53 protein-coding genes (2 of these 53 only partly in view) are annotated in these 56,548 nt (G+C 71.2%); 27 read left to right on the forward strand and 26 right to left on the reverse strand.

The annotated features are described in order from the left end of the window. From IEY33_RS08315 to IEY33_RS08335, 5 genes are all read right to left on the reverse strand, one after another. Positions 1–70, reverse strand: partial view of a M16 family metallopeptidase gene (locus tag IEY33_RS08315; RefSeq protein WP_188962189.1) — the 5' portion only. Its footprint begins 1,190 nt before the window's first position; 70 of the gene's 1,260 nt are visible here — the first part of the coding sequence; the start codon lies at positions 68–70; its stop codon lies beyond the left edge, outside the window. Positions 71–96: 26 nt separating this feature from the next. Then, positions 97–1,350 carry a M16 family metallopeptidase gene (locus IEY33_RS08320; protein ID WP_229670876.1) on the reverse strand — a complete coding sequence of 418 codons (1,254 nt, stop codon included), beginning with the start codon at positions 1,348–1,350 and terminating at the stop codon, positions 97–99. 99 nt (positions 1,351–1,449) lie between these two features. Next, positions 1,450–1,899, reverse strand: coding sequence for a DinB family protein (locus tag IEY33_RS08325; RefSeq protein ID WP_188962194.1), 450 nt, complete (start codon positions 1,897–1,899; stop codon positions 1,450–1,452). 106 nt (positions 1,900–2,005) lie between these two features. Continuing rightward, a complete protein-coding gene (gene mscL, locus IEY33_RS08330; protein ID WP_188962196.1) occupies positions 2,006–2,377 on the reverse strand; it encodes a large conductance mechanosensitive channel protein MscL in 372 nt (123 codons plus the stop codon). Between the two features lie 204 nt (positions 2,378–2,581). Continuing rightward, complete coding sequence (locus IEY33_RS08335; RefSeq protein WP_188962199.1) at positions 2,582–4,066, reverse strand: DUF512 domain-containing protein; 1,485 nt, start codon at positions 4,064–4,066, stop codon at positions 2,582–2,584. A 208-nt stretch (positions 4,067–4,274) separates the two neighbouring features. On the opposite strand from IEY33_RS08335, the gene IEY33_RS08340 reads away from it, so the two are divergent. The 12 genes from IEY33_RS08340 to IEY33_RS08395 all read left to right on the forward strand — a co-directional run bounded on the left by IEY33_RS08340 (position 4,275) and on the right by IEY33_RS08395 (position 13,298). Continuing rightward, on the forward strand, positions 4,275–5,096 hold the full coding sequence (locus tag IEY33_RS08340) for a CDP-alcohol phosphatidyltransferase family protein (protein WP_188962201.1): 822 nt from the start codon (positions 4,275–4,277) through the stop codon (positions 5,094–5,096). An 83-nt stretch (positions 5,097–5,179) separates the two neighbouring features. Next, a complete protein-coding gene (locus tag IEY33_RS08345) occupies positions 5,180–5,629 on the forward strand; it encodes an NUDIX domain-containing protein (RefSeq protein ID WP_188962203.1) in 450 nt (149 codons plus the stop codon). After that, positions 5,626–6,357 (forward strand): bifunctional dihydropteridine reductase/dihydrofolate reductase TmpR, encoded by a 732-nt coding sequence (tmpR, locus tag IEY33_RS08350; protein ID WP_188962205.1) that lies wholly within the window; start codon positions 5,626–5,628, stop codon positions 6,355–6,357. The genes IEY33_RS08345 and tmpR overlap by 4 nt, the downstream gene beginning before the upstream one ends. A 107-nt stretch (positions 6,358–6,464) precedes the next feature. Continuing rightward, positions 6,465–7,025, forward strand: coding sequence for a DNA-3-methyladenine glycosylase family protein (locus IEY33_RS08355; protein ID WP_188962414.1), 561 nt, complete (start codon positions 6,465–6,467; stop codon positions 7,023–7,025). Between the two features lie 93 nt (positions 7,026–7,118). Continuing rightward, on the forward strand, positions 7,119–7,808 hold the full coding sequence (locus IEY33_RS08360) for a Crp/Fnr family transcriptional regulator (protein WP_188962207.1): 690 nt from the start codon (positions 7,119–7,121) through the stop codon (positions 7,806–7,808). A 21-nt stretch (positions 7,809–7,829) separates the two neighbouring features. Further along, positions 7,830–8,093 carry a hypothetical protein gene (locus tag IEY33_RS08365; protein ID WP_188962209.1) on the forward strand — a complete coding sequence of 88 codons (264 nt, stop codon included), beginning with the start codon at positions 7,830–7,832 and terminating at the stop codon, positions 8,091–8,093. Between the two features lie 122 nt (positions 8,094–8,215). Next, the gene (gene mqnP, locus IEY33_RS08370; RefSeq protein WP_188962211.1) at positions 8,216–9,115 is read left to right on the forward strand and encodes a menaquinone biosynthesis prenyltransferase MqnP; all 900 of its coding nucleotides are present in this window, start codon (positions 8,216–8,218) and stop codon (positions 9,113–9,115) included. 28 nt (positions 9,116–9,143) lie between these two features. Next, positions 9,144–9,479: a hypothetical protein gene (locus IEY33_RS08375; RefSeq protein WP_188962213.1), complete on the forward strand. Its 336-nt coding sequence runs from the start codon at positions 9,144–9,146 to the stop codon at positions 9,477–9,479. Between the two features lie 46 nt (positions 9,480–9,525). Further along, positions 9,526–9,966, forward strand: a complete 441-nt coding sequence (locus IEY33_RS08380) for a hypothetical protein (RefSeq protein ID WP_188962215.1) — start codon at positions 9,526–9,528, stop codon at positions 9,964–9,966. Positions 9,967–10,217: 251 nt separating this feature from the next. After that, positions 10,218–10,832: an adenylate/guanylate cyclase domain-containing protein gene (locus IEY33_RS08385; RefSeq protein WP_188962218.1), complete on the forward strand. Its 615-nt coding sequence runs from the start codon at positions 10,218–10,220 to the stop codon at positions 10,830–10,832. 46 nt (positions 10,833–10,878) lie between these two features. Further along, positions 10,879–11,556: a response regulator transcription factor gene (locus tag IEY33_RS08390; RefSeq protein ID WP_188962220.1), complete on the forward strand. Its 678-nt coding sequence runs from the start codon at positions 10,879–10,881 to the stop codon at positions 11,554–11,556. Positions 11,557–11,657: 101 nt separating this feature from the next. Then, a complete protein-coding gene (locus tag IEY33_RS08395) occupies positions 11,658–13,298 on the forward strand; it encodes a sensor histidine kinase (RefSeq protein WP_229670877.1) in 1,641 nt (546 codons plus the stop codon). Between the two features lie 188 nt (positions 13,299–13,486). On the opposite strand, the gene glpX is transcribed toward IEY33_RS08395, so the two are convergent. Both glpX and IEY33_RS19460 read right to left on the reverse strand, forming a co-directional pair. Then, entirely contained in the window at positions 13,487–14,506 is a 1,020-nt protein-coding gene (glpX, locus tag IEY33_RS08400; protein WP_188962223.1) for a class II fructose-bisphosphatase, read from the reverse strand. A 212-nt stretch (positions 14,507–14,718) separates the two neighbouring features. Beyond that, positions 14,719–14,841: a hypothetical protein gene (locus tag IEY33_RS19460; protein ID WP_268238819.1), complete on the reverse strand. Its 123-nt coding sequence runs from the start codon at positions 14,839–14,841 to the stop codon at positions 14,719–14,721. Between the two features lie 121 nt (positions 14,842–14,962). Between IEY33_RS19460 and pgm the strand changes: the two genes are divergently transcribed. After that, complete coding sequence (gene pgm / locus IEY33_RS08405) at positions 14,963–16,606, forward strand: phosphoglucomutase (alpha-D-glucose-1,6-bisphosphate-dependent) (protein ID WP_188962226.1); 1,644 nt, start codon at positions 14,963–14,965, stop codon at positions 16,604–16,606. Further along, positions 16,603–17,037 carry a hypothetical protein gene (locus tag IEY33_RS08410; RefSeq protein WP_188962228.1) on the forward strand — a complete coding sequence of 145 codons (435 nt, stop codon included), beginning with the start codon at positions 16,603–16,605 and terminating at the stop codon, positions 17,035–17,037. The genes pgm and IEY33_RS08410 overlap by 4 nt, the downstream gene beginning before the upstream one ends. 95 nt (positions 17,038–17,132) lie before the next feature. Here IEY33_RS08410 and IEY33_RS08415 read toward each other — a convergent pair whose 3' ends face one another. The 4 genes from IEY33_RS08415 to IEY33_RS08430 are packed head-to-tail and all read right to left on the reverse strand — an operon-like array spanning position 17,133 to position 21,076. Continuing rightward, the gene (locus IEY33_RS08415) at positions 17,133–17,981 is read right to left on the reverse strand and encodes a prepilin-type N-terminal cleavage/methylation domain-containing protein (protein ID WP_188962230.1); all 849 of its coding nucleotides are present in this window, start codon (positions 17,979–17,981) and stop codon (positions 17,133–17,135) included. Further along, positions 17,978–18,424 carry a type II secretion system protein gene (locus IEY33_RS08420; RefSeq protein WP_188962233.1) on the reverse strand — a complete coding sequence of 149 codons (447 nt, stop codon included), beginning with the start codon at positions 18,422–18,424 and terminating at the stop codon, positions 17,978–17,980. Before IEY33_RS08420 ends, IEY33_RS08415 begins: the two co-directional genes overlap by 4 nt. Further along, entirely contained in the window at positions 18,408–18,917 is a 510-nt protein-coding gene (locus IEY33_RS08425; protein ID WP_188962235.1) for a prepilin-type N-terminal cleavage/methylation domain-containing protein, read from the reverse strand. Before IEY33_RS08425 ends, IEY33_RS08420 begins: the two co-directional genes overlap by 17 nt. Further along, positions 18,917–21,076: a DUF4900 domain-containing protein gene (locus IEY33_RS08430; RefSeq protein ID WP_188962237.1), complete on the reverse strand. Its 2,160-nt coding sequence runs from the start codon at positions 21,074–21,076 to the stop codon at positions 18,917–18,919. Before IEY33_RS08430 ends, IEY33_RS08425 begins: the two co-directional genes overlap by 1 nt. 116 nt (positions 21,077–21,192) lie before the next feature. Here IEY33_RS08430 and alaS point away from each other — a divergent pair, with 116 nt between their 5' ends. Beyond that, the gene (gene alaS / locus IEY33_RS08435; RefSeq protein ID WP_188962239.1) at positions 21,193–23,907 is read left to right on the forward strand and encodes an alanine--tRNA ligase; all 2,715 of its coding nucleotides are present in this window, start codon (positions 21,193–21,195) and stop codon (positions 23,905–23,907) included. A 197-nt stretch (positions 23,908–24,104) separates the two neighbouring features. Here alaS and IEY33_RS08440 read toward each other — a convergent pair whose 3' ends face one another. Beyond that, entirely contained in the window at positions 24,105–25,568 is a 1,464-nt protein-coding gene (locus IEY33_RS08440; protein ID WP_188962241.1) for a gamma-aminobutyraldehyde dehydrogenase, read from the reverse strand. Positions 25,569–25,724: 156 nt separating this feature from the next. On the opposite strand from IEY33_RS08440, the gene IEY33_RS08445 reads away from it, so the two are divergent. From IEY33_RS08445 to IEY33_RS08470, 6 genes are all read left to right on the forward strand, one after another. Further along, entirely contained in the window at positions 25,725–27,395 is a 1,671-nt protein-coding gene (locus tag IEY33_RS08445; protein ID WP_188962243.1) for a PucR family transcriptional regulator, read from the forward strand. 121 nt (positions 27,396–27,516) lie between these two features. Next, positions 27,517–28,878, forward strand: coding sequence for a 4-aminobutyrate--2-oxoglutarate transaminase (gene gabT, locus IEY33_RS08450; RefSeq protein WP_229670878.1), 1,362 nt, complete (start codon positions 27,517–27,519; stop codon positions 28,876–28,878). A 54-nt stretch (positions 28,879–28,932) separates the two neighbouring features. Continuing rightward, the gene (locus tag IEY33_RS08455) at positions 28,933–30,312 is read left to right on the forward strand and encodes an aspartate aminotransferase family protein (protein ID WP_188962245.1); all 1,380 of its coding nucleotides are present in this window, start codon (positions 28,933–28,935) and stop codon (positions 30,310–30,312) included. Further along, the gene (locus IEY33_RS08460; protein WP_188962247.1) at positions 30,309–31,001 is read left to right on the forward strand and encodes a GNAT family N-acetyltransferase; all 693 of its coding nucleotides are present in this window, start codon (positions 30,309–30,311) and stop codon (positions 30,999–31,001) included. The genes IEY33_RS08455 and IEY33_RS08460 overlap by 4 nt, the downstream gene beginning before the upstream one ends. Continuing rightward, the gene (locus IEY33_RS08465) at positions 30,998–32,569 is read left to right on the forward strand and encodes an amidohydrolase (protein WP_188962250.1); all 1,572 of its coding nucleotides are present in this window, start codon (positions 30,998–31,000) and stop codon (positions 32,567–32,569) included. The genes IEY33_RS08460 and IEY33_RS08465 overlap by 4 nt, the downstream gene beginning before the upstream one ends. 73 nt (positions 32,570–32,642) lie before the next feature. Further along, positions 32,643–34,100: an NAD-dependent succinate-semialdehyde dehydrogenase gene (locus tag IEY33_RS08470; RefSeq protein ID WP_188962253.1), complete on the forward strand. Its 1,458-nt coding sequence runs from the start codon at positions 32,643–32,645 to the stop codon at positions 34,098–34,100. Between the two features lie 89 nt (positions 34,101–34,189). On the opposite strand, the gene IEY33_RS08475 is transcribed toward IEY33_RS08470, so the two are convergent. After that, positions 34,190–34,969: an alpha/beta fold hydrolase gene (locus IEY33_RS08475; RefSeq protein ID WP_188962255.1), complete on the reverse strand. Its 780-nt coding sequence runs from the start codon at positions 34,967–34,969 to the stop codon at positions 34,190–34,192. A gap of 10 nt (positions 34,970–34,979) precedes the next feature. Then, positions 34,980–36,185, reverse strand: coding sequence for an MFS transporter (locus IEY33_RS08480; protein ID WP_306415606.1), 1,206 nt, complete (start codon positions 36,183–36,185; stop codon positions 34,980–34,982). Between the two features lie 68 nt (positions 36,186–36,253). On the opposite strand from IEY33_RS08480, the gene IEY33_RS08485 reads away from it, so the two are divergent. From IEY33_RS08485 to IEY33_RS08495, 3 genes are all read left to right on the forward strand, one after another. Then, complete coding sequence (locus IEY33_RS08485; protein ID WP_188962257.1) at positions 36,254–37,159, forward strand: MBL fold metallo-hydrolase; 906 nt, start codon at positions 36,254–36,256, stop codon at positions 37,157–37,159. A 57-nt stretch (positions 37,160–37,216) separates the two neighbouring features. After that, positions 37,217–37,825: a Dps family protein gene (locus tag IEY33_RS08490; protein ID WP_188962260.1), complete on the forward strand. Its 609-nt coding sequence runs from the start codon at positions 37,217–37,219 to the stop codon at positions 37,823–37,825. Between the two features lie 75 nt (positions 37,826–37,900). Beyond that, complete coding sequence (locus IEY33_RS08495; protein WP_188962262.1) at positions 37,901–38,428, forward strand: DUF4385 domain-containing protein; 528 nt, start codon at positions 37,901–37,903, stop codon at positions 38,426–38,428. Positions 38,429–38,507: 79 nt separating this feature from the next. On the opposite strand, the gene bamA is transcribed toward IEY33_RS08495, so the two are convergent. Then, entirely contained in the window at positions 38,508–41,075 is a 2,568-nt protein-coding gene (gene bamA / locus IEY33_RS08500; RefSeq protein ID WP_188962264.1) for an outer membrane protein assembly factor BamA, read from the reverse strand. Positions 41,076–41,534: 459 nt separating this feature from the next. On the opposite strand from bamA, the gene IEY33_RS08505 reads away from it, so the two are divergent. Together IEY33_RS08505 and IEY33_RS08510 are read left to right on the forward strand one after the other, a co-directional pair. Continuing rightward, positions 41,535–42,293 (forward strand): YggS family pyridoxal phosphate enzyme, encoded by a 759-nt coding sequence (locus tag IEY33_RS08505; protein ID WP_188962423.1) that lies wholly within the window; start codon positions 41,535–41,537, stop codon positions 42,291–42,293. 41 nt (positions 42,294–42,334) lie between these two features. Beyond that, positions 42,335–43,201 (forward strand): DivIVA domain-containing protein, encoded by an 867-nt coding sequence (locus tag IEY33_RS08510; protein ID WP_268238820.1) that lies wholly within the window; start codon positions 42,335–42,337, stop codon positions 43,199–43,201. 145 nt (positions 43,202–43,346) lie between these two features. Here IEY33_RS08510 and IEY33_RS08515 read toward each other — a convergent pair whose 3' ends face one another. Next, on the reverse strand, positions 43,347–45,047 hold the full coding sequence (locus tag IEY33_RS08515; RefSeq protein WP_188962269.1) for a dynamin family protein: 1,701 nt from the start codon (positions 45,045–45,047) through the stop codon (positions 43,347–43,349). Positions 45,048–45,136: 89 nt separating this feature from the next. On the opposite strand from IEY33_RS08515, the gene IEY33_RS08520 reads away from it, so the two are divergent. Then, positions 45,137–45,418, forward strand: a complete 282-nt coding sequence (locus tag IEY33_RS08520) for a hypothetical protein (RefSeq protein WP_188962271.1) — start codon at positions 45,137–45,139, stop codon at positions 45,416–45,418. A 58-nt stretch (positions 45,419–45,476) separates the two neighbouring features. Here IEY33_RS08520 and ftsA read toward each other — a convergent pair whose 3' ends face one another. From ftsA to murF, 10 genes are all read right to left on the reverse strand, one after another. Then, positions 45,477–46,853, reverse strand: coding sequence for a cell division protein FtsA (gene ftsA, locus IEY33_RS08525; RefSeq protein WP_188962274.1), 1,377 nt, complete (start codon positions 46,851–46,853; stop codon positions 45,477–45,479). Further along, on the reverse strand, positions 46,850–47,515 hold the full coding sequence (locus IEY33_RS08530; protein ID WP_229670880.1) for a cell division protein FtsQ/DivIB: 666 nt from the start codon (positions 47,513–47,515) through the stop codon (positions 46,850–46,852). Before IEY33_RS08530 ends, ftsA begins: the two co-directional genes overlap by 4 nt. Then, the gene (locus IEY33_RS08535; protein ID WP_188962425.1) at positions 47,512–48,399 is read right to left on the reverse strand and encodes a UDP-N-acetylmuramate dehydrogenase; all 888 of its coding nucleotides are present in this window, start codon (positions 48,397–48,399) and stop codon (positions 47,512–47,514) included. Before IEY33_RS08535 ends, IEY33_RS08530 begins: the two co-directional genes overlap by 4 nt. Before the next feature lie 38 nt (positions 48,400–48,437). Beyond that, positions 48,438–49,781 (reverse strand): UDP-N-acetylmuramate--L-alanine ligase, encoded by a 1,344-nt coding sequence (gene murC / locus IEY33_RS08540; protein WP_188962428.1) that lies wholly within the window; start codon positions 49,779–49,781, stop codon positions 48,438–48,440. Positions 49,782–49,944: 163 nt separating this feature from the next. Continuing rightward, entirely contained in the window at positions 49,945–51,030 is a 1,086-nt protein-coding gene (murG, locus tag IEY33_RS08545) for an undecaprenyldiphospho-muramoylpentapeptide beta-N-acetylglucosaminyltransferase (RefSeq protein ID WP_188962279.1), read from the reverse strand. Between the two features lie 127 nt (positions 51,031–51,157). After that, positions 51,158–52,309: an FtsW/RodA/SpoVE family cell cycle protein gene (locus tag IEY33_RS08550; protein ID WP_188962281.1), complete on the reverse strand. Its 1,152-nt coding sequence runs from the start codon at positions 52,307–52,309 to the stop codon at positions 51,158–51,160. Then, positions 52,306–53,646 (reverse strand): UDP-N-acetylmuramoyl-L-alanine--D-glutamate ligase, encoded by a 1,341-nt coding sequence (murD, locus tag IEY33_RS08555; protein WP_188962284.1) that lies wholly within the window; start codon positions 53,644–53,646, stop codon positions 52,306–52,308. The genes IEY33_RS08550 and murD overlap by 4 nt, the downstream gene beginning before the upstream one ends. A gap of 106 nt (positions 53,647–53,752) precedes the next feature. Further along, complete coding sequence (locus IEY33_RS08560) at positions 53,753–54,679, reverse strand: phospho-N-acetylmuramoyl-pentapeptide-transferase (RefSeq protein ID WP_188962286.1); 927 nt, start codon at positions 54,677–54,679, stop codon at positions 53,753–53,755. 194 nt (positions 54,680–54,873) lie between these two features. Next, entirely contained in the window at positions 54,874–55,644 is a 771-nt protein-coding gene (locus tag IEY33_RS08565) for a hypothetical protein (protein WP_188962288.1), read from the reverse strand. Continuing rightward, positions 55,641–56,548, reverse strand: the 3' portion of a protein-coding gene (gene murF, locus IEY33_RS08570) for a UDP-N-acetylmuramoyl-tripeptide--D-alanyl-D-alanine ligase (protein ID WP_188962291.1). 385 nt of this gene lie beyond the right edge of the window; 908 of the gene's 1,293 nt are visible here — the last part of the coding sequence; its start codon lies off the right edge, out of view — the gene reads right to left on this strand; its stop codon occupies positions 55,641–55,643. Before murF ends, IEY33_RS08565 begins: the two co-directional genes overlap by 4 nt.

Here is a 56,548-nt window from a genome sequence, read left to right on the forward strand (position 1 = left end):
GCAGGACGCGCAGGCCACTGCTGAGGGTGTGGACGGCGGGCGCTGCGCTGACGGATGGCTGGGAATTCATGCCTGCACCTGCTGACGGTTGGGGATTCATGCCTGCACCTCCTGCGGGAGGCCGAGCGTGACGATGTTCGGCTCGCCGGGATCCCAGCGGCGCAGGAAGTCGTTCACCTGCGTCAGGGTGAGGGCCTCGATCTGGGCGCGCAGTTCGCGCGGCTGCCGGACCGCGCCGAAGAGGGTCAGGTCGCGCGTGAGGGCGACGACGCGGCCGCGCAGGCTCTCCGCGCCGAACACGGTGCTGGCGATCAGGGCGGCGCGGGCCCGCTGGAATTCGGCGTCGGTCACGCCGGCCTTCAGGCGCGCGAACTCGCCGAGCATCACGTCGAGCGTCTCGGCGGCGCGGGCGGGCGTGCTGCCCGCGTACCCGCCCACGAAGCCCTGCGTGCCGAGCACCTGCGCGCCGATGCTGGCACTGTACGCGAGGCCGCGCTCCTCGCGCACCGCGACGAAGATGCGGCTGGCGCTCCCGCCGGACAGGACGCCCATCGCGAGGTGCCACGGGAGCCAGTCGGGGTGGGTGGGGTTCACGCCGCGCCAGTACAGCGACAGGTGCGCCTGGCTGGTGTCGCCGGGCAGGTGCGTGGTCAGGCCCGGCTGGAAGTGCAGCGGGACGCTGTGCGCCTCGCCGGTCCGCCAGTCGCCGAAGGTCGCGCGGACGAGCGCTTCGACCTCGTGCACGTCGTGGGCGGACACGACGCTCAGGATGCTGCCGGACGCGCCGTAGCGGCCGTAGAGGGCGCGCACGGTGTCCGGCGTGACGCCCGCGAGGCCCTCGCTGGTGCCGCTGGCGGGGTGCGCGTACCCGGCGTGCACGCCGTCCAGGGCCGGGAAGGCCCGCAGGCGCGCTTCCAGCGCGAGCTGTTCGGCGGGACTGTCGCGCATCGCTTCGAGGTCCTGCCGGGCGAGGTCGGTCAGGACCTCGAATTCCTCGTCCGGCAGCTGGGGGCGCTGCACGAGGTCCGCGTACAGCTGCAGGGCCGGGCCGAGGTCGGCGTTCAGGCCGCTCACGGCGAAGCGGGTCGCTTCGGCGCCCACGCCACCGCCGCGCCGCAGGCCGAGATCGTCGAGCGCGTCCTGAAAGGTGCGCGCGTCGCGGTTCCCGGCACCCTTGCTCAGCCATTCCTCCAGCAGGGCTGCGCTGCCCTGCTCGCCCTGCGGGTCGTGGGCGCTGCCGAGCGGGACGCGGAGGTCCAGCGCGAAGCCCGGCCCGGGCCGCGTTTCGGCAGCCAGGGTCAGGCCGTTGGGGAGGGTGACGAGGTGGGTGGGTGGGGAGACAGCCTGCACCGGGGGACTATACCGCCTGCACCGGCGCCGTTCTGGGCGCCGGTGCAGCATCTCCCCATTTTCCCCCCGTCTCGGACGGGCAGGGCCTGGGGGCGGGCCTCACATGGACATGAAGAAGGGCGGTTTGACGCCCACCTGGCGGGCCATCAGCCACATCTGGCCCTTGTGGTGCGCTTCGTGTGCGGTGAGCAGTTCGGCGAGCTGCGAGACGGGCATCTGGCGGCCACCGAAAGCGGGGACGACGCGGGCGAAGTCCTCGTCGCTGAGGGCCGTGAGGGCGGCCGTGACCTGCTGGCCGCTGTCCTGCAGGCGCATGCGGGCTTCCTGCAGCGTCTGGCTGGGCACGACGTCGCGTGAGGGGGCCTGACCGCCGAGCGCGGCGAGGATGCCTCTGGAGGACGCGTCGAGGTGGTCGCCGAGCGAGATGAAGGTCATGGCGCCGTCCCAGGGGGCGTGCGTGGCGCTCTCCTCGGGAATTTCGGACAGCAGGGTGGTGAGGGCGGTGCGGTGGGCGAGGAAGGACTGCGCGAGGCGTTCGGCGTGGGTCATGCCGTCAGGATAGAGCACGCGTGCGGGACGGTTCCGGGAGCGCGGCGACAGGCGAGGGGGCCGCCCGGTCTGGACGGCCCCCTCGGGGTGTGCGGGTGTGGCGGGTTCAGCGGGCGCGCAGGGCGTCGCGGATCTCGGTGAGGAGCTTCTCCTCGGTGCTGGGGCCGGCCGGGGCGGCGGGCTTGGTCATGCGGTTGCGGAAGGTGTTGTACGGCACGACGACCGCGAGGTAGATGACGGCCATGGTGATGAGGAAGGTGATGACGGCCGTGATGAAGTCGCCGTACGGGAAGGCGACGCCGTTGATGACGAACTGACCACCGATCTTGCCGCCGCCCGTGACGAGCTTCAGGAGGGGGTTGATGAAGGCGGCCGAGAACGCGCCGACCAGCGCGGCGAAGGCGGCGCCGGTGACGACGGCGACAGCGAGGTCGACGATGTTGCCGTGCATGATGAAATCCCGGAATCCTTTAATCATGTCTGCATTGTTACCCTGAAGGAACTCTTCATCAAACCCCCCCGTCGGGGGAAAAGTCTAGACAACACCAGAAATCTCATATTCATGGCAGAGCAGGCGTATACTTGAGATTCACGAAACAGAACGAACATGAACGGCCCCGACCGGAACAACGGCCGGGGCGAAGAACCCACCTCTCTTCGCCCCGGCATGCGTACCCGAATTTCAGGCCTGACCGCGCCCCCCACCGTCCTTGACGGCGTGCGCGCTCATCCCGAACTGCGGACCGCTGCTCGCCGCGTCCTGCAGGATCACGCGCGCCAGCTCACCCAGCGTGCTGCCGCCCGCCCGGACCGTCATCCGCAGGTCCGCGCTCAGCTCCGTGAGGCTCATGTTGTCCAGCATCAGTTCGGTGCCGTACCGCAGCGTGGTGGGCGGCACGATCAGCAGATCCGCCTCGCCCTGACTCACCGCGTGCCGGAAGCAGCGCCCCGTCAGCAGGCCCGCCACGGTCGTCACCTTGCCGAAGGTCTTGTTCTCCACGGCCCGCACCTCGATCTCCAGGCCCTCGATGGCCCGCAGCGGCTCCACCGCCCGGTCCAGACTTTCCGCGAACAGCAGGCCCGTCCCCAGGATCACCCGGCGCGGCGAGGGCAGCGCCGCAGGCAGCTCCGGGAGCGGCTCGTGCAGGAAGTCGCGGATCATGCCGACGCCGTTCTCCAGCATCGGGAAGCCCTCGTACTCCTCCTCGTTCGGGAGCGCCTCGCCCGCCAGCAGGTAGAACTCGTCGCTCGGGAAGATGAAGCGCGTCCCGCGCTCGGCGAGCATCCGGCGCCGCCAGACGTTCGCGCGCCGCAGCACGTCCTGCGCCTCCTCGCGCGTGAAGGTCCGCACGTCCGGCAGGTTCTTGCGGTGATCGGTCAGCCCGATCGGCACGACCGCCGCGCTGATCACGTTCGGGCGGGACGTCAGGTACGAGAGCGTCTCGTCGAAGTTGTCACCGTCGTTCCGGCCGGGCAGCAGCACGATCTGCGTGTACAGGTCGATGCTCTCCAGCCGCTCGATCATGTCCTGAATCTGCGTGACGGCCTGATCCTTGACCTTCAGCTTCCACCACTTCATCAGGTCCTGCCGCAACTCCTGATTGCTGGCGTGCACCGACACGTACAGCGGCGACAGGTTCTCGTTCAGGATGCGCTGCACGTCTCCCTCCGTCAGGTTCGTGAGCGTCACGAAACTGCCGTACAGGAACGACAGGCGGTAATCGTCGTCCATCACGTACAGGCTCTTGCGGAACCCGCGCGGCATCTGGTGCACGTAACAGAAATCGCACTTGTTCGCGCACTTGCGAATCCCGTCGAACAGCACCTCCTCGAACTCCAGGCCGGGGTCCTCCCACTCCACCTGGAAGCTGTACGTGAGGGCCTCCTCGTCCAGGCGGGTGGTGTGGTGGTCCTGAGGCACGAAGCCCGGCGCGACCTCGCGCTCCTGCGCGGGCCGGGACAGCTGCAGCGTCGCCACGCCCGCCTGCAGCGCGTGGCGGTACGCGAGCACGTCGGTCAGCGCCTGACCGTTCACGCGCAGCAGCAGGTCGCCCGGACGGACGCCCGCACGGTCGGCGGGACTGCCCGGCTCGACACTCTTGATGGGGGCGGGGTAGACCGGGTCCTGCGGGGCGGGTGAGGGTGAGAATAGGGTGCTGGCCGTCATGGCGCGTCCTCCAGGGGTGGCGGGGGGATCAGGGCCGCCCCGCAAGCATTGCAGTCTAACAGCAGGCCGAGCGGCCGGGTGAAACGCACGGCACACTTCACGCGCCCATACCCCAAGCCCACACGCAGGCCGGGAACGGCTGGTGGCTGGAAGGGACAGCGTGATCTCCCCCCGTCACCGCAGCCCGGTCCTTCTAGAATGACTGGTCATGACCACCCTGGCCCAGACCAAGAAGGCCCGCCCCGCTGACGAGTGGTCGAGCGGCGCCGTGTTCCGCCCGCTCGCGCAGCTTCTCGTCGGGCCTGCCGCCCGCGCCGGGCTGAGGCCCACACGGGTGGTGCTGTTTCACACGGCACTCGGCCTGCTGGCCGCATGGCAGGTCCGCCACGGGCGCGGGACGTTCACGTCGCGCGTCTCCCCTGCCCTGCTGATTCAGGTGAAGACGGTGCTCGACAATCTCGACGGGCAGCTCGCCCGCGCGACCAACCAGACGACCGAGACGGGCCGCTACCTGGATTCCGAGATGGACGTGGTCGTGAACGCCGCCCTGCTGTCGGCGATTCTCGGCGTGCGGCGCGGCCTGAGCGCCACCCTCCTGCTGAATCTCATCATGACGGTGGAGTTCCTGTGGGAGCGCGACCACCGGGAGGCGCGCGGCGAGGTGTTCCGCGCGCCTCCCGCGCAGCACGGGGACGATCCGCGCGTGCTGGCCGTGCTGCGCGGCGCGTACGACGTGTACTTCCGGCCCCAGGAGCGCCTGCTGGGCGGGCTGTTCGAACGGCGCCTGCAGGCCACGCTGCCGGGAGAGCCGACGCCGGAGGACCGTGTCGCGTACACGCCCGTCCTCCTGAACACCGTGACCGCGAACCTCGGGCTGTCCACGCAGCTGCTCGCGCTGGGCGCGTGCGTGCTGGCGGGGCGGCCGGAGTGGTACGCGCGTTCGCTGCCGGTGCAGGCGGGCGTGCTGGGGGCGCTGCAGGTGTGGCGGGAGGGCCGGGTGCGGCGTGCGGCGCGGGCGCGGCGCGGCTGACGGCGGCCCTCTCGGCGGACGACCGGCGGGCATGGCGGCACTTGCTACATCCGGCCGCGCGCGCCCTGCGTTAGCGTGGGCGCATGAACGTTCCCGCTCCCGAGTCGGCCTCTCCTCCGTCCACTCCTGCCCGCCGACCGCTGCTGTGCGTGGGGGCGCTCGTGCGCGGCCCGGACGGGCGGTACCTGATCGTGCGGACCACCAAGTGGCGCGGCGCGTGGGGCGTGCCGGGCGGCAAGGTCGAGTGGGGCGAGACGCTGGAGCAGGCGACCGTGCGGGAGTTCCGGGAGGAGGTGGGGCTGGCGCTGCAGGACCTGATGTACGTGCAGGCGCAGGAGGCGGTGCTGAGCGAGGAGTTCCGGGAGCCGTCGCACATGATGCTGATGGATTTCCTGGCGCGGACGGACGACACGGACGTGCGCCCGAACGAGGAGATCGAGGCGTGGGCGTGGGTGACGCTGGAGGAGGCGGCAGGCTACCCGCTCAACTCGTTCACGCGGACACTGGTGGCGCGGGCGCAGGAGCGCGCGTGACTGCGGTGAGGACGGCGCTCGTGACGGGCGCGGCGCGCGGCATCGGGCGCGGCATCGCGCTCGGGCTGGCGGGCCTGGGGTACGACGTGGTGATCCAGTACCGCAGCAGCGAACAGGACGCGGCCGAAACGGTCCGATTGATCCGGGAGCTGGGCGTGCGGGCCGGGATGCTCCGGGCGGACCTGACGCGGCCGGACGAGGCGGCGGGCGTGGTGGAGGCGGCGCACGCGGCGTTCCTGGGAGACGGCGGGGCGGGGCTGGGCGTCCTCGTGAACAACGTCGGGAATTACGTGCACAAGCCGCTGGCGGAGCTGGAGATCGCGGAGTGGCACGAGATGTTCGACAGCAACCTGCACGCCACGTACTACACGTGCCGTGCGGCGCTGCCGTTCATGCGGGCGGCACGGTTCGGGCGGATCGTGAATCTGGGGTACGCGGGCGCGCAGCACCTGCTGGCGCGGCCCGGCATCCTGCCGTACGCGATCGCGAAGAGCGGCGTGATCGCGCTCACGGTCGCGATCGCGAAGACGGAGGCCGCGCACGGCATCACGGCGAACGTCGTGAGCCCCGGCGTGATCGAGACGAGCGTGAGTCAGCCGGTGCGGGAGATCCCGGCGGGGCGGCTGGGGACGGTGCAGGAGCTGAGCGCGGAGGTGCTGCATTTCGTGCAGGCGAGCGATTACGTGACCGGGCAGATCACCGAGGTCGCGGGCGGCTGGAACCTGTGACGCCGGACGCCGCGCCGCCTGGCGGTCCGCGCCGGGCGGTCGACACGGGCGGGCTGGACACGAATGGACTGGACGCTGCGCACCTGCACCTGTCGCGCGACCCGGTGATGGCGGACCTCGTGGCGCGGTACGGGCCGCTGGAGCCGCTGCGGCCCTCCCCGGACCCCTTCGCGGCGCTGGTGCGGGCGGTGCTGGGGCAGCAGCTGAGCGTGCGGGCGGCGTCGGCCATCGCGGCGCGGCTGGAGGCGGCGCTGGGCGTGCCGGACGCCGGGAGTGCGGGCGTGTGGCCACCGGACGCGGCGGGGCGCGTGCTGGCCCTGTCCCCGGACGCGCTGCGGGCGCTGGGGCTGTCGTGGGCGAAGGTGAGGACGGTACGGGCGCTGGCGGAGGCGGCGGTGGAGGGGAGCGTGGAGTTCGCGCATCTGGCCGGGCTGGACGACGAGGCGGTGATCGCGGCGCTGCTGCCGCTGCCGGGCATCGGGCGCTGGACGGCGGAGATGTTCCTGATGTTCTCGCTGGCGCGGCCGGACGTGTTCAGTCACGGGGACCTGGGGTTGCGGCGCGGGCTGGAGCAGTTCTATCCCGGCGCGGACCCGCTCGCGGTGGTGGCGGCGTGGTCGCCTCAGCGCACGCTGGGCGCGCGTTACCTGTGGCTCGCGCGGGACTGAATGCGGGACTGGAGGGCGGCCTGCCACTCTGCCCGGCGAGGACGGCGGCGTTGCGCACTTCCTGACAGCGATCTTGGGGTATTCTGACGCATAATGAACTATCCCAGCCTGGTGTGGCACCTCAAACGCACAGAGCTGTTCGCCGATCTGGAGCTCAATGAACTGGAGAAGGTGGCGGCCACGACCCCTTACCGTTCCTATCAGCCTGGAGAGGTCGTTTACCGCATGGACGACCCGGCCGACGCCCTGTACTTTGTGCGCAGCGGGCTGATCAAGATCAGCAAGCTCTTCCCGAACGGTAAAGAAGCCATCCTGAGCGTCGTCGGTCAGCACGACACCTTCGGGGAACTGCTGCTGCAGCCCGAGGAGCGCCGCCCGACGCAGGCGGAGGCGCTGGAACGCACGACGCTGATCGTGCTGCCGCGCAACGAACTGCAGAAGCTGCTGGCCGTGAAGCCGGACCTCGCCATGAAGCTCATCCGGCTGATGGCGGCCCGGTTCTTCGAGGCGCAGGCGTGGACGGCGGAAGTCAGCGCGTACAGCGCCCCGGAACGCGTGGCGAGCCTGCTGTACCGTCTGGCGCGCGAGTTCGGGCGCAGTCACCCGCAGGGCACGGAACTGGCCCTGAAGCTCAATCAGGAGGACATCGCGCGGATGGTCGGCGCGACGCGCGAAACGGTCAGTCACTCGCTCGGGAAGCTGCGGGACGAGGGCGCGATCGTGCGTGCCCGGACGCCGATCATCGTGAATCTGGAGTCGCTCAAGAAGTACCTCGACCAGTAACGGCCGGAACGGGAGGCGCAGATGGGCGTGCAGGTGCACTACATCGAGGGGCACAGCGACCGCTGCGGGCCGGACATCACGCTCAGGCTGTCGGACCTGATGGCGGGCCTGGGTCACCTGCCGGGCTTCGTGGGCGCGGACCTGCTGTGCTCGCCGGACCAGCCGGGCCTGTGCCTGCTGGAGAGCCGCTGGCAGGGAGACGTGCCGCCGCTGGAGGTGCCGGTCGGCTGCAGGGCGTGGGCGTTCACGGTCACGGAGAGCTGGACGCCGCCCCCGCAGGCCTGAAACGGCAGGCCTGAAGCGGCAGGCCTGAAGTGACTGGGCGCGCCGTCTCCCGTTCGGCGCGCAGCTGATCGTAACTTTAGACAGCCTCGTGCCCCCCACCCCCGGCGCTATGATGAGCCGTTATGAGCGCCAGCCCCGTTTCGCCCTCCCTGAGCGCCAAGACCCTCCTTGACCTCGTCAAGTTCGAGCACACGGTCTTCGCTCTGCCGTTCGCGTACGCGGGCATGCTGCTCGCGTCGATGCAGCTGCACGGGACGGGCTGGCCGGGGTTCGGGGTGCTGCTGTGGGTGACGGTCGCCATGGCGAGTGCCCGTACGGCCGCGATGGCCGCGAACCGCATCATCGACCGGGCCATCGACGCCCGCAATCCGCGCACGGCGGGCCGGGAGATTCCGGCCGGGAAGGTCAGTGTCGCTCAGGGGTGGGTGCTGGTGCTGGTGAGTCTGGTCGTGATGGCGTTCGCGTCGTGGCAGCTGAACCCGCTGTGCCTGGCCCTGATGCCGCTCGCGGTGGTGTTCCTGATCGGGTACCCGTACACGAAGCGCTTCACGTGGCTGTGCCACCTGTGGCTCGGCATCACGGACGGCGCGGCGGCGGCGGGCGGCTGGGTCGCGGTGACAGGGCACTTCGGGCTGGGCGCGTGGCTGCTGTGGCTGGTCGTGATCTTCTGGATGGTCGGGCTGGATACCATCTATGCCACCATGGACTACGCTTTCGACCTCGCGAACGGCATCCGCAGCATTCCGGCCCGTTTCGGGATTCCGCGCGCACTGAAGATCGCGGCAGTCAGTCACGCGCTGACATTCGTGCTGCTGGTGGCGGTGGGCGTGGCGGTCGGTGCGAGCTTCTGGTACTACGCTGCGGCGCTGGTGATGGGCGGCATCCTGCTGTACGAGCACCGGATCGTGAACCCGTCGGACCTGACGCGCGCGAACGTGGCGTTCTTCGACGCGAACATGTGGCTGGCCATCACCATGCTGGTCGGCGTGATCGCCGACGTGACGTGGCGCACCCTCACCTGACAGGCACGTCATGGTGCAGGGTGGGCGGGTGAGCGCGGCGGCCCGGGCGGGCTTCGCGGACCTCGTGTCGCCTGACGTGCTGGCCGCGTACCGGGACGGAAACGAGCGGCTGGCGGCGACGCTGCTGCACCGGGCGCGGCAGCGGCAGCGTCCCGGCACGGCCGAGTGGGCGATCCTGGAACGGCTGGAGGGACTGCTGTGGATCGCGGTGCAGCGCGAGGTGGAGGGCACCTTCGCGCTCGACCGGGCGGACCGGCTGCTGGACGCCCTGGCCGTGCGGTACCCGGCGCTGGGGTATCCGGGCCTGGAATGGCTGGACCCGGACGATGACAGGACAGGCGGGGCCGCCGAGGGCGCGGGGTAGGGCGGGACGGGAACGTGGGGCGGGGCGGGTACTCTACACTCTGTCCATGATCGAGATCTCGCCCGAGGAATTCACGGACCGGCACCTTCAGTACGCCGCGGAGGGACTGATCTACCCTCAGCCGGAGGGCAGCCCGCTGCTGGAGTTCGCGGCGGGCGGGCGCGTGCTGTACCTGCTGGACCGCTGCGGGCCGTACACGGCGCGTCCGGGAATGGCGCGGGTGATCGTGAACGGCGTGCTGAACCGCTGCGCCTTCACGGACGCGAGGTCGGAGTCGCTGTCGGTGCAGGGCGTGTCGGGCCTGGAGGGCGTGGGGCAGGTGCTGGACCGTCCGCGGGGCGGCGCGCCGACGCTGGTGGTGCAGGCGAGGCTGATGCTGGTGCTGAATGCCCATGAGTCCCTCACGGATTTCCGGGTGGGCGACTGGGTCAGTTTCGCGACGGAGCCGCTGCTGCATGGGTTCACGGTCACGTCGCCTGCGCGCTGAAGGCATCCGGATGGAGCGGTCGATCCTGTGAACGCTCTCATGCAGCCATGACACGCTCACGCTATTCTCAGGCTCAGGTCAGGACCGGCGAACACGGCCAGTCCTCGGCAAGACCCCCGTGCACCCTGCACCGCCCTGCGTCCCTTCGTGGATTCTTCTTTCCGCCGGCCGGTCCTGCCTTCACCTTCGGCGCTGTCCGTCTGCAGCTTCCCTTCCGGGACACCCCCGGAACGACCACTCCAGGGCCACCCATGAACGAGCGTCTGCTCCCCCTGCCCGACCCCCTGCTGCCGCCGGAACTCGACGGCGTGTGCATGCTCGTCGCCGACCTGGTCGGCAGTACCCGCCTGGCGCGGCAGCTGCCGCTGCACCAGTACGTGAGTGTCATGAGCGACATGGTGCAGCTGCTCATCCTGCACTTCGAGGCGTACGGGGCTGAGGTGCTGCAACACCAGGGGGACGCGGTCGTGTGCGTCTGGCCGAAGGAGGACGCCACGTCGGCCGTGATGGCGGCGCAGCACAGCCACAGCCGTACGCGCCGTCTGAGGCTGGCGGAAGTGCTCGGCCTGACGCTGGAGCTGCGGGTGGGCCTCGCGGTGGGCGACGTGATCCGCGTGAACGTGGGCGGCGCACCCACCTGTTACGGTCTGCCGGTGAACCTCGCGCGGCGCCTCGCGAGTGCCGCGGCGCCCGGTGAGACCCTCACCTGCCCGGCCCTGCCGGTGTATGCGCCCGGCGTGGCGCTTGGCGAACGTGAAGTGAGCAACCTGTCGGGCTTCGAGGAACTGGGCGTCGTGCGCCGCGTGCTGGACACGCCTGCTCTCCCCGGACTCGGGGCTGCCTCTGCTGGCATGAAAACCGGTTAAGTCTAACGTCCGGGCTTCTCATGAGAGCGGGGGCTAGGCTGAGTGCATGGAACGCAAGCCGCTGGTACTGGTCATCGAGGACGAGAAGGACATCGCCCGATTCATAGAGCTGGAACTCGCTGCCGAAGGCTACGCCACCGAGGTGGCCTTCGACGGCGTGACCGGCCTGAGCAAATTCCGTGAAGTGAACCCCGACCTCGTCATCCTCGACCTGATGCTGCCCGTGCTGGACGGCCTGGAGGTCGCGCGCCGCATCCGCAAGACCAGCAACACCCCCATCATCATCCTGACGGCCAAGGACAACATTCAGGACAAGGTCGAGGGCCTGGACTCCGGCGCGGACGACTACCTCGTCAAGCCGTTCAGCATCGAGGAACTCCTCGCCCGCGTGCGCGCACACCTGCGCCGCGTGAACCCCGCCGTGACCGGCGAGGTGCGCGTCGCCGACCTCGTCATGAACCTCGACGGCCGTGAGATCTTCCGTGGTGGACGCCGCGTCGAGCTGTCCGCCAAGGAGTTCGAACTGCTGGAACTGCTCGCCCGCAACCCCGGCAAGGTCTTCTCGCGCTTCGAGATCGAGGAGAAGGTCTGGCCGGAATACACGGGCGGCAGCAACGTCGTGGACGTGTACATCGGCTACCTGCGCCGCAAGCTGGAGGAGAGCGGCGAGCGCCGCCTGATCCACACCGTGCGCGGCGTCGGCTACGTGCTCCGCGAAGAGTAACCGCAACCAGGCAACTCGGGCCGTCCGGACTTCACCGGGCGGCCTTCGCCGTTCCCTGAGGGTCGGGAACGGTCCTCAGCATCCGGCTCTACACTGGCCGCGTGACCCTGCGGACCCGCCTGACCCTCCTGTACACCGCCCTGCTCTCGCTGCTGCTGCTGCTGCTGGCCGTGGCGGTCCTGACGGTCATGCAGCGCAGCCTCCTGAACGGCGTGGACGCCGACCTGCGGGACGCGTACGGGCAGTACACCAATTTCGCGGAACGCCTGAACATCCGCCCCTTTCCGAACAGCATCCCCCAGCCGGGCGACCCCTTCGGCCTGCAGAACGAACAGCGGACCATCTCCGACATCCGGGGCGCGTTCCCCGACTACCGCATCCAGTTCGAGGCGCTCATCGGGGAGGACATCCCGGACCTGATGCGGCAGGCCGCCGGGACGCCCACCGAGCAGCAGCTGCTGCTCAACCGCCTGCGCGACCAGATGGACGCGCCCGGCACGCGCCGCATCGCGAACATCGACCCGAACGCGCCCATCCACCTGTCCGACGCGCAGCTGCTGCGGCTCGTGTCGTCTCCCGCGCACCAGCTGCTGCTGAACATGGAGATCAAGGACGTGGGCTACCCGCCCGCCCTGACGCGCGTCCTCGTGAAACTCACGCCCTTCGCGTACGGGCAGACGTCGGACGGCAGCACGCTCTCCACGCCCACCATCGCGTACTTCGGACGCAGCCTGGAGGAAACGGCCCGCACCCTCAAGATCCTGCAGACGATCATGGTGGCCCTCTTCCTGATCGGGGCGGGCACCGCGGCGGGCGGCGCGTACCTGCTGGCCGGACAGGCGCTCGCGCCGCTGCGTAACCTCAAGAAGGCCGCCGACCAGATCGGCGGGCAGACACTCACCGTGCGCGTCCCCGAACCGCGTACCGGCGACGAGGTGCAGGCGCTCGCGCACGCCCTGAACCTCATGCTGGACCGCCTGGAAGGCTCGTTCGAGTCGCAGCGGCGCTTCACGTCCGACGCGAGCCACGAACTGCGGACGCCCGTCACGGCCATCCAGGGCCACGCCAGCTACCTGCTGCGCCGCACCAGCCCGAACGAGCAGCAGCAGGAGAGCCTGAACATCATCAAGAACGAATCCGAGCGCCTCACCCTGCTGATCGGCAGCCTGCTGGAACTCGCGCGCAGCGACGGCGGCGTGCTGCAGCTGCGCCGCCAGCCGGTCCTGTCGCTGCTGCTGCTGCAGGACGTGGCGCGCGAACTGCGGCCCCTCGCGCAGGCACAGGGCACGGTCCTGGAGGCAGGCGGGCAGGACGTGACCTTCGAGGGCGACCCGGACCGCGTCAAGCAGGTCGTGATCAACCTCGTCTCCAACGCCCTCAAGGTCGGCTCGAACACCGTCACGCTCAGCAGCTCGCCCGCCGACGGTGTGCCCGGCGTGCCGCCCGGCGAACGCCCCGCCCGCAACCAGAAGCCCCTCCCCGGCGTTCGCCTCAGCGTGCAGGACGACGGCCCCGGCATCGCGCCGGAGCACCTCGCGAAGCTGTTCGACCGCTTCTACCGCGTGGAAGAATCCCGCGCGCGCGACAAGGGCGGCGCGGGTCTGGGCCTTGCCATCGTGAAGGGCATCGTGGACGCGCACGGCGGCAGCATCTGGATCGAGAGCGAGGTCGGCGTCGGCAGCACCGTGAACGTCTGGCTGCCCCTCGGGAACCTCCCCGACCTCGACGACGACCTCGCCTGACCCCGCACAGGCCACAGGGCGAGGGGGAGGCCCTGGCATCCCGCCAGTCGCCTCCCCTCCCCTGTCTGCCCGCCGAAGCCCGGCAGGCACGCCCTACAGGACGCCTGCCCGCTTCCGTGTCCTTCAGACCGTATCTGCCGGAGCCCGTTTCGCTCGGCTGAACTTCAGGCGCTCAGCTCAGTCCGGTGTCAGACGCGGATCACGACGCGCGCCCCGTCCCCTTCCAGGTGCACGCTGTCCAGGAAGCGCACCACGCGGGTCGCGTAGCCCATCACGACCGTGTGCGTGCGCGCCCCGCCACCGAAGCGGCGCACACCGTCGAGCAGTTCGCCGTCCGTGATGCCGGTCGCGGAGAACGCCATCTGACGGCCCGGCGCGAGGTCGGCGGTGCTGTAGATGCGGTGCTCGTCCACGCCCATCTCCGCGAAGCGGGCGCGCATGGCGTCATCCTCCGCCACGAAGCGCCCCTGGATCTCCGCGCCGAGGCACTTGAGGGCCGCGGCGCTCAGCACGCCTTCGGGTGCGCCGCCCGACCCCATCAGGGCGTGCACGCCCGTGCCGCGCACGCCGACGGCGAGGCTCGCCACGACGTCCCCGTCCCCGATCAGCTTCACGCGCGCACCGGCCGTCCGGACGCGCCGGATGAGGTCCGTGTGCCGTTCGCGGTCGAGAATCACGACGAGCAGGTCCTGCACGCTCCGGTCGAGGCTCTGCGCGATGGCGGCGAGGTTCGCTTCGACGGGCCAGTCGAGGTTCACGCGGCCCGCGGCGGGCGGCGGCACCACCAGCTTCTCCATGTAGCAGTCGGGCGCGTGCATCAGGCCGCCCTTCTCGCTGATGGCGATGACGGCGAGGCCGTTCGGGAGGCCCTTGGCGGTCACGACGGTCCCCTCGACGGGGTCCACGGCGATGTCCACCTCGTACTTGCCGTTGCCGAGCTTCTCGCCGATGTACAGCATGGGCGCCTCGTCCATCTCGCCCTCGCCGATCACGACGGTGCCGCGGATGTCGAGGGAGTTCAGGACGCTGCGCATGGCTTCGGTGCCTGCGCCGTCCACGCCGTTCTTGTCGCCCATCCCGACGAGGCGGCTCGCGGCGAGGGCGGCCGCCTCGGTGACGCGGGCCGTTTCCAGCACCAGGGCGTGCTCCAGGCCGAACTGGTCATTGTGCGGGGAGGGAGTGGGTTGGCCGGGTGCGGATTTGTTCATACCTGCACCGTAACACGAATCGTGGCGCGGCCCGGCGCTGGCAGCGCTTCCAGAGGTGTCACCCGGTGCGGGGCCAGGCCAACGAGGCAGCCCTCGCAGTCGCGGCGACCCTCGGCCCTGGCAGGCACCACGAGGCACGCAGGGCACGGTGCGCCCCGCCGCCTTCCTCCGCGTCCAGTCGGGAGGGCGTCACCCGCCGACCGGCCCCCGCATCACCTGAAGACGCCCGCCCACAGCAGCAGCAGGTACAGCACGAGCGGCCCGGCGATCACGGCCGCCATCAGCTTGTTCACCCGCCAGAAATCCGTCCACAGTTCCCGCAGCTTCTCGCCCATACGGTCAGGCTAGCACCCCACCCGAGCACGGTTGTCCCCCGCCCCGCCATCTGCGCGACGCTGAACGATTCCTCTGGGCAGGACGACCGGCCCCCCCGGGACCAGGCATTACACTGACCGCATGCCCATCTCCGAGCTGGCCGGACACCCCGCACCCGCAAGCCTGCTGACCGACATCCCCGCCCTGCTGGACGCCTACACCAGCCTGAACCCCGACCCGGCCGACCCGCTGCAGCGCGTGGCGTTCGGGACGAGCGGGCACCGCGGCAGCAGCCTCGACCGGACCTTCAACGAGGCGCACATTCTCGCCATCACGCAGGCCGTGTGTGAGCACCGCGCCGCCGCGGGCATCCGGGGCCCGCTGTACATCGGGGCGGACACGCACGCGCTGTCCCTGCCCGCCCTGCACACGGCGCTGCGCGTCCTCGCCGCGAACGGCGTGCAGGTGCGCCGCAGTCAGGGTGACGTGTTCACGCCCACCCCGCTCGTCAGCTTCGCGATCCTCGAACACAACGCGGCCAGCACGGACCTCGCGGACGGCATCGTGATCACGCCCAGCCACAACCCGCCCCGCGACGGCGGCTTCAAGTACAACCCGCCGTCCGGCGGTCCCGCCGACACGGACGTGACGGGCGGCGTGCAGAAACGCGCCAACGCCCTCCTCGAAGCGGACCTGCAGGGCGTGCAGACCGTGCCGCTCGCGGACGCGCTGCGCCACGCGCAGGAGTGGGACTTCGTGACGCCGTACGTGCAGGCCCTCCCGCAGATCATCGACCTGGACGCCGTCCGCCGGGCTGGCGTGAAGATCGGCGTCGATCCGCTCGGCGGGTCCAGCCTGCCCGTCTGGCAGCAGATTCAGGCGACGCACGACCTGAACCTCGAGATCCTCAACACCACCGTCGACCCGGCCTTCTCCTTCATGAGCGTCGACCATGACGGCAAGATCCGCATGGACTGCTCCAGCCCCTACGCCATGGCGGGCCTCCTCAGCCACAGGGACCGCTTCGACGTCGCCATCGGCAACGACCCCGACGCGGACCGGCACGGCATCGTCACCCGCGACGGCCTCATGAACCCCAACCACTACCTCGCTGTGTGCATCGACTACCTGTTCCAGCACCGCCCCGACTGGCCCGCGCAGGCCGGGATCGGCAAGACGCTCGTGAGCAGCAGCCTGATCGACAAGGTCGCCGCGCGCCTCGGCCGTCCCCTCACCGAAGTGCCGGTCGGCTTCAAGTACTTCGTGGAGGGCCTGCACGGCGGCACGCTCGGCTTCGGCGGCGAGGAGAGCGCCGGCGCCAGCTTCCTGCGCCGTGACGGGCGCGCCTGGAGCACCGACAAGGACGGCATCATCCTCGGCCTGCTCGCCGCCGAGATCACCGCCGTGACCGGTCAGACGCCTAGCGAACGCTTCGCGGCCCTCAGCCGCGAGTTCGGCACGAGCGCCTACGCCCGCGCCGACGCGCCCGCCACCCGCGACCAGAAAGCCAGACTCAGCCGACTCTCGCCCGAACAGGTCCAGGCGCAGACGCTCGCGGGCGACCCCATCACCGCCCGCCTCACCCGCGCGCCCGGCAACGACCAGCCCATCGGCGGCCTCAAGGTCACCACCGAGCACGCCTGGTTCGCCGCTCGCCCCAGCGGCACCGAAGACATCTACAAGATCTACGCCGAAAGCTGGAAAGGCGAAACGCACCTGCAGACCGTGATGCAGGAAGCGCAGGACGTCGTCACCGCCGCACTCACGCAGGGAGACCCCGCTTGACGCCCGTCGACCCCGCAGAACTGCCCGGCATGGAATTCGACTGGCTCGCCACCGACGACGCCGGACACCTCGCCCAGATGCTCAGCAGCGGCCACGGCCGCGTGCCGGACACCGCCCTCAGCAGCGAGGAAGACCTCTTCGCGCTGCACCTCTGGCTCGACGAGCAGCCCCTCAGCGAAGCGCTCAGCATCCCCGAAGGGACCTTCCAGGCCCTCCTCGCCCAGCCGCAACGCCGCGGCCTGTACGTCTACGACGCGCAGCCCGCTGCGGGCGACGCGCCGGACGCCGCCCGCAGCGACACGTACACCCTCCTCGCCGCCCCCGCCACCCCCCTCACCCTGGAACACGTGCCGGAAGCGTTCCGCGCCATCATCCCCCGCCTCCCCGGCCACTTCAGCCAACAGCACACCCTCACCATCGAAGGACAGTGACCGACCAGCCGACGTGGCCTGCACACGCACGGCGATGACAGAGGGCCGCCCAGGACATCACTCGTCCTGGGCGGCCTTTCGTTTCCTGCTGGAACTCAGTTCAGCAGCTGAGGCTTCCCGATGTTGCGGGGGTACACCGTCAGCGTGGTGTAGCCGGTGTTGGGAACCCTGATCATGCCGCCGTTCCCGGCCCCGCCTGCCAGCTGCTGGGCTGCGATGTTCATGACGACGGTCGTCTGCCCGGCCACCTGCGTCCCGCTGGCCGGGGAGACGAACAGCGCCGGAGGCGTATCCATCTTTGGCAGGTAGTCCATCAGGAGGCGGCCGCTGCTGCCGCCGTTGCTGGTGGCGCCGGGAATGTTGGTGAGCGTGTTGGAATACCCGCTCCCGGGATACCCGAGGACGGTGGTGGTGTAGTACCCGCGGTATTCCATCAGGACCCACGCGTCCGTGTCGTTGCTGGGGTCCGGGCCGGGGTTGTTGGTGCGGCTGGTCGCGCCGGTGTCCGCGGTCAGGTCCGAGCGCTTGATGGCGTAGAAGGCGTAGAAGGCGTAACAGTACTGCGCCCAGTCACCTGAGGTCTTCGCGGATTCGGTCGCGCAGCGGCCCGGTTCCACCGTTCTCGGCGGGATCACGAACGCCACCATCGGGTCCGTCCCGATATTCCAGACGTAACTTCCGCTCGGGTCCTTGAGGGTGTTGCCGGAGGAGGCGAGCTGGAAGCTGCTGCCGTTCGGGAAGACGTACGCCGCCTCGCGGAGCTTCCCGGCCATGTAGTTGATGGTGGTCTGCTCCTCGGACAGCAGCTCGTTCTGCGCCTGGAGGGCGCGGGTGGCGCGCGACGTGCCGAGGTTCAGTGTGGCGAGGGCCGCCATCACGACCCCGACGAGCAGAAGGCCGATCAGCAGTTCGATCAGGGTAAGCCCTGCGGTGGGTGATTTCATGGTCTGGCCACCTCCACGACGAGGGTGGACGTGTTCGACGCCTGCCCGCTCACGACGGTCGTGACCGTGACTTTCCTGAGGGGCGGCCCGGCCGGAAGACTTCCCGAACCGCAGGACGCGCTCACGGTCAGGGCGCCTGCCGTCCCGACGGCGTTGCCCTGCACGTCCTCGTTCTGGATGCTGACTGTCGGGACCGTGCTGGGCAGCGCGTTCGTGACGCACCCCTGATCGTACTTGCCCTGGTTGAGCCACTCGCCGCGAATCTGTTCGACGGTCTGCTGGGAGAGGTTGGTGGCCGTGACCTGCTGCGTGCTGCGCCGCGTCACGCCGAAGAATCCGGTGAGCGGAATCAGGATGGCCGTCACGACGATCGCCAGCAGGACGATCGCGACGAGCACCTCGATGATCGTGAACCCCTGTGTGTGGTTAGTTCGCTTGCGCACTGAGCATCACCTTGCCGGTCACTCCGACGGTCTTGATATACCACCTGCGGCTGGACTGCGTACTCGACACTTCCCAGATGACGCCGGTCACGGCACCCGCACCGCCCATCTCGGCGTAAGGGGCCGTGTAGACGGCGCTGTTCGGGTACTGGGACGTGGAAGCGGGCTTGTACGGCGCGGCCTGAACATTCGCCGGGAGGGAGCGGGTGGTGGCGGTGGCCGCGCCGCCCACCTGCACCGTGTAGGTCCCTTTCGGGACGGTGGAACTGGTGCTGGTGAGCGTGACGGTGCTCGACTGGTTGCTGCGCTGCGCGGCGGCCCGAGCCTGCCGCAGTTCGGTCATGAGCTGGACGGCGCCGTCCCGGAGTTGCGCGTCCCGGTAACTGCGCACCGAAAGAGCGATGAGTGAGGCGGAGATGATGCCGATCACGGCGACCACGACGAGCAGTTCCACGACGGTGAATCCGTTCAGTGTTCTTCGGGTGCGGCGCATCAGTTCGTCTGCCGATAACTGCCGTCGAGTTTGAGGGGGGTGGGGGTGCTGGCACCCGAGGCCGAGGTCAGCTTGAAGGCGGTTTCCCAGCTGGACTGCGTGGGGAAGGACGGCGGCGCGAGGCCGTCACCGGTCCGGGGGTCGTACACGAAGTTTCGTCCGAAGCCGCGCCCGTCCGTGATGCCGAAGGGACCGTAGTACTTCTCGATGATCCCGCCCAGCAGCTTGACCTGACCGAGGCTGCCGTCGGCGGTTCCCTGGTCGTAGCCGTCGACCGTGATACGGCCCTGGCTGGCCATCAGGACGGCCTGAATGGTGACGTCCTTGCCGACCCCGTTGGCCGCGCCGTACTTGGCGGGGCTGTCGATGGCGACGTCCCCTCCGGAAGAGTACAGACCGAGAATGTTCTTCTCGCTGGTGTTCGGGCAGGGGGCAGCCGTGAAGGTCGTGCCCGACACGCTGTTGCTGCCGTTGCACGGCGGGTTCTGGTACTTCAGGTCGCCCTTGATGTGGATCGTTCCCGTCGCCGCGAGGGTCATCTGCGAGAAGCTGGCCACGGCGGGAGCCGCCGTGTTGGGGTCGCTGGCGGTCGTTCTGGCAGGGCCCTTCACGCTGGTGACCACGCCGTTCGTGTAGATCACGCCGTTGAACGGCTGGACCGTCACGCCCGCCGCTGCCGGGAGACTGGCATCGATCCACACGCCGCCCACCTGCACGGCGGGCTTCCAGGCGGTCCCCACCTTGATGTACATGGTCTTGTTGGCGTCCACGGCCAGCTGGACGGTGGTGGCCGAGCCGCTCATCTTGTAGTTGATGAACTGTGCGGGCGTGGCGGTGGAGCTGCCGCTGGGCGTGATGCTGCCGACCGCGAAGTCGATGGCGTCCACGTTGCCGTTCAGGAGGAGACCCGTGTCGCCCTTCGCGGAGCCGTCCGCGTTGAGGCCGATGGCGGCGTTCGCCTGGCTGTTGGCGTTCTGTGGCAGCGGCTGGAACCCGGCGTTCCAGTTGACGCCGCCCGCGAACTGCGGGTTGATGATGTTGGTGGGGGGGCACGGCACGGTGGTGACGCTGCAGGCGACCGGCGCGCTGGAGCTGGGGCTCATGCTGCCCGGAGCGACGAGCTTCGTGGACTGGAAGTAGGCGCCGGGCGTCGCGGTGGCATTGCAGGACTCGACGCCGTTGTTCGTGACGATCTTGCCTGGGGGGCAGCCCGCCGACGTGACCTGCCCGGCGAAGTACGGCGTGCCCTGCATCAGGAAGTTCTGGTTGGAGTGGACGGGGCCGGAGAAGAGCGTGTTGCTCGTGAAGGTCACGCGGTTGCAGTTGCTGGCGTTCGCGGCACACGCGTCTTCGCTCGCCTGATCCGCGAAGTGGTGGTCGGTGAAGAGTGCGTACTTCGCGAAGCTGCCGCGACTGATCTCGTACGTGTACTCCCTGGCCACGCCTGACACGGCCAGCTTGCGGCTCACGGACTGGTCCGACGACGCTCCGGAAACCGTGACGTCCGGGACGTTGAAGGTCAGGCGGTAACTGTCGACGCCCGTGCGCTGCACCTTGGTGAGCGTCAGTCCCGAGGTGCCGCTGACGGTCTTGTCGTTCACCGTCCCGTTCAGGGTGACGCCGCCGGGCAGCAGGGATTCCGCCCAGAACTGCCGTTCTGCGGCCGTCTGATCCCCGGAGAGGGTGTACCCGTTCGCGGCGTACGAGGCGTTGTCGATGTTGCCGGTGAAGAAGTTCAGGTTGATCACGCCGGCGACCGCGAGGGTCGTGGGCGTGAACCCGCTCAGGACGTTGCTGCTGCTGCAGAGCGTGAGCGGGTTGGCGGCCGTGACGCCTGTCAGGTTGGACATGGCAGCGGTGGGGGTCGAGATGCCGCACAGGTTCGCCATCTGAAGCAGCATCTGCGGCGTGGTGGTCGCCGCGGCGGGCTTCAGGTTACCGGACATGAGTGCGTTCACGGCATTCATCCGGGCCTGGGCGCGCGCCACGCCCGACTCGGCCGCGTACTGGGCCTGCAGGGTGCTTTCCTGATCGTTGCTGTTGCGCCGGGCGGACAGGGCCAGCTGACCCGTCACGACCACGATTGATGCGAGCATCAACAGGACGATGAGGACGGTCAGAACCAGGGTGGCTCCTTCCGTGGTGCGGGAGTTCTTCATGTCGTCCAGTCTGGCCGCCCGGGGGGGGGTCACGCTAGCCCCTGCCTGGGGGGCCGATGCTGGCCGGGCGCGGCCGGTGACGTTCCGGGCGGGGGTGGCGCTCTATACTCGCGGGCATGACTGCGTCTGCCTCCTCCAGTTCATCCCAGTTCGCGCCGCTCAGCACGGCGGACATTCGTGAGCGGTACCTGCGGTTCTTCGAGAGCAAGGGGCATCTGCGCCTCGCCAGTTACAGCACGGTCGCGCCGGACCCGACGACGCTGTTCACGGTGGCGGGCATGCAGCCGTTCAAGGAGCAGTTCATGGGTGCGCCCGCCGTGTTCGGCGGCGTGGCGAGCAAGCGCGTGACGACGGCGCAGAAGTGCCTGCGGATCGGGGATATCGAGAACGTGGGCCGGACGCTGCGGCACTGTTCGCTGCTGGAGATGCTCGGGAACTTCAGTTTCGGGGATTACTTCAAGCGGGAGTCGCTGACGTGGGCGTGGGAGTTCCTGACGAGTCCCGAGTGGCTGGGTCTGGACAAGAGCCGCCTGTACGCGACGATCTATCAGGACGACGAGGAGGCCTTCACGATCTGGACGGAGGAGAACGGCCTGCCCGCGGATCACATCCTGCGCTTCGGGGCGGACGAGAACTTCTGGCCGGCCGACGCGCCCAAGGAGGGCCCGAACGGGCCGTGCGGGCCGTGCAGCGAGATCTTCTACGACCGTGGCCCGAAGTACGGGGACGACACGTGGGCCGAGTACGCCGAGACCCGTGAGAGCGCGCGGTTCCTGGAGATCTGGAACAACGTGTTCCCGCAGTTCGACCGGCAGGAGCCGCTGGCGGACGGCACGCCGGTCCTGAAGGACCTGCCGTTCAAGAACATCGATACGGGCATGGGGCTGGAGCGTATCGCGACCGTGGTGCAGGACGTGTACGACTTCTACAGCAACGACGTGTTCGCGCCGATCGTGGCGAAGGTCGCCGAGATGAGCGGGCAGGCGTACGAGGGGCCGCAGAGCGTGTCGCACCGCGTGGTGGCCGAGCACATCCGCTCGGTGAGCATGGTGATCGCGGACGGCAGCCAGCCGAGCAACACCGGGCGCGGGTACGTGGTGCGCAAGATCCTGCGCCGCGCGTGCCGTCACGCTTACCTGTTGGGCCTGCGTGAGCCGAGCCTGTTCCGGCTGGTGCCGATCGTGGTGGAGCGCATGGGCGGCGCGTACCCGGAGCTGCGGGAGAACGAGGCGAAGATCGCGGCGACCGTGCGGGCCGAGGAGGAGAGCTTCCTGCGGACGCTGGAGGGCGGCATCCAGCGCCTCGGCAAGCTGCTGAGCGGCATGGAGAAGGGCGCGACCCTGTCCGGCAGTGACGCGTTCGTGCTGTACGACACCTACGGTTTCCCGGTCGACCTGACGAAGGAGATTGCGGAGGAGTACGGCGTCAGCGTGGACGAGGCCGGGTACGCGGAGAGCCTGGAGAACGCGCAGAACCTCGCGCGGGCCGGAAGCAAGTACGGCAAGAGCGAGCTGTTCGGCGGGAATCAGGAGGCGCTGGACGGCCTGTCCCCCACCGTGTTCGTGGGTTACGACGACCTGCAGGCGGACGGTGAGGTCGTGGCGCTGGTCGGTGCGGGCGAGCGCCTGAAGCACCTGCCTGCCGGGTCGGAGGCGACGGTGGTGCTGTCCCGCACGCCCTTCTACGCGGAGGGTGGCGGTGAGGTGGGCGACACGGGCCGCATCGAGTGGGACGGCGGGGCGGGCGTGGTGCGCGACACGCGCAAGACGCCGCAGGGCGTGTTCCTGCACGACGTGCTGGTGGAGTCCGGCGAGCTGAAGGAAGGGGTGAGCGTGCGCGCCGCCGTGTCGGGCGAGCGGCAGGCCATCCAGCGGCACCACACGGCCACGCACCTGCTGCAGTCCGCGCTGCGGGCCGTGCTGGGCGGCGGCGTGCAGCAGAAGGGCTCGCTGGTCGCCGCGGACCGCCTGCGCTTCGACTTCTCGCACGGCGCGCCCCTGAGCGCGGAGGAGATCGCGGCGGTGGAGGCCCTGGTGGGCCGCTGGGTGAGCGCGAACTTCCCCGTCACGTGGCAGGAGATGCCCATCGCGGACGCGAAGGCGGCGGGCGCGACCGCGCTGTTCGGCGAGAAGTACGGCGAGACGGTGCGTGTGGTGCGGGTGGGCGGCAGCGTCGAGTACGCCGGGCAGACGGTCAGCAGCATGGAGCTGTGCGGCGGCGCGCACGTGACGCGGACCGGCGACATCGGCGCGTTCGTGATCCTCAGTGACGAGAACGTCGCGGCCGGTGTGCGGCGCGTGGAGGCCCTCGCGGGCGAGCAGGCGACCGCCTGGGTGCGCGAACGGCTGAATGCGACCGCGAAGACGGCCGCCCTGCTGAACACCAGTCCCGACAACCTGGAGGGCCGCGTCACCGGCCTGCAGGCGCAGCTGAAGGCGGCCGAGAAGGACCTGTCGGGCCTGCGCCGTCAGGTGACGCAGCTGCAGATGGGTGCGGGCGGTGGCGGCAGCGCGGGTGCGCCGCTGCGCGAGATCGGCGGGTACCGCGTGGCGGCCGTGCAGCTGTCCGGCGTGGAGTCCGGCGAGCTGCGCGGCGCGGCCGACACGCTGCTGGAGAGCAGCGGCGCGGACCTCGTGGTCATCGCGACCGACAAGGGTCTGGTCGTGAAGGCCACCAAGGACGCCGTGGCGCGTGGCGCGCACGCGGGCCAGCTGATCGGGCGGCTCGCCGCGGCGGGCGGCGGCAAGGGCGGCGGGCGGCCCGACATGGCGCAGGCGGGCATCACGGACCCGGCGGCGGCCCTGGCGGCCCTCGACAGCAGCCTGTCGTAAGCGAAACGGAGCGGAGCGGGGCGGCACGGGAACTCCTCCCGCGCCGCCCCGCTGTCCTCTTCCCTCCCCGCCCCAGGCCGGTTTCCGGCTGCGTGGGTTTCGGGCAGCGCACCGGGTTCCGTCCCACCTTCGCCAGACCGTCCGTGTTGGCGTTCGCTCCGCTCGGCTGAGCTGCTGGGGTTCAGTTTCGTCCGGTGTCAGTGGCGGATCATGACGTGCCGGACGACGGTGTAGTCCTCCAGGGCGTAGGTGCTGAGGTCCTTGCCGTAGCCGGAGCTGTTGAAGCCGCCGTGCGGCATCTCGTTCACGAGCATGAAGTGCGTGTTGACCCAGGTGCAGCCGTAGCGCAGTTCGGCGCTGACGCGCATGGCGAGGCTCACGTCGCGCGTCCAGACGCTGCTGGCGAGGCCGTAGGCGGAGTCGTTCGCCCACGTCACGGCTTCCTCCGGCGTGTGGAAGCGGGTGACGCTGACGACCGGACCGAACACTTCGCGCTGCACGATCTCGTCCGTCTGGAGGGCGCCCGCGATGAGGGTGGGCGCGTGGTAGTACCCGTGGGCGGGGACGGCGTGGCCGCCCGTCATGACCTCCAGGTGAGGGGTCTGGCGGGCGCGGTCCACGAAGCCCGCGACGCGCGCGTGGTGCTCTGCCGTCACGAGGGGTCCCATCTGCGTGTCCGGGTCGTCCTGCGTGCCGGGGCGGATGGTGTTCACGGCGTCCTGCAGGGCGCTCAGGAAGCGGTCGTGAATGTCGGCCTGGACGTACACGCGGCAGGCGGCGGTGCAGTCCTGCCCGGCGTTGTAGTACCCGAAGGTGCGGATGGCGTCCACGGCGGCGTTCAGGTCGGCGTCGTCGAAGATGATGACGGGGGCCTTGCCGCCCAGTTCGAGGTGCGTGCGCTTGATGCCGTTCCGGGCGGCGTCGAGGACGATCTGGCCGGTGGCGATACTGCCGGTCAGGGAGATCATGTGAAGGCCGGGGTGGCGGATGAGGGTGTCGCCGACCGTGCCGCCCAGGCCCGTGACGACGTTGGTGACGCCGGGCGGGAAGATCTCCTGCAGGAGCCGTGCGAGGTGCAGGGTGCTGAGCGGCGTCTGCTCGGAGGGTTTCAGGACGCTGGTGTTCCCGGCGGCGAGGACGGGCGCGAGTTTCCAGGCGGCCATCATGAGCGGGTAGTTCCAGGGGGCGATGCTGCCGACCACGCCGACCGGGTCGCGGCGCGTGAAGCTGGTGTGCCCTTCGAGGTACTCGCCTGCGGCGGAGCCGTGCTGGGTGCGGGCGGCGCCCGCGAAGAAGCGGAAGGTGTCGGACACGGCGGGCAGTTCGTCGGCGAGCGCGGCGGCGTACGGTTTGCCGCAGTTGTCGGCTTCGAGGCGAGCGAAGGTGGCGGCGTCCGCGTCGATGCGGTCGGCGAGCGCGAGGAGCAGGGCGGCGCGGGTGGCGGGCGTGGTGCGGCTCCAGCTGCGGGCGGCGTGCGTGGCGGCGTTCACGGCGGCGTTCACCTGTTCGGTGCTGGCCTGCGGGACGGCGAGGAGGGCCTTGCCGGTGGCGGGGTCGTGGACGGGGAGGGCGTCGCCGCTGCCCTGCACGAGTTCCCCGCCGATGAGGAGGTCGGTGTGGCGGGCGGCGGGCAGGCGGGGGGTGGCGGGGTTCAGGGTCATGGGGTCTCCTTGCGCGGGTGGGTGCGGGAAGGGCTGGACGCTGGAACGGGAACGCTGGTGCTCACGTTAACCCAGTCCGGCCCGGCCGTGACCTGCGCCGCACCGTGGGCACGGGCGGGCTTTCGCGTGGGGCCGGACGTGGCGTATACCTGGGGCGTGAAACTGCACGAGGCGCTGGCTCTCCCCTGCCTGGCGGGCGCGCGGCTGGTGAGTGCGCGCGCGGAGGCGGGGCCGGACAGCCTGCGGGACGTGACGTCGGCGCACGTGGTGGACCTGCCGGACCCGTTCGGGTGGCTGCGGCCGGGCCAGCTGCTGCTGACGACCGGAATGCACTGGCCGCGCGAGGGCGAGGCGCTGCGGGCCTTCATGCGCGGGTACGCGCGGGCGGGCGTGGCGGTGCTGGGGCTGGCCGTCCCGCAGTACCTGGAGGCGTTGCCGGAACCGGCGCGGCAGGAGGCGGAACTGCTGGGGTTGCCGGTGCTGGAGATTCCGTGGGAGACGCCGTTCGCGGACATCGTGGGGGGCGTGCAGGACAGTCTGCTGTCGCGGCAGCTGGCGTTGAGCGTGCGGGCGGAGCAGGTGCACCTGACCCTGACGCGCGCGGCGGCGGCGCAGCTGGGGCTGGCGGGCCTGTGCCGGACGCTGGGCGAGGTGCTGTCGCGGCCGGTGGAGGTGCGCGGCCCGGACCTGGAAGTGCTGGCCCGCTGGGGTGGTCCACACGCGGAGGGCGGCGGGGAGGGAGCGGGCGTGCCGGGCGCGGCGCTGCACGCTCACCTGGAGCGGCTGGGGCTCGTGCGGGCGGTGTGGCGCGGCAGTCTGGCGCAGGTCGTGCCGGGCGGGCACGGGCCGGGCCTGGACGTGCCGGGCAGAGACGACAGAGTCGGAGCAGGCGCGGCTGTCGGGACGGGCGGGGCGGCGCTCGTGTGTCCGGTGTGGGTGGGCGAGTCGGCGGCCGCGACCGTGTGGGCGCTGGAGGCGGGCACGCCGCTCACGGCGCTGGATTCGCGGGCGCTGGAGCACGCGGCGGTGGTGTTCGGGCTGACGCTGGCGCAGGAGCGCGCGACGCGGACGCTGGAGGCGCGGCTGGGGTACAGTTTCGTGGACAGCGTGCTGGAGGGCCGTTTCGACGGTTCGCCGCAGAGCATGGAGCGGGCGCGGGCGGTGGGGTTCGGTCCGGGCGGCACGTACCGGGTGCTGCTGCTGGCGCTGCCGGGCGGAACGCCGCTCAGCACGGCGACCTTCGAGCGGCGTGAACGGCTCGCGCAGGACGTGCGGCGCCGCCTGTCGGGGTCGGGCGCGGCGGCGCTCGTGACGGTGGCGCAGGATCAGGTGGTGGCGCTGCTGCCGCCCGGCCTGGGCGCGGAGGTGTGGACCGCGCTGCACGGCACGGCGGACCTGACGGGCCTGCTGTCGCGCGGGGTGGCGGCGGGCGACCTGCCGCAGGGATACGCTGCGGTGCGTGCCCTGCTGCCGCACGCGCCGCCGGGACGGCTGACGCTGGATTCGGACCTGCTGGTGCAGGGCGCGCTGAACGGGGACGGGCGGGCGCGGGCGGCGCTGGTGGACCGCTGGACGGCGCCGCTCTCGCCGCACCCGAAGCTGCTCGTGACGCTGCGGGCGCTGGTGCGGCACGCGTTCAGTCTCAAGGACACGGCGCGGGCGCTGTCGCTGCACGCGAACACGCTGCGGTACCGGCTGGAGCGGCTGGAGGCGCTGCTCGGGGCTGACGTGACCTCGCCGGACGTGCGCTTCGAGCTGGAGCTGGCGTTGCGGCTGGAAACGGTCGAACACCCGGCCCGGAACCTGGAGTTCGACTCCAGAGGTTGAGCGGCATTTCTGGAGGTCGTGTCCGTACCCGTGCCGTTGGGCGGCCCGTACACTGGGAAGACAGCGGCAGGCAGACACGATCACGCGGGACGCACGTCCCGGAGCGGGCAGGAGGAACGCCATGAGCGACACGACAGGCAAGCAGGCAGGCACGCAGGCCACCATGACCCAGGCCACCACGCGGGGCGTGAGCAGTCAGGAGGTCCTGACGGACCGTCAGCGGTACGTGGCGCGCGGCGTCTCGAACGCGCACCCCGTCGTGGCGGTCCGCGCCGAGAACGCCCGCCTGTGGGACGCCGAGGGCCGCGAGTACCTGGATTTCGTGGGCGGGATCGGCGTGCTGAACGTCGGCCACAACCACCCGCGCGTGGTGGCGGCCGTGCAGGAACAGGCGGGCCTCTTCATGCACACCTGCTTCCAGGTCGCCATGTACGACGGGTACGTGCGCCTGTGCCGCCGCCTGAGCGAGCGCGCGCCCATCGCGGGCGACGTGAAGGGCGCGCTGTTCAGCACCGGCGCGGAAGCGACCGAGAACGCCATCAAGATCGCGCGGAGCTTCACGGGACGGCCCGCCGTCATCAGCTTCACGCACTCCTTCCACGGCCGCACCCTGATGGGCATGACGCTCACCGGCAAGGCCAGCTACTACAAGCAGAACTTCGGGCCGTTCGCGCCGGAGGTGTACCACGCGCCCGCCCCGTACGAGTACCGGGGCGTGAGTGCCGAGGACGCGCTGGAGCGCCTGCACGAACTGCTGCGCACCACGGTGGACGCCTCGCAGGTGGCGGCCGTCATCATCGAACCGGTGATGGGCGAGGGCGGCTTCCTGCCGGTCCCGGCAGCGTTCCTGCGCGGCGTGCGGGAGCTGTGCACGCAGCACGGCATCGTGTTCATCGCGGACGAGGTGCAGGCGGGCATCGGGCGCACGGGGACCTTCTTCGCGGTGGAGCAGAGCGGCGTGGAGCCGGACCTGATCCCCTTCGCGAAGAGCATCGGTGGCGGCCTGCCGATCAGCGGGGTGCTGGGCCGCGCCGAGATCATGGACGCGCCCGCGCCGGGCGGGCTGGGCGGCACGTACGCCGGGAACCCCCTGGCGTGCGCCGCCGCGAACGCCGTGCTGGACGTGTTCGAGGAGGAAGACCTGCTGGCGCGCTCCGTGCGGCTCGGGCAGCGGCTGCGGGCCGGGCTGGACGCGCTCGCGGCACGCTTCCCGGCCATCGGGGACGTGCGCGGCCTGGGCGCCATGCTCGCCATCGAACTGGTCGAGGACCGCGCCACCAAGGCCCCGGCGGGCGCGCTCGCGCAGCGGGTGGTGGAGGCGGCCCGCGCGGACGGCCTGCTGCTCCTGAAGGCCGGCATGTACGCGTCGGTCATCCGGATTCTGGTGCCGCTCACCGCCGAGGACCGCGACATCGACGAGGGCCTCGCCGTCCTGGGCCGCGCCCTCGCCGCCACGCAGGACGCCGCGCCCGCCCTCGCCTGACCCCGCCCCAGGGAGTCCCCACGCTCGCCCACCCCACCCCCGAAGGAGTCCGACATGACCGCCACCCCAGGAACGAAACCCAGCATCCAGCTCGTGACGCCCCTCCCCGGCCCGGAAAGCCAGCGGCTGCAGGCGCGCCGCCGGGAGCACGTCACGACCGCGCTCGGGCAGACGGTCGCGCTGAGCGTGAAGAGCGCGCAGGGCTCCCTGATCCACGACGTGGACGGCAACACCGTCATCGACCTGATCGGCGGGATCGGCGTGCTCGCCGTGGGCCACAACCACCCGGACGTCGTGCAGGCCCTCGTGGAGCAGGCGGGGCAGGCCGTGAACCCCGGCATGCTCGTCGTGAACCACGACCATTACGCGCAGGTGGCGGAACTCCTGAACCGGCACGCGCCCGGCGACTTCCCCAAGAAGACCATCCTCGCGAACGGCGGGGCCGAAGCGGTCGAGAACGCCGTGAAGATCGCGCGGTACTTCACGGGCCGCGCGGGCATCGTGGTGTTCGAGGGGTCGTACCACGGGCGCACGAACCTCACCATGGCCATGACCAGCAAGTACGGCCTCTTCAAGAAGAACATGGGGCCGTTCTCGCCGGAAGTGTACCGGCTGCCGCTCCCGAACCTGTTCCGTATGCCGCCCGGCATGACGCAGGACGCGTACCTCGACTGGTGCGACGCGCAGCTGGAGCACGCGCTGACCGCGTACATCGACGGGTCTGCCATCGCCGCCATCGTGATCGAGCCGGTGCTGGGCGAGGGCGGCATCGTGCCGGTCCCCGCGCAGTTCCTGCGCAAGATCCGTGAGATCTGCGACCGGGTGGGCGCCGTCATGATCGCCGACGAGATCCAGAGCGGGTCCGGGCGCACCGGGAAGCTGTTCGCCATCGAGCACGCCGGGGTGGTGCCGGACATGGTGATCGCCGCGAAGAGCCTCGGGGCGGGCCTGCCGATCAGTGCCGTGACGGGCCGCGCCGAGATCATGGACGCGCCGCACCTGGGCGCGGTGGGCAGCACGTACGGCGGCGGGCCGCTCGCGTGCGCGGCGGCCCTCGCGAGCCTGAACCTGCTCACGCAGCCGGAGTTCCTGGCGGGCGCCGCGCGCATCGAGGACGCCGTGCGGCGCGTGTTCACGGACGTGCAGCGCGACGTGCCCGCCCTGGCCGACATTCGCGGGATCGGCGGCATGATGGCCATCGAGTTCGTGCGCGACGCGGCCCGCACGCCCTGGCCGGACCCGGTGCTGGAGGTCGTGCAGCGCAGCTTCCGGCGCGGCGTGATCGTGATGCGCGCGGGCCTGTACACGAACGCCGTGCGCTTCCTGCCCGCCCTGAACATCCCGCAGGAGCAGCTGGAGGAAGCTCTCGCGGTGGTCGCGGACGTGGTCCGTGAGGTGTGGGCCGAGAAGAAGGGCGAGACGGACTTCGCATGACCTCCAGCGGCGCGGACCTCGCGGCCCTGCCGACGCTCGGCGCGAGCGCAGACGGGCGGTACGTGGTGCTGCCCAGTCAGGCGTGGATGGCGGACGGGCTGGCCGAGGTGCAGCGCGCGTGCTTCCCGGACCTGAGCGAGGCGGAACTCATGACGGCCGCGCACTTCCGCGCGCACCTGCAGGTGTTCCCGGAAGGACAGCACGCCGTGTGGGACACGCACGCCGGGCGGGTCGTGGCGAGCAGCACGGACCTGCGACTGAACGTGGATTTCGCGCGGTACGCGCACCCGTACATGGAGGAGGTGGGGCACAACACGCTCAGCACGCACGACCCGCACGGCGAGTGGCTGTACGGCGCGGACATCGGCGTGCACCCGGACGCGCGCGGGCAGGGCCTCAGCACCCTGCTGTACGCGGCGCGGCAGTCGCTGGTGCGGCAGCTGGGGCTGCGCGGGCACGTGGCGGGCGCCATGCCGAAAGGGTACGGGCGGCACGCACACCGCATGCCGATCGAGGAGTACGTGCACCGCGTGATCCTGAACGAGCTGCAGGACCCGGTGCTGAGCGTGCAGCTCCGGCGGCACTACCGCGTGTGGGGCGTCATCCCGGAGTACCTGGAGGACGCCAGCTGCCGGAATTACGGGGTGTTCATCGTGTGGCGCAACCCCGAGCGCGGAGGTGAAGCGTGAGTGCGGACGTGGTGTATTACGGCGGGCAGGTGCACACGCTCGACGGGCGGCAGCCGACCGTGCAAGCCGTCGCTGCGCGCGGCGGGCGGGTCGTGGCGACCGGCACGCTGGAGGACCTGCGGGGCCTGATCACGCCGTCCACGCGCCTGCACGACCTGGCGGGCGCGGTGGCCGTGCCGGGCCTGAACGACGCGCACGTGCACGTCTGGAAGGTCGGGCAGCTGCAGACGACCAGCCTGGACCTGCGCGGCCTGACGAGCCTGGACGACGTGTACCGGCGCGTGCAGGAGCGCGCCGCGACCCTCGCGCCCGGCCAGTGGCTCGTCGGGCGCGGCTGGAACGAGGCGCTGCTCGGCGGTCGGCCCGCCGTGGCCGCGCTGGACGCCGCCAGCCCCCGCAACCCGCTGCTGCTCACGCGGACGTGCGCGCACATCCACGTCCTGAACAGCGAGGCGCTGCGGCGCGCGGGCGTCACGGCAGACACGGCCGCCCCGGCGGGCGGCGAGATCGACTTCGCGGGCGGACTGCTGTACGAGACGGCGTTCGGGCTCGCGCTGCGCGTCCTGCCCACCCCGGCGCAGGCGGACCTGGAAGGGTGGATTCTGGCGGGCCTGCAGCACCTCGCCCGTCGGGGCCTCACGAGCGTCACGGACCCCGCCGTGGACGCGCCCCTGTACGCCGCGTACCGCGCGCTGGACGCGGCGGGACGCCTGCCGATCCGCGTGAACCTGCTGTACATGCGCCGCCCGGACGGGGAGAGCGCCACGTACCCGCTGCCGGAACGGCATCACTCGGCGTTCCTGCGCTGCGACAGCGTCAAGTTCTTCGCAGACGGCGGCCTGTCCGGCGCGACGGCGGCCCTGTCCGTCCCGTACCGGAACGTGGAACCGGAAAGCCGGGGCTTCCTGCGCTTCGACACGGACGACCTGTACGCCCTGGCGCTGGAGGCGCAGCGGGCGGGCTTCCGGATCGGGACGCACGCCATCGGGGACGTCGCGATGGATCAGGTGCTCGGCGTGTACCGCCGCCTGCACCGCGACACGCCCGCCGGTGAGACGCCCATCCGGCACCGTATCGAGCACTTCGGGCTGGCCGAACCCCGGCACCTGCAGCTCGCGCGCGAGCTGGGCGTGCACGCCGTGCCGCAGGCGATCTTCCTGCACGAACTGCGCGGGAACTTCCTGCGGTACCTGCCGGACCCGTACCTGCCGCGCACGTACAACCTGCGCGCCATGCTGGACGCGGGCCTGAACGTGGCGCTCAGCAGCGACGGGCCGGTCGTGCGGGAAGTGAGCCCGCTGGTGGGCCTGCAGGCGGCCGTGCAGGAACCGATGACGCCAGGAGCGGGCCTCACGCCGCTGGAAGCGCTGCGGGCGTACACGGTGGGCGGCGCGCTCGCGCAGGGCGATGACGACAACCGTGGCCGACTGCGGCCCGGCCACTGGGCGGACCTGACCGTCCTGAACGGCGACCCGCTCACGCACCCCGCGCCGGGCGAACTGCAGGTGCTGGGCACGGTCGTCGCGGCCCGCGAGGTGAACGCACCCATCGACGCACGCCCCGCCTGACCCCCTTCCGTCCCTCCGCACCCCTTCCTCTCCCCCACCCCGGCCCGCCGAGGCCGCCCCAAGGAGTCCACCGATGACCACCACGCCCACCACCCGCCCCGAACTTCAGGACATCCCGACCGGCGCGTTCATCGCCGGGGAGTGGCGCACCCTGCCGCGCACCTTCGTGGTGGACACCCCCTACGACAGCTCCGACCTCGCGCACGTCGCCGACTGCGGTCCCGACGAGGCCCGAGAGGCCATCGAGGCGGCCGTCACGGCCTTCGCGACCTGGAAGACCGACAACTTCCGCCGCGCCGACATCATCGCCCGCTGGGCCGACCTGATCGACGCGAACACCGAACGCATGGCGCGCGTCATGGCGCTCGAAATGGGTAAGCCCTTCACCGAAGCGAAAGGCGAGGTGGGCGGCGGCGTCGGCTACATCCGCTACTACGCGGACGCCGCGCGCCACATCGCGGGCGAACGGGTCCCCAGCAGGTTCGCGCACAAGCGCGGCATGACGACCAGCGAGGCGATCGGCGTGGTGTACGCCGTCACGCCCTGGAACTTCCCCATGAGCATGATCGCCCGCAAGGCCGGACCGGCCCTCGCCGCCGGCTGCACCGTCGTCCTGAAGCCCGCCGAGCAGTCCCCGCTCACCGCGCTGCTCCTCGCGGAACTGTGGGCGCAGGCGGGCGGCCCCGCCGGAACGCTGCAGGTGCTGCCGACGAACGACCCCGCCGCGTTCAGCGCGCCCTTCTTCGACGACGTGCGCGTCCGCAAGGTCGCGTTCACCGGCAGTACCGACGTGGGCCGCCTGCTGTTCCGCCAGGCCGCCCCCACTCTCAAGAAGGTCAGCCTGGAACTCGGCGGGCACGCCCCCAGCATCGTGTTCGCCGACGCGGACCTCGACCTCGCCGTGCGCGAGAGCGTCATCAGCAAGTTCCGCAACGCCGGACAGACGTGCATCTCCTCCAACCGCTTCTACGTGCACGAGAGCATCGCGGACGCCTTCGCGGACGCCTTCGCCCGCGCCGCCAGCGCCCTGAAGGTCGGCGACCCGCTCGACCCCGGCACCGAGATCGGCCCGCTCGTGGACGAACAGGGACACGCGAAGGTCAGCGCGCACGTCGAGGACGCCGTGTCGCGCGGCGCGACCGCCATCGCGGGCGGCCGGAGCCACGGCGGCCGCTTCTACCCGCCCACCGTCCTGAGCGGCGTGCAGCCCGGCACGCGCATGCTGCACGAGGAGACCTTCGGACCGGTCGCGCCCATCGTGACGTTCCGCACCGACGACGAGGCCGTCGCGCTCGCCAACGACTCCGAGTACGGCCTCGCCGCGTACCTGTACACCCGCGACCTCGCCCGCGCCTTCCGCGTGTCCGAAGCGCTGGAGTACGGCATCGTCGGCGTGAACGACGGCGGCCCCATCGGCGCGGCCGCCCAGGCCCCCTTCGGCGGCTTCAAGAACAGCGGCATGGGCAAGGAAGGCGGCCACTGGGGCCTCGACGAGTACCTGCAGACCAAGTACGTCAGCTTCGGCCTGTAACGTTCACCGGCGGTTCGTGAGGCGGGGGCGCGGCGGGAGACCCTGAACGGGGAATCCGCCGCGCCCTTCGCCGTGCCGGTCACGCCGCTTCAGAGCGGCTGGAGGGCGTCCGGGAGGGGCTGGCCGTGCAGCCAGGCATGCAGGACGGCGTTGTAGTGCTGCGGGTGCGTGAGGGGCCACAGGTGCGTCATGTGTGGCACGCGGTACGCGCGGGCGAGCGGGAGGAGCTGCGTGAGGTGGCGGGCGCTGCGGTGCAGGATGTCGTGTTCGCGGCTCCCGACGAGCAGGGTGACGGGGACGGTGGTGCGGGCGAGTCCGGGGTCAGGGCGGTAGGTGAGGTTCTCGCGGGTCAGGTCGAGGTGCGTCTGGCGGGTGACGGTGCGGGCGTCGCGGGCGAGGTGGTGGGCGTGCCGGGCGGGGAGGTTCATGGCGAGGCGCTGGAGGGTGAGGGTGGTGGGGCCGGTGTGGGCGGGCCAGGTGAGGCGGGTGAGGAGGTCGTTGGGCGGGCCGCTCAGCCACGCGCCGAGGCGGGTGGGGAGGGCGAGCGTGCCGGACAGCAGCGCGGAGTGGATGAGGTCCGGGCGCTGCGCGAGGAGGGTGAGGGCGAGTTGCGAGCCGACGGACAGGCCGATCACGCGGGCGGGGCCGGTGTGTTCGAGGAGGGCGGCGAGGTGCGCGGCGGCGCCCGCGAGGCTGAAGGGGCCGGGGCTGAGGCCGTGGCCGGGCAGGTCGGGCGTGAGGGTCTGCCAGCCGTGCAGGGCGGGCCGTTGTTCCTGCCAGCTCCAGCTGCTGAGCCCGCCGCCGTGCAGGAGCAGCACGGCGGGCGCGTCGGGCGGGCCGCTGCGGACGGTGTGCAGGGCGGGCGTCACCGGGGCGGGCTCATGCGGCAGGGGCGGGCAGGTGGCGCAGGGCGCGGGTGAGGGCGAGTGCGGTGAGGAGGGCGACGGCGAGGAACGTGAGCCACGGGAGGGCGGGGAGGTGCAGCCGGGCGCCCGCGTCGACGAGCGTTCCGCCGAGGACGCTGCCGATGCCGCCGCCCAGCCCGAGGCTGAGCGCGCCGAACCCGAAGTAGCTGCCGGCCAGTCCGGGGGGCGCGAGGCGGGCCGTGAGCGTCTGCTGGCTGGGGAAGACCACCATGCTGCCCAGGCTGAACAGGACGGTGCAGGCGAGCAGAGCCGGGAAGGTCGCGGCGAGACTCATGAGGCCCAGGGCCGTGCCGACGAGCGTCACGCCGAGCGGGAGGAGCACGTGCGGCGCGAGGTGGCGTTCCGCGAGGCGCAGGAGCGGGTACTGCAGCAGCACGGCGAGGCCCGCCTGCAGGCCGTACAGGGCGGCGGTCACGCCGGTCCCGGCGAGTGCCACGGCGCGCAGCGTGACGGCCACGTTGATCTGCGTGCTGAGGATGAAGTACCCGCCGAGCGCGAGCGTGAACAGCACGAAGCGCCGGTCGCGCACGGCCACGCCGAGGCCGCCCAGTCCGCCGCGTCCGGCGCTGCCGCCGCCCGGCACGGCGGGCACGAGCAGCAGCAGCACGGCGAGGGCCGCGAGGTACACGGCGGCACTGACGAGCGTGACGGTCCCGAAGGCCGCGCCGGACAGCCACGCGCCGACGAGGGGGCCTGTCACCATGCCGAGGTTCCCGGCGACGCCCATCAGCGAGAAGACGCGGCTGCGGTCCTCCGGGCGGGTGAGGGCGGTCACGGCGGCGTTCTTGGGCGCGTCGAAGAGGCCGCCACCCAGTCCGGCGAGGAGGGCCGCGGCGAGCAGGGCCGGGAAGGTCGTGGCGAGCCCCATGAGCGCGAAGCCCACGGCGCGCACCGCGAGGCCCGCCGCGATCAGGGGGCGCGGCCCGAACCGGTCGGCGTACGCGCCGCCGAACACCGTCAGGCCCTGCTGCGCGATCTGGCGCAGGCCGAGGACCGCGCCGACGCTCGCGGCACTCCAGCCGAGCCCGTGCGAGAAGTGCACCGTCACGAGCGGAATCACCATGAAGAACCCGCCCCACATCAGGAAGTTGTTGAGCATCAGGGCGAGTTGCGCGGCACTCGGACGGAAGGGGGCGTGCGGGCGGGTCGCGGCGGTCACGACGCGCAGTCTACGCCCGCGTGGCGCCGTGGCACGCGCGGGCTGGGCGGGCGCGCTACCCTGCGGGCATGGGCCTGGACCTCCTGACGGACGGCATGTACGTGTTGCGTGGCGCGGTGAACAGCGTGGTGGTGACGGAGGGCGAGTCGGCGCTGCTGGTGGACACGGGCCTGGACGAGTCTCACGCGCGCAAGCTCCTGCGGGCCGTGCAGGAGGCGGGCTTCACGCCGCGCGCCGTCCTGAACACGCACAGTCACGCGGACCATCACGGCGGGAACGCGTTCCTGCTCGGGCGCCTGCCGGACCTGCCGGTGTTCGCGCCGCCGCTGGAGGCGGCCGTCATCCGGCACCCGCTGCTGGAGCCGCTGTCGCTGTTCGGAGCGTCGCCGCCGCGCGAGCTGCGCGGCAAGTTCCTGCTCGCGCCCGCCAGTCCCGCGCAGGAGGTGCTGGCGGGCACGCGGACGCTGGGCGGCGTGACGGTGGACCTGCTGGATGTGCCGGGGCACGCGGTGCAGATGCTGGCCGTGCGGCGCGGCGCGGCGCTGTACGCGGCGGACGCGCTGTTCGGGCCGGCCGCCCTCGCGAAGCACCCGCTGACGTTCTGCGCGGACAGCGCGGCGCAGAAGGCCAGCGTGCAGGCCCTGGCGGCCCTGACGGGCGTGGCGGTCAGCGTGCCGGGCCACGGGGAGCCGACGGCGGACCTCGTGGCGCTCGCCGGGCTGAACGCGCGGCATCTGGAGCGCCTGACGGGCGTGGTGCTGGACGCGGTGCAGGCGGGCGAGGCGTCGGTGGACGAGCTGCTGGTGCGCGTGTGCGCGGCGCTGGACGTGGTCATGGCGGACGCGGGCGCCGTCGTCCTGAACCGCGGCGTGGTCAGCGCGCACCTCACGGAACTGCTCGCGGCGGGCCGCGTGACGCTGCGGGTGCACGGCAACCGGCTGCTGTTCGGCCCGGCAGAGCGGACTGGAGCGTAAAGGGGTGCTTATGGAGGCATCACCCGGACGCCGGGGTGCGGGCGGTACGGTGCACGCATGACGAAAGCGAGCAGCAAGCCCAAGGCAGCGCCCAAGAAGGCCAAGGACAGCAATCCGGTCGGCAAGACCGACGCCGCGCACCAGGCGGGCCAGGGCGGCACGGAAGCCAAGTTCGCGCAGCTCGTGGACCACAGCTACCTGACCGAGTCGGGCTTCGACGTGGTCGCCGAGAGCCTGCAGCGGAACCTCGCGACGACCATCAGCCTGTACCTGAAGCTCAAGAAGTTCCACTGGGACATTCGCGGCCGTCACTTCCGCGACCTGCACCTCGCGTACGACGACTTCATCGAGAAGATCTTTCCCGGCATCGACGAGCAGGCCGAGCGCCTCGTGATGCTCGGCGGGAGCCCCATCGCTGCGCCCAGCGACATCCAGAAGTACAGCGTGGTGGACGTGCCCACCACCACCATCCACGACGCGCGCGAGCAGCTCACGGCGCTGGTGGACGACCTGACGCGCGTCGCCCGCGGGTACCGTGACGACAGCAAGGCCGTGGACGACGCGGGCGATCCCGCCACCGCCGACATGTACAACGGCATCCTGCACACGGTGGACGAGGTCCGCTGGATGCTGCAGGCCATGCTGGACGACGCGCGCCTCGACTGAAGTCCCGGCAACTCCCCTTCCGGCCGTGCACTGCGCACGGCCGGTTTCGTTCAAGACCGGCACGGGAGGTCCACGGTGTCCGAGAAGTTCGATTACTCGCTGGACTACGCGCATCTGAACCTGCGTGAGCACCCGGAGCTGTACCGGGTGGGCGTGGGCGAGCAGGGCGTGCTGCTCGTGCAGCCGTACAAGTCCGAGCTGCTCCCGCACTGGCGGTTCGCGACGCCGGACGCGGCACGGGAGAGCAGCGAGCGCCTGTACGGGATGTTCCTGGCGTACCTGAGGGCGGGTGACTTCGTGGGGGCCGACATGGCGCGCAAGTTCCTGCAGATGGGGTACACGCGCGCGCGCCGATACGCGAACCACCGGGGCGGCCGCAAGTACGAGGGGCCGGTCCCGGAAGAGAAGCGCGGCGTGAGCGGCGCGCACGGCCGCCCGGAACGGCCCCGCGATCCGGAGGACCCGGTGAAGGCCGAATCGGCGCGCATCTTCCGGGCGCGGTGGGACGAGGCCGCCGCGCACCCGGACTACCGGCGGCTGAAGGAAGAGCACCGCGCCCGGTACGCGGGACGCGGTGAGGCGACGTCGGGCGGGAAGGGCTGAACGCGGGCCCGAACGCGGACAAAGGCGAAGGGGGGCGACGCATAATCGCGTCGCCCCCCTTCGTTGGTCGGCGTCCGTGTTACCAGAGGTTACCGAGACGGAAGTGGAACTGGCCGCTCTGGGTCATGGGACTGAAGCCGTAGTCGAGGCGCACGCCCACGCCGAGCAGGCTGATGTTGGTCTGGATGCCCGCGCCGACCGAGTACCCGAAGGTGTCCTTGGCGGTGCCGTCCGCGTTGGTGGCGGTGCTGCCGAAGACCTTGCCGGCATCCGCGAAGCCGATCAGGTACACGCCCTGCAGGAAGGAGTTGCTGACGTTCAGGTCGTAGCGGTACTCGGCGCTGCCGGTCACGTAGCTGCTGCCCTTGAAGGCGTTGCTGTCGTAGCCGCGCAGTTCGTAGGCGGGGTTGGCGCTGGCGTAGCCGATGCCGAAGTACGTGCCGGGGGGCGGCGTGCCGATGTAGTCGCCCGCGTTGACGCGCACCGCGATGGCCTGCTGCTTCTGGTTGATGTTGAAGCCCTTCTGGAGGGTCTGCCCGAGGCCGAAGTACGTGCTGGCGCCCGCTTCGAGTTTCGTCCAGCTGAGTGGCGTGTCGCCGCTGCGTCCGAAGCCGTACGCGGCGCTGGCGTTCGCGCGGAAGCCGTCCGTGGGGAAGGAGGGGGTGCTGGTGCTGTCGTAGTTGCTGCCGACGCCGAACACGGTGGTGAGGCTGGTGGCGGGCAGCAGGGTCTTCGCGGTCGCGTCGTCCTGGTTGGCGGTGGACACCTTGGCCTTCTCGGCGTCCGTCATGGATTCCAGGTAGTAGGTGTTGTAGTTCGTGCCGACGCTGGCGCTCACCGTGAGGTTGGGAAGCAGCTGGCGTCCGGCGGTCAGGCCGAAGCCGGTGGTGCGCAGCGAGTACTGGCGGCCGGTGTCGGTACCGGTCGCGTCGTTCAGGGCGTTGTTGGGCGTGACGTTGGTGTAGAGGTTCGCGCTGACGCTGGTGGGCACCTTGCGGAAGTCGAGGAAGTCGATGTCGAGCCAGGGGATGGTGTACTTGATGTTGCCGGTGAAGTTCTGCCCGGCGTCGTTGAGTGCGCCGACGACGTTGAATTCCGCCTGGTGGCCCAGCCCGAAGAGGTTGTTGTTCTGCAGGCCCGCCGAGCCGGAGAAGCCGGAGAGGGTGTCGTACTGCAGCGCGAAGGGCAGCACGCGGTTACCGGTCACTTCGGACACGCCGATCACGTACGTGAGGTCTTCGGGCTTGGCGGGGTCCTTGACCTTGGTGGTGACGCTGTTGATCTTGATGAGGCCCTGGGCGTTCAGGCCGTCGAGGGCGTTGCGGAACGCCTTGTCGTTGAAGAGCTTGCCGGGTTCCGGGAGGACGCGGCTGATGACGCGTTCCTTGGTGGTCTGCGGGCCGGTCCAGTTGATCTCGTACCCGGCGATGCGCGTCTCGTGGATGTTGAAGGTGAGGACGCCGTCCTTGTACCCGATGGCGTCGCGGGTGCTGATCTCGTACCCGGCCTTGCGGTACACGTCGCGCAGGCGCGTGAAGTCCGCTTCGGCGGCGATGCGGGAGAACACGTCGCCGACCCGGGTCTGCAGGGCGGCCTTGAGGTCGGCGGTCTGGACGACGGTGTTGCCGGTGATCTGGATGTCCTTGACGGGGCCGGTGGTGGCTTCGGCGACGCCGAACGCGACCCGGACGACGTTGGGGTTCTGGGGGTCGCTGGGCTGCAGCGCGAAGCCGATGGACTGGCCGGTGGCGTTGCTGAGGGTGCGGACGTCCTGTTCGAGCGCCTTGAGGCTGGGGACGCCGCCCGCCTTGCTGAGGAGGACGGGGGCGCTCCCGGCGGGCAGGGTGACGTTGGAGAGGTCCACGTCGGAGATTTTGCCTTCGAGGACCGAGACCTTCAGCACGCCGCCTTCGAGGGTGCTGGCGCCGGAGTTCACGCCGCTGGCGAGGTACCCGGCGGACTGGTAGGCCTGCTGGATCTGCTGCAGCGCGCCGAAGTACGCGTCGGGCGTGAACTTCTTGGCGTCGTAGAGGGGCTTGAGGGCGCCGACGACGGTGTCCTGCGGGAGGAGGGTGCTGCCGCTCACCTCGATGCGCGTGACGGGGGCCGTCTCGTCCACGGTGTACGTCAGGTCGACGCTGCCGTCCGCACGGGCCTTGGTGGAGGTGCTGATGCTGGGCAGGAAGGGGTAGCCTTCGGCCTTGTAGTTCTGCGCGAGCGCCTGCTTGGACTGGTCGATGCGCGCGGAGTTGAGGGTCGCGCCGGGCGCGATGTTCAGGACGTTCGCGAGGGAGGTCTTGAAGGCGTCGGCGGGCAGGAAGGTCACGCCGCTGACGGTGACGCTGCCGATGAGGGGGTTGGGGATGACGTTGAGGACCAGGACGTTCTGGCCGTTCACGGTCTGCAGGGTGGCGGTGGCGCTCTTGAGGTACCCGGTGGCGAGGGCGTCCTGTTCGACCTGGCGGAGGTTGACGGTGGAGAGGACCGCGCCGGGCTGCACACTGAGGCTGGCCTTCACGAAGTTGCCGAGCAGGTCGGTGGCGCCGGCCACGGCGATGTCGTCGAGGGTGGCGGCCTGCTGGGTCTGGGCGAGCGCGACGGGGGCGCTGAGGGCCGCGGTGAGGACCAGGGTGTGTCGGATGTGCATGCTTGAACTCCTCGGGCGGCGCGGCGGGAGCGTCGGGCCGCTGGTGTGCGGGGTGACCCGGTGCGGGACGGGGGGTGGGGGGCGGAGGGACGTGGTCCGGTGTGGGTGGGGGGTTGCCCCGGTTTCCCTGCGGGAACGGTCCGTCCTGGGCGGCCCCTGCGTGGGCACGGGCCGGTCCTGACGGGTGGGGCGCTTCATCAGACCCTCTAGTCTGCCACATTCGGGTCTGTGGCCCTGAGAAAGATGAAGCGGTCTTGACGAGTTCTTGGTGCATGCCATGCCCCGCTCATCTGCCGTTCCGGATGGGCGCGCCGGGCGCGGTCGGCCCTTGTCTCGCGGCTGGCCGAGGCCGACAATGGTCGGCGTGAAGGTCCTGCCCCTCCCCCACCGCGCTGCTGTCCGGCCCGTCTCCCCCGCTCGCCCTAGCAGGCGCGAATGCCGGTCACGGGCGGGCCAGGCGTGAGCCTGCAGGACGTGCTGCGCGAGATCCGCGCGGCGGAGGTGGACGCGGGCCGCGCGCCCGGCTCGGCGCGGCTGGTGGCGGTCAGCAAGGGGCACACCCTGGACGAGATCCGTGCGTCCGTCCTGACGCACGCGGCCCTGCAGGCGGGCGGCTTCCCGCTCGCGGAGAACCGCGGGCAGGAGCTGCGCGACAAGGTGGCCGTCACGCAGGGTGGCGTCACCCAGGGCGCAGGGGCGCAGGCGTGGCCGCCGCTGGAGTGGCATTTCATCGGGCCGGTGCAGCGCAACAAGGTCAAGTACCTGCGCGCCGTGACGCTCGTACACACCATCGAGACGGCCGAGCAGGCGCAGGCCATCGCGGCGGCCGCCGAAGGCTGGGGGCGCGCGCCGGACGTGCTGCTGCAGGTCCACAACGGCGAGGCGCAGAAGCACGGCGTGAGCACCGAAGACCTGCCCGCCCTGCTGCGCGAGGTGCGCGGCACGGGCCTCACCGTGCGCGGCCTGATGGTCATGGCCCCCTACGACGACCCGCAGGGCGCCGAGCGGGTGTTCGCGCAGACGGCCCTGCACGCGCAGACGCTGGGCCTGCCGGAACTGAGCATGGGCATGAGCGACGACTTTCCCGCCGCGATCCGGCACGGTGCGACGCTGGTGCGGGTGGGGCGGCGACTGTTCACACCCGCGTCCGGCGTGGACCGGGCCGGTGCCCAGGACGCGGGCCGGGCGGGGAACGGGGGAGCGCCGGATTTGAGCTAAACTGACCTTATGATTCGGCATCTGAGCGGGGGGCGCGCGCGGTGAAGTACACCCCACTGGACGTGCGACACCAGGAATTCCCTGGTGCGATGGGTGGCTACAAGCGGCTCGATGTCCGCACCTTCCTGAACGAACTGGCGGACGACTTCGAGGAACTGCTGCAGAGTCGGCAGGAACTCAACGAGCGCCTCGCCCTGATGGAAGGGCGACTGGCCGAGTACCGCCAGTCGGAGGACGACCTGCGGCGCGCCGTGGTGAGTGCCGAACGCATCGCGCAGGAACTCCGCGAGAACGCCCGCAAGGAAGCGGAACTCATCACCACGCAGGCCGAAGCGTACCGCGACAGCGTGACGCAGCAGGCGAACGCCCGCTCGGTGGGCCTGGAAGCCCGCCACGAGGCGCGCACCGGCGAGCTGGAAATGGCGCACCGTGCCCGCAGCACTGAACTGGAAGCCGCGCACCAGGGGCGCAGCACGCAGCTGGAAGCCAGCTACCGGGCGCGCTTCTCGGACCTGGAAGCGCAGTACCACCGCCGTCACCGTGAGCTGGAGCAGGGCCTCGCGGCCCGCACGGCGCACCTGGAGTCGGTGTTCAGCCAGCGGCACAACGAGCTGACGACGCTGCTGTCCCGCGCGCGGGACGAACAGGGGCAGTTCGTGGCGCAGTACCGGGCACTCGTCGCGTCGTTCTACGAGCTGGCGTCCCGGCACGCGCAGCCGGAAGGTTCTCCCCTGCCGACCGAGCTGCCTCAGGGCACGGCGGTGCCGCTGCCGGAAGGGACGCAGAGTCTCCTGCCGCCCGCGCCGAACGAGCCGGTCAGCGCCCTGAGCGCCGCCACGCCCGACGCACCCGAGGACGGCGAGGACCGTTCCGCCGTGGCGCGCGTCACCGAGCAGCAGTTCGTCTGATCCGGTGTTGAGCTGAACTTTCCGAGTTCAGCCGAGCGAAGCGGGCACCAAAAAGTACGGGTTTGATCCGGTTTCAGCCCGGTACGCAAAACGGGCCACGCGCACCTGAAGCGCGTGGCCCGTTTTGCGTACCGCACGGGGCGGGTCAGCCGAGGGCGTCCACCTGACCTTTGAGGGCCGTGATGTCGGCGCGCAGGCGGGCGGCCTGCCCCTCGGCCTCCTGCAGCCGCACCTGTTCGCCCTCGATAAAGCGCGTGAAGGGGCTCATGGCGTCCCGCAGGCGCGCGTCGGCGCGTTCCTGTTCGCGCTCGTACTCGCGCCGCACGACGCCCTCCAGCGACGCCCGCAGTTCCGCCACGCGCACCCGCAGTTCACGCAGGGCCTGCAGGCGCCGGGCCGGGAGGATCAGCAGGCCCAGGCTGCCGATGGCGAGCCCGCTGAAGATGAACGTGAAGTCGAGCGCGAGCGTGCCCGCGAGCACCGCGCCGATCACGCCGACGCCCACGCCGCCCGCACCGAGCCCCACCACGCCCTTCATGGCGTCCTCGGTGTCGGCCGCGAGCTGCCGCGTGAGCTGCGCTTCCGTCACCTCGGACAGGTGACGGCTGGCGCTGCCCGCGATGCCTTCCACCAGGGCGTGCCGGTCGTACGAGAAGCGGGTACGGGCGATGTCCTGGGACGGCTGGCGGCGCAGCAGGAAGGTCTGCACGTCCTCCCAGAAGTGCAGGTTGGATTCCACGAAGCGGTCCACCATCGTCGCGAACTGCCGTTCGATGGCCTGCGGTAGGTCCGCGATGGCCTGCTCCCGGAACTGCGTCTCCAGGCCGCGCGAGTTCACGAGCTGCCGGAAGTTCCCGATGCGCAGGGTGGAGTCGATGAACTTGTCGGCGCGTGCCTCGAACTCGGCCAGCAGGCGGCCCACGCGGTTCAGCTGTCCGTCCAGTTCGCCCTGCATGGTCTCGTGGTGCCGCTGGCGCTGCGCTTCGAGGCTGGAGAGCGTGTCGAGGTCGGCCCTGAGGGTGTCGCGTGCGGCGGACGCGCGGCGTTCCTCGCCGCCCAGGATCTCGGCGGCGGCGTTCAGGGGGCCGGTGAGTTTCAGCCGCGTGCGTTCCCGCTCGCCCAGCCGTGCCTGCAGCGCGTCACGCAGGGCGCGGAAGCCCTCGTCGCCGCCCGTCTGCGCGGCCCGCTGTTCACGCCGGGCGGACACGAGGTACACGGGCGGCGTGAGGTTCAGTTCGGCGCGCGCGCCCGCCTCCACGAAGGCCCGCACTTCCGCGCGCTGCTCGGGCGTTTCCAGCAGGTCGGCCTTGTTGACGACCATCACCACGGCGCGCCCCCAGCGGGCCGCGAGGCTCAGGAACTGCCGTTCGGACTCCGTGAAGGGCCGGTCGGCGCTCGTCAGGAACAGCAGCAGGTCCGCGCGCGGCAGGAAACCTTCCGTCAGCACCTGGTGCTGCCGCACGATGGCGTTCGTGCCGGGCGTGTCCACCAGCGCCACGCCGTCCAGCGCCGCGATCGGCACGCGCAGCCGCACCACGAAGGGGTCGGCGGTCGCTTCCGGCTCGCCCTTCTCGCCGTGCACGAGGACGTAGATGCGGTCCGTGGTGGGCGTCACGCCTTCCGGCAGGACCGTCTCGCCCAGCAGGGCATTCACGAAGCTGGACTTCCCGGCGTTGAACTCACCGACCACGACCAGCAGGAAGCTCTCGTCGAGGTTCTGCAGGGCCTGCCGGGCCTGCGTGACCGCCTCGGCAGGCGCGCCCTGCGCCTGGAGGTACGCCTGCAGGTCGGAGAGCAGCGTGCGTTCACGCGTGAGGAGGGCCTGCACCGGTTCAGTGACGAGCATACGCGCAGTCTACCGGCCCCGGCGGGACCCGGGGCCTGCGTTCCCGGGTGCGTGACGCCCGCCCGTCTGGGGGTGCGCTACCCTGGGGCATGACGGCAGGCGGGCTTCAAGGCATCCGGTTCGCGCTGGAAGGCATCGACGAGATCACGTTCCACCGGGTCCTGCGTGACCTGATGACCGACCCGGCCTTCGCGAGACCGCTGCAGGTGCAGGCCACGCCGCCCCGGCCCCGGCAGGACGAGGTGGCGGCCCTGACGCTGGTGTTCGGCGCGCAGGACCGGCTGCTGGCCGTGGCGGCCATGCAGCGCCTCAAGACGATCCTGCTGCGGTACGACGTGCAGATCGACAGCATCTGGACGCCCGAACCCTGAACGTGCGGGCGGCGCGCACCCGCAGGTACGCGCCGCCCGGCCCGGATCAGGCCCGGAATCAGATCCAGTCTTTGAAGAAGTCCTTGACCTTGTCCACCAGCGTCTTCTCGTCCGGGTTGCGGGGCGCCCTGGGCGGTTTGGGTGTCGGTGCGGGCTTCGGGGTGGGGGTGGGTGTCTCGTCCACCGGGGGGGGTGTGAGGTCGTACTCGATCGGCGTGGGGGCCGGACGCACGTACGGGGAGCCGCTGCCGTTGGCGGGCTGGGCCTGCGCGGCCGTGCCGACCGGGTGCATCTGCTCCTGCGCGGCGTACAGCACGAGGCCCACGGCGGCGGCGTGCACGGGTCCGGCCACGATGTCCGTCAGGCCGCCCATGCCGCGCGGGCGGCCCACGCGGACCGGGAGGCGGAAGCGTTCGCGGGCGAGTTCCGACACGCCGCGCAGCAGGCTCCCGCCGCCCGTGAGGACGACACCGCTCGCGATGAGTTCCACCGGCCCGAGCTCACGGTCGATCTCGTCGCGCACCATGCCGTAGATCTCGGCGATGCGCGGCTTGATGATGCGCGACAGGTCGAAGGCGCTGATGGCGTGCGTGCTGCCGGACGCGTTCGTGATCTCCAGCATCAGGTCCGGGTCGGCGAGTTCCGGGAGGGCCGCGCCGTACTTGCGTTTGACGTTCTCGGCCTCCTCCAGCGGAATCTTGAGGATCTGCGCGAGGTCGGTGGTGACGTGGTCCCCGCCGATGGGGATGCAGGCGGAGTGCGAGAGGTTCCCGCGCTTGAACACGCCGACGTCGGTGGTGCCGCCGCCCATGTCGATCACGACGACCGTCTGGTCGCGTTCGGACGCGTCGAGGACGGCCGTGCCGGACGCGAGGGATTCCAGCACGAGGCCGCGCACCTGCAGGCCCGCCTCCTGCACGCAGCGGCGCAGGTTCGCGAGCGGGCCGACACTTCCGGCGACGATGTGCACGTCCACTTCGAGGCGCACGCCGTGCATGCCGACCGGGCTCTTGATGCCTTCCTGCCCGTCCACCACGTACTCCTGGGGGATGGCGTGAATGACTTCGAAGTTCGGGTCGAGCGGCACGGCGCGGGCGTTCTCGATGCTGCGTTCCACGTCGGAGACCGTGATCTCCTGGCTGCGCCGGATGGCGGCCAGCCCGTGGCTGGTGAGGGCCTTGGCGTGGTTGCCCGCGACGCTGACGTACGCGTTCGTGACCTTGACGCCGCTGACGCGTTCGGCCGCCGCGACCGAGTTGCGGATGGCGGCGGTGGTGCGTTCCAGGTTCACGACCGCGCCGCGCTTGATGCCCTCGCTGGGCACGGTTCCTTCGCCGATGATGTCCACGCTGCCGTCGGCAGCGATTTCGCCTATCACAGTGGTGATCTTCGTGGTGCCGATGTCCAGACCGACAGTGATCAGGTTGTCCTTCATTGCTGGACGCTCACCCCCCAGGGATAAATATTGATGTGCTTTCCAGCAAACATCTTGACACTGCCCGAATACTTAAGCAAGGAACCGAGATTCCCGCTCCACGCCGTCCCTGCCGCCGTTTGCACGGTGAAGCCTGAGGGCGTGTACCGGACCGATTGCACATTGTAACGTCCAAACGCCTGCGCGAGCCGCCTCGCGACGGGCAGGCGGTCCGGTCCCCACCCGACGAGGAGCGGCCCGCCGAGCGGCGCGCCGGGCAGCACCTTGCCGTCCCAGGCGATCGCCACGAGGGTCCCGTCCGGCTTCTGCCACTGGGCGGCCGGGACGCGCTCCTGCACGTTCACCTCGACGCTGCCGGGAAAGCGGCGCACGATCTGCGCGGACGCCACCCACGGCGACTGCCGCAGGCCACGTGCGCGCCACGCGCCGTAGTACAGCCACCCGCCGGGCCGGGCAGTCAGGGCGAAGGGCGGGGTGAGGCCCGCGAGCGCCTGGACCTGCTCGGCGCTCAGGTGACGGTTGCCGGTCACGGTGACGGTCCGGACGGGCAGCAGGAACCACGAGGCGGCCAGGACGGCCAGCACGAGGACGGTGGCGAGCAGGGCCAGCCACAGGCGGCGGGCGGGACGGGCGGCGCGCGTGGGCGCTTCCGGTCCCTTCACGGCCACAGTTCGTACTCCAGTTCCATCGGCACGCCGACCCGCTCGCGGATCAGGTTCAGCAGGGCGTGCACGTCGGCGGCGGTCGCCCCGCCGAGGTTCACGATGAAGTTCGCGTGTTCCGGCGCGATCATGGCGTTCCCGGCGCGGCTGCCCTTGAGGCCCGCCTCGTCGATCAGGCGGCCCGCGGGGGCGCGCGCGCCGTCCGGGAGGGTGGGGTTCTTGAAGGCGCAGCCGGGTGTGCGGTTCTTGGGCTGGCCCTTGCGGGCGGTGTCGGCGGCGTCCATGCGTTCCTGCACGGCGTCCGGCGTGCTGCGGCGCAGGCGCAGGCGGGCGCGCGTCACGATGTGGTTGCGGGGGATGCCGCTGTCGCGGTACGACCAGTTCAGGTCGTCCGGCGTGACGACGCGCGTGCCTTCGGGCGACACGATCTCCAGCGAGTGCAGGCCGTCGAAGGTCTCGCCGAAGCGCGTCCCGGCGTTCATCCAGATCGCCCCGCCGAGCTGCGCGGGAATGCCGACCGTGCCCTCCAGGTTGCTGTAGCCGAGCCGCTGGAGTTTGCGGAGCAGGCCGGGCAGGGGCACGCCGCCGCCCACCCAGCCGGTCACGAGGCCGTCCGGGTCGCCGTGCTCCGGGCCGCTGCGTTCCGGGTCGGGCGTCAGGTCGGTGCTCGCGAACTGCCCCGCGAGGCGAATGACCCGCTCCGTGAGGCCCTCGTCCGCCACGACGAGGTTGCTGCCGCCGCCCAGGATGCGGTACGGGGCGCTCATGGCCTCCGCGAGCTGCGCGTGGTCCGTGACGGTCCACACTTCGGCCTCGCCGCCCACGCCGAGCGTGGTGTACCGCCCGATCGCCTCGCGGCGCACGCCCGCGCCCGTCACGCTCACGCTGACCGGCTGGGTGCCCGCCCTGGTCACGGGGACGCTCACACGCTCACCCCGGCCAGTTCACGCCCGATCTTCCAGACGTCGCCCGCGCCGACCGTGACGATCACGTCGCCCGGCTGCACCGTGCCGCGCAGGTACGTCAGCACCTCCTCGCGCAGCGGGAGGTAATGCACGCCCCGGTGCCCGAGTTCGTACATGCGGTTCACGATCAGGGTGCTGTCGATGCCGGTGATGGCCTCCTCGCCTGCCGCGGCGATGTCGAGCAGGATCACCTCGTCAGCCGGCATGAGGCTGTCCGCGAGGCGCGGCCAGGACTGCTGCGTGCGCAGGTAACGGTGCGGCTGGAACACGATCCGGACGCGGCGACCCGTCTGCCGGGCCGCCCCGACGACCGCCGCGACCTTGGCGGCGTTGTGGGCGTAGTCGTCGATGATGATCGCGCCGTCCAGCGTTCCGACGCGCTCCCAGCGCCTGCGCGGCCCGCCGAACTCCGCGAGGGCCGCCGCCGCGAGCGCGAAATTCCCGCCGTACAGGTGCGTGGTCGCCAGGGCCGCCACGGCGTTCTGCACGTTGTGCAGGCCCGGCATGGCGACGCGCGCGCGCCCCAGCGCCTCGCCCCGGAACACGACCGTGAAGTCCGTGCCTTCCGGGTCGGGGTTCAGGTCGGTGGCGCGGTAGTCGGCGCCGTCGTTCAGGCCGTAACTCCAGCTCGGCTGGCCCGGCGACAGGAAGTCCGGCAGGCCCGGCCAGTCGTGGCAGTACAGCACGCGGGCCGCCTGCGTCACGAACTTCCCGAAGGCGGCGTGCTGGTCCTCGACCGTCTCCCAGTACACGGCCTGACTCTTGCCGGGCGTGCCGATGTGGTCGTCGTCGGCATTCAGGAACACGGCCGTCTCGCAGCGCAGCGTCTGGAACGCCTGGTCGGACTCGTCGATCTCGGCCACGAACGGCCCCTGACCGGCGCGGGCGTTGCTGCCGAAGGCCGGGATGATGCCGCCCACGAACGCGGCCGGGTCGAGGCCCGCGCCGTACATGGCGACGGCCGTCATGCTGGTGGTGGTGGTCTTGCCGTGCGTGCCGACCACGCCGACCGACGGGCCGCCCGCGAGCAGTTCCTCCATCAGTGCCATGCGGGGGCGGACCTCGATGCCCGCCTCACGCGCCGCGACGATCTCCGGGTGCGTGCGGCTCACCGCTTCCGACGCGATCAGGACGTCCACGCCGCTCAGGTGCGTGGCCCCGTGCCCGATCAGGACGTCGGTGCCTTCCAGCTGCAGCTGGTGCGTGAGTTCGGAAGGGGCGCTGTCGCAGCCGGACACCGTGAAGCCACGGGCGCGCAGGATGCGGGCGAAGGCGCTCAGCCCGATCCCGCCGATGCCCATCAGGTGAAAGTGGGTGGGGCGGGCCGGGGTGGGCGCGGGCGGGGTGACGGGGGCGGTCTGGACAGCGGCTCCCGCCGTGGCCTGAACCTCAGGCGGTGCGGCAGGGGCGTCTGTGGGGGTCATGGTCTGGGACTTGGTCATGGGCGCTGGCTCGGTGTGGTGCTCAGGAACGGAAGTGCGATTCGGCCAGGTCCGCGAGGCGGGAGGCCGCACCCTGAGGAGAACGGCGGAGCGCGGCCTCCCGCATGGAAGCGCGCGTCTCCTTCTTCAGACACTCTAACACCACGCTCCCCAGGGATCGGCTCATGGCCTCCTGCTCCACGAGGCGGCCCGCCCCGGCGGCCTCCACGGCCCGCGCGTTGAAGCGCTGGTGGTCCTCGGCGCTGCTGGGGAGCGGCACCATGACGACCGGCACGCCGTAGAACGCGGCCTCCGCGAGCGTGCCCGTCCCGGCACGCGTGATGGCGAGGTCCGCCGCCGACCACGCCGCGACGGAATCCACGTACCCGACCGCCTTGTACCACCCGAGGTTCTGCACCTCCGGCAGCACGTCGCTCAGCCAGCGGGGACCGGTGGAGTGCAGCACCTGCACGCCGTCGTCCGGCGAGAGGCCCGCCTCGCCCAGCACCTCGCGCAGCACGCCCGGCACGGCGCTGTTCAGGGCGACGCTGCCCTGCGAGCCGCCCATCACGAACACCGTGAGCGGCCCCTCCTGCAGCCCGAGCCGCTGCGTGGCCTCCTGCCGCAGCAGCCACTCCTCACGGACCGGCATGCCGACCAGCGTGCCGCGCCCGGCGGGGAGGCCCGCCACGTCCGGGTAGGCCGTGCCGACCGCGCGGGCGCGGCGCAGCGCGAGCCGCTGCGTGAGGCCCAGCCGGGCGTTCTGCTCATGCAGCACGGTGGGAATGCCGAGCGACTGCGCGGCCAGCACGCCCGGCAGGCTCGCGAAGCCGCCGTACCCGACGACCACGCCGGGCCGCGTGCGGTTCAGGAAGCTGCGGGCCTGCGCGAGGCCCCGCGCGGCCCGCAGCGCCTGCCGGGGGTCGAGGCCGCTCGCGCTGCGCGCGAACTTCCCGGCCACCACCCCGTGAAAGGCGAGGCCCGAATCCTGCGCGACGCGTTCCTCCATGCCGCCCAGCTGCCCGAGCAGCGTGACCTCGTACCCGCGCCGCTGCAGTTCCCGTGCGGTCGCCACCGCCGGGTAGATGTGCCCGCCCGTCCCGCCTGTCGCCAACACCACTCGCTTCATCGGGAAGCAGTGTAGCGGGCGGTGCGCGCCCCGGTGCGGGACGACGCGGAAGCCCCCCGGCGCGGACGTCGGGGGGCAGGCAGGACAGAAGGTCGGCGGGCAGGGCGAGCGTCTCCGCGCTGACCGGTCAGTCTCCGGCGTTCGGGCTGAGGGTGGGGACGGGCGCACCCTCGGGCGGGGTGGGCGCCGCGCCCGGCAGCGCCCCGGCCGCGTCCTCCGGCAGGTGACGGCGCACCTCGCGCAGCGCCGAGTGGATCAGGGCGAGCGCGGCACTCATGGTGAGCATGCTGGAGAACCCGTAACTCACGAGCGGGAGCGGCACGCCCGTCACCGGGAAGATGCCCGCCACCACCGCGAGATTCACGACCGCCTGCCCCACCACCATGTACATGGCGCCCGTCGCGAGGATGCTCGCGCCGTGCACCTGCGGCGTCATGGGCCGCACGCGGGACGCCATCTCGGACACCTGCAGGGCCGCGCTGACCACCAGCCAGTACGCGAAGATCAGCATGGTCACACCGAGCAGCCCGGTCGAGAAGCCCACCGTGGCCGCGATGGCGTCCGTATGGTCCGCGAAGTACGTGTACCGCAGCCCGTCCGGCCCCTGCCCCCACAGGCCGCCGTACCCCAGGTCGCGGTGCGCCATGCCGATCTGCGTGAGGCCCGGCTGCACGTCGTCCCCGAAGTGACTCGTGGCGCGCGCCAGGATGTACGGGTGGCGTTCCAGGTACAGGCTCCCGAACGGCAGCGCGATCAGGAAGATGCCGAGCAGCAGGCCGCCGATGTTGTTCATCTTGACGCCCGCCGCGTACATCAGCACGATGCCGAGCGAGAAGATCAGGACGGTGGAGCCCAGGTCCGGTTCGAGCAGCACGAGCAGGGTGCTCAGGCCGATCATGAGGGTGGCGCTCAGCAGCTTGTGCTGCACGCCGCGCCGCGCGAAGAAACTCGCGATCTGCAGGATCAGGCCGAGCTTCGCGAACTCCGACGGCTGGAACTGGAAGCCCGGGATGCGCAGCCAGCGTTTCGTGCCGGGCGACAGTTCGGTGCCCACCCCGATCACGAGGACGAGCGCCAGCAGGATCAGCGTGACGACCCACACGACCGTCCCCATGCTTAGGAAGGCCTTGGGGCGCAGGCGCGACAGGGCGAATGTCACGAGGAGCGCGACCACGATCTTGCTGGCGTGGTCGGGAATCATGTTCGGTTCGGCGGTGGAGATGCCGATCAGGCCCAGCATCAGCAGGATCACCTGCGCCAGCACGAGGTTCAGGCTCACGCCTCCACCTCTGTGCCGCTGAAGGTGCGGGCGGGGCCGTCCAGGGCCGTCACGGCCTCCTGCGCGGCCTGCACGAAGGCCCGCCCGCGTTCGGCGTAGTCGCGGTACAGGTCGAAGCTCGTCCCGATCGGGGAGAGCAGGACCGTGCCGCGCGGCTCGCCGTCCATGCCGAGCGCGCCGACGGCCGCCTGCACCGCGTGCCGCATCACGTCCGTCCCGTCCTGGCCGGTCACGAGCAGGTACGGGAGGCCCAGCGCGAGCGCGAAGCGTTCACCGTCCTCCCCGAAGCCGATCACGCGCGACACCTTGCCCTGCGCGGCGGCGATCAGGGGCTCCAGTTCCGCGCCCTTGTCACGCCCGCCCACCAGCCACGCGACGGGCGGCGCCGCCTGCTGCAGGGCCGCCTGCACGGCCAGCGTGCGCGTCGCGATGCTGTCGTTCACGAAGCGCAGCTCGCCGTGCCGCGCGACCGTCTCGAAACGGCCTGTCACGGCCCGCGCCTCCCGCAGCGCGCCCGCCAGGGCAGGCACGTCGAGCGGGCGGCCCAGGTGAGCCATCATCGCCTCGGCGGCCAGCACGGCGGCGGCCGCGTTGGCGGGATGCACGCCTTCCGGCAGGTCCTGCACGGGCAGCACCTCGCGGCCGTCCGCGAGCGTCAGGCGCAGGGGCGTGAAGCGCCGAACGGTGGCCGCGCCCGGCACGGCCGCACCTTCCGGCAGCACGAGCACGTCGCGCGGCGTCTGGTGGCGCGCCACGTTGCGTTTCGCGGCGTGGTACGCCTCCACGCTCCCGTGCCGGTCCAGGTGGTCCACCCCGAGGTTCGTGACGACCGCCACCGCCGGACGGAAGGTCGGGACGCGCTCCAGCTGGAAGCTGCTCAGTTCCGCGACGGCCACCTCGGCGCGGTCCACCACGTCCAGCAGCGGCGGGTCGATGTTGCCGCCCTCCAGCGCGTTCACGCCCTGCGCGCGCAGCAGCGACGCGATCAGGACGGTGGTGCTGCCCTTGCCGGCCGTGCCGGTCACGCCCACCACCGGCAGGGCGGGCCGCGCGCGGAACGCGACCTCCACCTCCCCCATCACCTCCGCGCCGTGCTCGCGGAGCGACTGCAGGTCCGGGTGGTCGATGGGCACGCCGGGCGCGGCGATCACGGTCCGGTACGGGCGCGTCGCGTCGCCCCGCGCGAAGCCCAGCTCGGTCATCAGGGCCTCGTCCTCCGGCTGGGGGCGGGCGTCGAACCACTCGGCCACCTGGGCCTCGCGGGCCAGGAAGCGGGCCACCCCGCGTCCGCTGCGGCCCAGGCCGTAGATCAGGGTCGGGCCAGTAAGGAAAGTCATGGGGACAGGGTAGCGAAAAGCGGCGCGGGCATGGGAAGAACCGTGAGCGCGGCGCGGACCCCGAAGGAACCGCGCCGCGCCGACCTGCCGCCCCGGGGCCGCCGGGTCAGCTCATGGGCGGGAAGGTCCGCAGCAGACCCCACACGATGGCCGTACCGAGCGCCGTGACGAGCCAGAAGCGCAACGTGACGTGCGTCTCGGGCCAGCCGAGCTCCTCGAAGTGATGCTGGATGGGACTCATGCGGAACAGGCGCTTGCCGCCGGTGCGCCGGAAATACGCGACCTGCAGCACCACGCTCAGCACCGCCACGACCGGGATGATGGCCGCGACAGGCAGCATCCACACGTCGGCGTGCAGGATGTACGCGCCTGCCGCGACCGCGCCGATGGCGTGCGAACCCATGTCGCCCATGAACACGCGGGCCGGGTGCGCGTTGAACCACAGGAAGCCGAGCAGCGCGCCGACCAGCAGCACACTGACGGGCGACACGCCCAGCAGCGGAAGCAGCACGATGATGCTCACGCCGCCCAGCAGGCTGTCGAGACCGTCGGTGAAGTTGAAGGCGTTGACGGCGCCCACCATCACCAGGGTGTACAGCACGATGTCGCCGTACAGGCCCAGGCCCGGCAGCCACACGTGCGGCGCGAGCGGCGCGGCGAAGATCGCGAACGCGAGGCCCACCAGCAGCTGCGCCGGGAACTTCTCGCGGGCGAGGAGTTCCTTCTTGCCGCCCACCATGCGCGAACGGATCTTGAGAAGGTCGTCCACCAGCCCGATGACGCCCATGCCGAGCGCCGCGAGCATCAGCAGCGTCTCGCTGCGGCCGCCGCCGTGCCCGGTGAGCAGCATGCCCAGCCACACGAGCAGCAGCGCGAGCACGAACCCGATGCCGCCCGCCGTGGGCGTGCCTTCCTTCTTGAGGTGCGTCTGCGGGCCTTCCTGCCGGATCGGCTGGCCCCACCCGTACCGTTTGGAGAGCGTGATGAGGAGGCCCACCAGGAACCACGAGACGAGCGCGGCCACGACCATCATGGCCGCACCACCGGAACCGGAACGAAGGGGAAAAGGTATGACATACGCTGCGGGCAAGGTATCACGCACGGGCAGGCGCGGCAGGCGGGCCGGTGGACAGGCAGCACGGACGGGCGCGGGGCAGTTGCCACGAAGCTCGGCCTCCACGCGTCCCGGTCGTCCGGAGGCCCGGCGACCGGGAAACCGGGAACGGTTCAGGGCGTCAGTTCACGCAGTTCCGGCGCGAAGAAGCGCAGCGTGCCGCCCGGCTGCAGCGTCACGATCAGCGGGCCGACCGCGCCGACCACGCCGGGCGGGTGCGGCACGGACGCCAGCAGCACGCCCGCCGCGTCCCGGCGTTCCAGGGCCGTGCCGGTCAGGGTGTAGCTGCCGCTGGCGGTGACGGCAGTGGGGGCGTTGGAGGTGGCCGCGCCGCCGGGCGTGGCGTACAGGTACGGGAGGGCGGCGGTGCTCAGGAGCGTCTGGCCGCCGCTGTCCACGCGGTACAGCTTCCCGGCCTGCGTGGCGTACTCCAGGCCGTCACCGCCGGTCACGGTGGCGTCCGGCGTGCCGAGCAGGCCCGCGCCGGGCGTCCCGTCGTAACTGACGGTGCTGCCGTCCTCGCGGTACGCGCGGGTGGCGGTGAGCGCGACGACGCGTCCCGCCTGCAGCACCACGGGCCGCGCGTCCGCCGTGACGAGCACGCCGACCGCGCCGAGCGCCACCCAGGGCGTGTCGGTGCGGTTCGCGGTCTGCCAGCCGACGGCGGTCGCCTGCGCCTGCAACGGCACGCTCACGCGCCTGTAGGCGGGCGCGCGGGCCAGCGTGACGCGGCCCCCCTCCAGCCACAGCACGCCGCTCTCCGAGAAGCTCGCCTGCAGTGCGGGCGCGCCGGGCCGGACCGTGGACGGGCGGGCGGGCGACACGGTGGGCGTGCACCCGGCCAGCAGCAGGGCCGCCGCGACGAGCAGGGCCGGGCGGCTCACGCGGTCGCGTCCCGCTGCGCGAGCAGGGCGTTCACGACGGAGTCCAGGCCCACGCCCTCCTGCGCGCGCCGTTCCGGCGTCCACGAGATGCCGCGCGACGCCTTGACGAGCACCACGTCGCCCGCCCGCACCTCCCGCAGCAGTGCGGGCAGCAGGTCCGGCACGCTGCGGTACGCGCGTTCGCCCAGCTCGTCCGCGAAGGCCCCGACGCCGTACGTCAGGTCCGCGCGCTGCCGGGCGTACTCGCCCACCCCGGCGTGCAGTTCCCGTTCCGTCTCCCCGAGTTCCAGCATGCGGCCCAGCACGCTGATGCGCCGACCGCCCGGCGCGGGCGTGGGGAGCGCCGAGAGCGCGTCGAGCGCCACGCGCACGCTGAGCGGCGAGGCGTTGTACGCGTCGTCGATGACCGTGAAGGTGCCCGGCAGCACCCGGTAGCGGCCGCCCGGCACCGTCACGCGCGACAGGCGTTCCGCCGCCGAGTGCAGGTCCACGCCCGCGCGGCGCGCGAGTTCCAGGCCCAGCACGGCCGCTTCCGCCTGCACGCGCGACGCCTGCGGCAACGTCACGTCCACCCCACCGAACCGGAACCCGGCACCGGACGCGTCCAGCCGCAGGTCCGTACCGGCATGCACCGCGTCCCCGAACCCGTACGTCGGCACGCCCGGGTAATAGGGGCCTGCCTGCACGCCCACCAGCCGCTCCCGCGCGCCCAGGATCACGCCCTTCTCGCGCACGATGTTCTCCACGCTGCCCAGGCCCTCCAGGTGCGCCGCGCCGATGCTGGTGATCACGCCCACATCCGGCCGCACCAGCTCCACGAGTTCCGCCATCTCGCCCAGCCGGTCGATGCCCATCTCGACCACCAGGGGCCGCCCGGACGCGCCGTGCTCGATCAGGAAGGTGG

Source organism: Deinococcus aquiradiocola (assembly GCF_014646915.1).
Classification (GTDB): domain Bacteria; phylum Deinococcota; class Deinococci; order Deinococcales; family Deinococcaceae; genus Deinococcus; species Deinococcus aquiradiocola.

Bases quoted from the DNA above. Each gene is read 5' to 3' on its own strand.
- IEY33_RS08325 (WP_188962194.1), bottom strand. From the start codon at position 1,899: ATGACCCACGCCGAACGCCTCGCGCAGTCCTTCCTCGCCCACCGCACC.
- mscL (WP_188962196.1), bottom strand. From the start codon at position 2,377: ATGATTAAAGGATTCCGGGATTTCATCATGCACGGCAACATCGTCGAC.
- IEY33_RS08335 (WP_188962199.1), bottom strand. From the start codon at position 4,066: ATGACGGCCAGCACCCTATTCTCACCCTCACCCGCCCCGCAGGACCCG.
- IEY33_RS08340 (WP_188962201.1), top strand. From the start codon at position 4,275: ATGACCACCCTGGCCCAGACCAAGAAGGCCCGCCCCGCTGACGAGTGG.
- IEY33_RS08345 (WP_188962203.1), top strand. From the start codon at position 5,180: ATGAACGTTCCCGCTCCCGAGTCGGCCTCTCCTCCGTCCACTCCTGCC.
- IEY33_RS08355 (WP_188962414.1), top strand. From the start codon at position 6,465: ATGGCGGACCTCGTGGCGCGGTACGGGCCGCTGGAGCCGCTGCGGCCC.
- IEY33_RS08360 (WP_188962207.1), top strand. From the start codon at position 7,119: ATGAACTATCCCAGCCTGGTGTGGCACCTCAAACGCACAGAGCTGTTC.
- IEY33_RS08365 (WP_188962209.1), top strand. From the start codon at position 7,830: ATGGGCGTGCAGGTGCACTACATCGAGGGGCACAGCGACCGCTGCGGG.
- mqnP (WP_188962211.1), top strand. From the start codon at position 8,216: ATGAGCGCCAGCCCCGTTTCGCCCTCCCTGAGCGCCAAGACCCTCCTT.
- IEY33_RS08380 (WP_188962215.1), top strand. From the start codon at position 9,526: ATGATCGAGATCTCGCCCGAGGAATTCACGGACCGGCACCTTCAGTAC.
- IEY33_RS08385 (WP_188962218.1), top strand. From the start codon at position 10,218: ATGAACGAGCGTCTGCTCCCCCTGCCCGACCCCCTGCTGCCGCCGGAA.
- IEY33_RS08390 (WP_188962220.1), top strand. From the start codon at position 10,879: ATGGAACGCAAGCCGCTGGTACTGGTCATCGAGGACGAGAAGGACATC.
- glpX (WP_188962223.1), bottom strand. From the start codon at position 14,506: ATGAACAAATCCGCACCCGGCCAACCCACTCCCTCCCCGCACAATGAC.
- IEY33_RS19460 (WP_268238819.1), bottom strand. From the start codon at position 14,841: ATGGGCGAGAAGCTGCGGGAACTGTGGACGGATTTCTGGCGGGTGAAC.
- pgm (WP_188962226.1), top strand. From the start codon at position 14,963: ATGCCCATCTCCGAGCTGGCCGGACACCCCGCACCCGCAAGCCTGCTG.
- IEY33_RS08415 (WP_188962230.1), bottom strand. From the start codon at position 17,981: ATGAAATCACCCACCGCAGGGCTTACCCTGATCGAACTGCTGATCGGC.
- IEY33_RS08425 (WP_188962235.1), bottom strand. From the start codon at position 18,917: ATGCGCCGCACCCGAAGAACACTGAACGGATTCACCGTCGTGGAACTG.
- IEY33_RS08430 (WP_188962237.1), bottom strand. From the start codon at position 21,076: ATGAAGAACTCCCGCACCACGGAAGGAGCCACCCTGGTTCTGACCGTC.
- alaS (WP_188962239.1), top strand. From the start codon at position 21,193: ATGACTGCGTCTGCCTCCTCCAGTTCATCCCAGTTCGCGCCGCTCAGC.
- IEY33_RS08440 (WP_188962241.1), bottom strand. From the start codon at position 25,568: ATGACCCTGAACCCCGCCACCCCCCGCCTGCCCGCCGCCCGCCACACC.
- gabT (WP_229670878.1), top strand. From the start codon at position 27,517: ATGAGCGACACGACAGGCAAGCAGGCAGGCACGCAGGCCACCATGACC.
- IEY33_RS08455 (WP_188962245.1), top strand. From the start codon at position 28,933: ATGACCGCCACCCCAGGAACGAAACCCAGCATCCAGCTCGTGACGCCC.
- IEY33_RS08460 (WP_188962247.1), top strand. From the start codon at position 30,309: ATGACCTCCAGCGGCGCGGACCTCGCGGCCCTGCCGACGCTCGGCGCG.
- IEY33_RS08470 (WP_188962253.1), top strand. From the start codon at position 32,643: ATGACCACCACGCCCACCACCCGCCCCGAACTTCAGGACATCCCGACC.
- IEY33_RS08485 (WP_188962257.1), top strand. From the start codon at position 36,254: ATGGGCCTGGACCTCCTGACGGACGGCATGTACGTGTTGCGTGGCGCG.
- IEY33_RS08490 (WP_188962260.1), top strand. From the start codon at position 37,217: ATGACGAAAGCGAGCAGCAAGCCCAAGGCAGCGCCCAAGAAGGCCAAG.
- bamA (WP_188962264.1), bottom strand. From the start codon at position 41,075: ATGCACATCCGACACACCCTGGTCCTCACCGCGGCCCTCAGCGCCCCC.
- IEY33_RS08515 (WP_188962269.1), bottom strand. From the start codon at position 45,047: ATGCTCGTCACTGAACCGGTGCAGGCCCTCCTCACGCGTGAACGCACG.
- IEY33_RS08520 (WP_188962271.1), top strand. From the start codon at position 45,137: ATGACGGCAGGCGGGCTTCAAGGCATCCGGTTCGCGCTGGAAGGCATC.
- ftsA (WP_188962274.1), bottom strand. From the start codon at position 46,853: ATGAAGGACAACCTGATCACTGTCGGTCTGGACATCGGCACCACGAAG.
- murC (WP_188962428.1), bottom strand. From the start codon at position 49,781: ATGGGCATCGGCGGGATCGGGCTGAGCGCCTTCGCCCGCATCCTGCGC.
- murG (WP_188962279.1), bottom strand. From the start codon at position 51,030: ATGAAGCGAGTGGTGTTGGCGACAGGCGGGACGGGCGGGCACATCTAC.
- murD (WP_188962284.1), bottom strand. From the start codon at position 53,646: ATGACTTTCCTTACTGGCCCGACCCTGATCTACGGCCTGGGCCGCAGC.
- IEY33_RS08560 (WP_188962286.1), bottom strand. From the start codon at position 54,679: ATGATGGTCGTGGCCGCGCTCGTCTCGTGGTTCCTGGTGGGCCTCCTC.